Below are 53,109 nucleotides of genomic sequence, written 5' to 3'. Positions count from 1 at the left end.
TCCCGAGTCGGTGCGCCTCGTCCCACTCCTCGAAGACGCCGTGCTCGGTCATCGTCTTCATTCCGGCGAGCGCCGCTCGGAGTTTGAGTCCGACGAGCGGGACGTCGGCGACGGTGATGACGACGTCCGCCTCGACGACCGCTCCCGTCCGGAGAACGGCGTCGACGAGGTCGACGAGGGCGTCGTCGTCAGACTTCGTCGGACGCATCCGTCCCTCCGTCGAGTTCGGGCGTGAACGTGTACGGCGGCCACGGACCGGTGAACCGCACCTCGATACCGGGGTCGGCCGCGACGTCATCGAGCAGTAGTCCGACGGCCTCCCGTTCGTCGTCGGTCGCGAGGACGGCGAAGCGAGCGAGGACGTCGACGTTCTCGTCGGCATCGCCGATGTCCAACCCCGCTCTCGAACGGTCGCCGAGGTCGACGAGCTCCGTCGCCTCGCCCCCGAGACGATCGGCGAGGTCGGCCGCCTCCGCGCGGCGCTGTTCGTCGAGCAGTCGGTCGAGGCGGGTCTCGTACCGCTTAGTGAGCAGAAACCGCGTGCCCTCGTCGGCCTCGTTTCGGCGCTCGGCGAGGGCGCGGAGGTCCGCGTCGGTCGCCTCAAGCTCGTCGCGGGCGGCGTCCTCGTCCCAGACGACCTCGACGCGGTACTCCCACCGCTCGGCGAGCGCGTCGAGGTGGTCGGTCAACCGTTCGGACTCCGCGTCGAGCCACGAGCGGACCGCGTCGTCATCGCCACGGATGACGGTGTCGAACTGGAACGGCAGCGGCGTCCCGAACGCCTCGCCCGCGTCGTCGACGACGGACTGGTGGGCGAGTATCCAGCGTCGAATCCGCGTCGCGGAGTCCGAGTCGTAGAGCGAACCGCAGTCGTGGACGACGGCGGTCAGTCCCGCCTCGCGGACGAGCCGAACCGGTTCGTCGTCCAGTCCGGTCGTCGACAGCGACTCGTCGCCGTCGGGAGCGACGCAGTAGAGATATCTCCCCTCGTCGAACGCGGTCTCAGTCACGGCTCGTCTCCCCCGGCACCGCGCCGCGTCGGTCGCGGTCCAGTCGGCGAACGGCGTCCGAGACCAGCGAGTCGAGGTCGCCGCGCAGCCGATCGACGTCGTCGCCGATCTCCGCCTCCGCTTTCAGTCGCTCCAGTTCGTCCTCCATCGCCGCGAGCTGACGGCCGAGCCGCTCGATCTCCTCGTCCGTGAGCGACTCCGACTCCATCCGGCGGACGGCCTCCCGCTCGAGCGCCTCGACCAGCAGCTCGACGACGGTGACGACGAGCGCCGTCAGCCCGTTCGTCGCCTCGTCGCCGTCGATATCTATCGTCGTCATCGGTCGTCGGTACCGTCGGCCTCGGTCGTTCGCTCGGCGGGCCGTCCGTCGCCGGTCGTCCCGTCGGGATCGTCGCCGTCGCCGGTCGTTCCGTCGGGGTCATCGCCGTCGCCGGTCGTACCGTCGGGGTCACCGCCGTCGCCGGTCGTTCCTTCCTCGAGGTCGACCGTCTCGACGTCCGTCGACGCCCCTCGTTCGGGTGACGCCCCGAGTCCACGCCGCTGAGACGCCGCCTCGACGCGCTCCGTGTCCGTTCCCTCGGGGAACTCCAGTCCGTACTGGGAGGCCGTCTCGAACGAGGCGATCGCCGCTCGGAGCTCGATGCCGAGCAGTTCCGTCTCCCCGACGGAGACGGCGATATCGGCGTTGATGACGACGCCCTTGTCGAGGAGCATCTCCACGACGTCGGCGAGGTTATCCGTCTGCCGGGTCGGGGCCGTTCCGTCAGTCATCCTCGGTCCCCGTTCGCTCGCTCGCGCCTTCGAACCGCTGCCCGTAGACGCGGGGGCGATTCGGCGCGGTCGAGTAGCGCGTCTCCTCGGGCACCGTCGAGAAGCGGGTCGCGCCCCCGAGATCCGGCCGCGACGTCGCCATCGTCGAGACGGCGGTCGGGTTCCGCGAGTTCGGCCGACCGACGGGCTCGGTTCGGTCTCGGTTCGTTTCGACGACATCGCTGAGCCGCTCGCGGGCGTCGAGGATGCTCTCGCGGAACTCGGCGACCGAGTCGCTGATCGCCTTCTGGATGGCGGCCTGCTTCGACTCGTCGGTCTCCAGCAGTCCGAGTTCGGGCTTCGACGGCGCCGTCCCGTCGTCCGAGGCGTCGGCCGCGTCGGCGTCATCGCTCTCGTCGGCGCCGTCGAAGCCCGAGGCGCCGTCGAGGTGCCCGTCGTCCGTCTCGGCGTTTGCGCCCTCGGCGTCGTCGGCGAACAGGTCGGCGACGGCCGCGTCGAACTCGCGTTTGTTCCGCCAGAACTCCCGGACGTCGACCGCGCTCCAGAGGTCCGTGAGTTCGACGAGTTCGCCGAGGTTCCGGAGTTCCACGGCGTCCTCCGGGTCGCCGCCGGCGACCGCCTCGGGGACGTCCCCCGCATCGACGGCGTCGGGGAGTTCACTCACGTCGACCGCGTCGGGGAGGTCTCCGAAGTTGATCGTCTCCAACACGTCCTCGGCCTCGTCGGCGACGTCGCGGAACTCCTCGAAGATCTCTGCGGCGCGTTCGCGCTCCGCCGGGCCGTCGTCGAGACCGGCCAGTTCGCGCAGGCGGACCTCGACCTCCCGGACGAGTTCGCCCGCCTCCTCGACGGCGTCGGGCGTGTGCTCGACGGTGACGACATCGTCGATGCCGTCGCCATCGTCCGTCGTGCGGTCGCCGTCCGTCATCGTTTCACCTCGACCCTCCCCTGGAGGTTTTCGTGTGCGGCCTCGGCCACCGCCAGTCGCTCCTCCAGCTCGGCCCGTCGCTCTCGGTACTCCGCCTCGGAGCGCTCGCCGAGCTCGTGGAGCAGGCGGTTCTCCTTGAGCTCGTCGCGGATCGAATCGACGTCGTGTAGCTCCTCGATCGCCATCGAGTGAAGGGTGTTAAGCAGCGAGACGAACGGCCTGAAGAGGAGGTCGTCGACGAGAAACATCTCACTGCGCCGCCCCGACCTCGATGTCGACGAAGTTGTACGGTGCCCACGGACCGCTGTACCGGACGGTCACGCCGTCGTGATCGTCCCGAACGGCCTGGACGGTCTCCGAGAACGCCTCGCGGTTGTCGGAGGCGACGAGATACGCCCGATTCAGCGCGAGGCGGTCGCTGAAGAGGTCGTTCTCGACGTCGCGCTCGGCGGCGGCCGCGAGGCGGTCGGCGATGTTCTGCAGGGCCGCCTCCTCGACGACCTCGCCCTCGTCGACGACGACCTTGACGCCGAGCTCGACGGTCCCGTCGACGTCGAGCAACGCCTTCCGGAAGGCCCGGCGGCCGCTCCGGAGGACGTTCTTGAGCGCCCGTCCGCTCTTGAAGACCATCCCGAACCGCATCGGGACGGCGGTGCGGCCGTCGCCGAACGCCATGACTTCCCGGAGCACCTCGTCGTGCGCGCGGACGTTCTCGTCCGACCGCTCGGGGTCGAGCGTGTCGATGTCGCTGACGACGGCCGAGAGCGTCCGGTACCGGACCGTCCGAATCGGCGTCCCGCCGTCGACGCCGGTGACGTCCAGTTCGAACTCCTCGTCGTCGACGACGCCGTAGGTGTAGATGTGATTTCCGTTCATCAGAGTGCGATGTTAACACAGGCTCGCTCCCCCGAATCAATATTTATTACCTCCATTGAAACGAACGGCGGCGAGTAAGACGGGATTTATTTCGACCGAGATCGGCTAGCAGCCGCATAATAAATAACAAAGCGGGGGACCGGAGTTGCAATGCCCGCCTCAGCATCACCCGACTCATCGAGTCTCGCGGAGGTTCTCGACCGCATCCTGGATAAGGGAATCGTCATCGACGTCTGGGCGCGGATCTCGGTCGTCGGTATCGAGATCCTGACGATCGAAGCGCGCGTCGTCGCCGCGTCGATCGACACGTTCCTGACGTACGCCTCGGAGATGTCGAAGATAGAGCAGGCCACCCAGACGGGCGACTTGGACGACATCCGCGACCTCGAGATCGAAACGACCTCCGCCCGGGAACACGAGCAGGCGATGGAGAAGCGTCGAGCCGGCGTCGACGCCTCCTAGAAGTGGTGGCCGCTGAACACGTGCTCGACCGAGGGTTCCGCTCGTGACACCGGACACCGACGGGTCGGCAGACGTCGAGTCGATCGACGGGGTCGGACCGGAGACGGCCGAGAAGCTCCGGGACGAGGGAATCGAGACGGTCGCCGACCTCCACGGCGCAGAGCGGAGCGACCTGTACGACGTCGGCGGCGTCGGCGCGGCGACCGCGTCGGAACTCGTTTCGCTCGTCGGCGATGCGCCTGAAGACGAAGGGACGGTGTCCGACGAAACGAGCGGCGACGAGCCGGAGAACCGATCGCACGACGAGCCGGGGGAGACCGGCGTCGCGGACGACGAGGCGTCGCCGGAGACGGCGGGGCTCATGACGGTCCGGAACAAAGCGATCGACGTGGCCCCGGATCTCACCGGACGCGACCTCGACGGCATCATCGAGGTCACGAACAGCGGCGAGGGATGGGTCGCGGTCGTCGAGACGATCGAACGGAAGTCCGTTCCGGACACGCAAGACATCCTCGGCCGGTACGAGATCGAGTTCACCGACGACGGAACGGTCGCCGGCTACCGCCGCGTGAACCGTTACCGGCGGACGGAGTCGAACCCCGACGAGCTTTGACGACCGCCGCCTCCGGTTCGTCTTCGAGCGGTCATCGAGGCCCTCGAATCAGTGCGTTTCAGTCCCGGAAGACCGGTTCGTTCGATAGTCGAAGCGGTACCCGTCGCGTCGCCGCCCCGCGAGCCAGGTCACGGACGGGACGACGCCGAGCGCGTCGACCACCGGGAGTAATGACGCGAGCGACCGTAGGCCGACGCGAATGACGTTCGACCCAGACCGCGTCCGGACCGTGACCTTCGACTCGTACAGCACGCTCGTCGACGTGGAGGCCGCCGAGGCCGCGCTGGCCGAGCGCGTCGCCGACCCCGAGCCCGTGTCGCGGCTCTGGCGGTCTCGCTCGCTGGCGTACACGTTCGTCGCGAACGCGGTCGACGCTTACCAGCCGTTCTACGAGATGAACCGGGACGCGCTGACGTACGCCCTAGAGGCGCACGGCGTCGACCTCCCGGCCGCCGAGCGCGACGAGATCCTCGCGGTGTACCACGAGTTGGAGGTTTTCGACGACGTTCGGTCGGGGATCGAGCGCCTGCGCGACGGGGGGTACGAGCCGTACGTGCTCTCGAACGGGAACCCGGCGATGCTGGAGTCGATGGTCGAACACGCCGGGATCGAGGACCTCGTGGCGGACGCCATAAGCGCCGACGAGGTGGAGACGTTCAAGCCGGCCGCGGAGTTGTACCGCCACGGGGCCGCCCGGACCGGGACGCCGATCGACGAGATCGTCCACGTCACCGCGGGCTGGTTCGACGTGATGGGCGCCGCCAACGCGGGGATGCAGGCGGTTCGCCTCGACCGGAAGGGGACCCCTTGGGAGCCGTTCGACGGGGAGCCCGACGACACGGTCGAGTCGATCCACGAACTGGCGGACGCGCTGGGGGTCTGAGCCGCGATGTCCGACGGCCACGCGGAGGCGGGGGAACCGTTCCGTCCCCCGGTCGACGCGCTCCCGGACCTCTCCGGGAAGGTCGCCGTCGTCACGGGCGGCGGCCGCGGGATCGGGCGGGCGATCGCGCTCGGGCTGGCCGCCGCGGGAGCGACGGTCGTCCCCGCGGCGCGGACCGAGCGCGAGGTCGAGGCGGTCGCCGACGAGGCCCGCAATCTCGGCGTCGAGGCGCGCGGGATCGCGGCGGACGTGACGGACGACGCCGATGTCGACGCGCTCGTCGGGGAGACGGTCGACGCGTACGGCTCGCTGGACGTGCTCGTCAACAACGCGGGGTTCAACCCCGACGGCGCGCTCGGCGATCCCGCCGACGTCGACGCCGCCGCGGTCGACGACGTGCTCGACGTGAACCTGCGGGGCGCGTTCCGGACGCTCCGGGCGGCCGGCCCGCACCTGAGAGAGGCCGAGGGGTGCGTCGTCAACGTCGCCAGCGTCGCGGGCGAGGTCGGCCTGCCGCGGCAACACCCGTACGTCGCCTCAAAACACGGGCTCGTCGGGCTCACGAAGAGCGCGGCGATCGACTGGGCGCCGGACGTCCGGGTGAACGCGGTCGCGCCGGGCTACGTCGCGACCGACCTCACCGAGCCGCTCCGGGAGAACGAGCGGCTCCGGGACTCGATCCTCGACCGGACCCCGATGGACCGGTTCGCAGACCCGATGGAGGTCGCCGGGCCCGTCGTCTTCCTCGCCAGCGACGCGGCGAGCTTCCTCACCGGCGAGACGCTCGCCGCCGACGGCGGCTGGACCGCGCGGTGAGGGGGGTCGGTCGAACGCGGCGTCGCGTCGTCGCCGGCCGAGCGGAGTCTCACGCCGACTGCGGCCGGCCGTCGAGCGCGACGTCGAGGGGGTCTTCGATCTCGCCGACGACCGCCTCCAGCGCGTCCGTCGCCGTGACCAGTCCGAGGACGCGCCCGTCGTCGACGACGAGCGCGAGCTCCTGTTTGGCGTCCTGAAACCGGTCGACGGCGTCGCTGATGTGCACCTCGGGCCCGAGCGTCATCGGCGGGGCGGCCAGGTCTTCGAACGCGGCCGCGCCGTCGCGGAGCGCGTCGACCCGCTCGACGACGGACGGGACGTAGACGATCCCGAGGAAGTCGTCCGGGTCGGCGATGTCGTCGTCGACCAGCGGGAACCGCGTGTGCGGGCTGCCGCCGATCCAGTCGATGTTCTCCGCCGCGCTCGCCGTCGTCGAGAGGAAGACGACCTCCTCGCGGGGCGTCATGACCTTGTCGACCGTTATCTCGCCGATCGTGAGGGCGTTGAGGACTTCCTCGCGTCGCTCGACGGTGAGGTCGCTTCGGGAGAGGAGCGAGCCGAGCCGGTTGCGAAGGTCCGCTCGCGACTCGACCCGGTCGGTCTCCGTCTCGAGCCACGCCCCCGTCATCTCGACGCCGAAGCGGCGAAGCGTCCACTTGGCGACCCCGTCGCCGATGACGATGACCGGGTACAGCAGCTTCGCGAACCAGTAGAGCGGCGTCGCGCCGTACCGGGCGACGAACTTCGTGCGCTCGACGCCGAGGTAGGTGGGCGTCTGCTCGCCGTGCGTGAGGTGGAGCAGGTTGATGATGATGAAGGCGACGAGCGCGCCGGCGCCGACCGACGCGAGCGCCGTGTTCTCGAACAGCGGATCGAGGAGCTCGCGGAGCGCCGGCTCCGCGATGATCCCGACCGCGATGCTCGTCGCCGAGATCCCCACCTGACAGCTCGTGAGGTAGATCTCCAGGTCCTGCGTCATCTCCCACGCCCGCCGGAGCCCGGGCGCGTCGAACTCCGACTCCGAGAACTGGCGGACGCGGGTCAGGGCGAACTCGATCGCGACGAAGAACCCGTTCGCCAGAATGAGCAGGGCCCCGGCCGTCAGGCGGACGGCGACCTCGATGCCGTTCATACGGAAGGGTGGTCGCGTGGGGCTCAAATAGATGGCCACGATCCCCGTGCGGTCGGAGCGGAGACCCCCGCAGTGGGGATCGGTCGTCCGTCGCGTGCGACGGGGCGGAAGCGACACCCGCGGATATATCACCGGAGCGACCGATCTCCCGCTGTGAACCGCCCTCCAACGGATATCACTCGGCGACGAGCGCTGCGGGCGATCGGCGGCGTCGGCGCCGCCTCCCTCTCGGGGTGTCTCTCGCCGATCTCGCGGTCGGACCGCTGTCCGGGCTCGAACGAGGGGACCCTCGATCTGGACGACGCGACCGCGACCGGCGTCTCGAACGAGTTCAGTAGGCCGCTCGACATGCTACCGCACGCGACGCGGGTCCCCGTCGCGGACGCGCTGGAAACCGAGACCGGCGAAGCGACGGCCCGCGGGTACTACCGCCCCGACCCGCGGACGGAGTTCGTCGTCGCGGGTCCCGGACCGGACTACTACCGGCTTCGGGTGACGGAGCACGACCGGATGCAGACGACCGGGTACGAGTACGCGGTCGAAATCGACGTCGACGACTCCGCGCTCCCCGGGGGCGGGCCGGTCCGCTCGGTCGCGGAGGTGCCCGCTCACGACCGCGAGTCGCTCCGCGGCGCGATCGGGAATCCGGGACTCCTCCACGCGCCGCACTACACGTCGTTCTCGGTCGTGTTCGCGTACGAAGACGCTGACGCGCGAGACCGGTCGGCGTTCGTCCCCGAAGCGGACGCGCGCTATCTGGAGTGGGACGGGGTCCCGATTCGGGTGATCTTCGAGGAGCGGCGGCCCGTCGAGATCGCGAGCGCGACCGTCCGAACCGAACGCGTCGCGACGTCGCCGGACGAGTTCAGGGCACACGTCGGCGAGCGGCGCGGCGTCGTCCTCGACTCTCTCTCGGCCGACCAGCGAGACGTCGTGGACCGGGCCATCGACGGGACGTACGCCGAGTGCGAGCCGTACTCGGAGCCGTTCGGCGCCCTCCGAGACCGGCTCTCGACCGGCGGCGACGAGGCCGCGCCGCTGGTCCGGTACGACGGCGACTGGTACTTCTGTCACCTGTCCTGACCGCGAGTCGGGACGGCTCGGTCGAGTCGTGTGTCGCCGTCGGTCGCGGGGGTGCTCGCGACAGCGACAGCGGGCCCGGGCGGGTTCGAACCAGTGTCGCTCCCGTTCGCTCGCTACGCTCGCTCACCTCCCGCTCTCTGATTCGAACCACGCCCTCGGACAGTCATAGCGGCGCCGCTCACGTGGTGTTCGCGGCGCCGGTAGTGGGCTCGGGCGGGTTCGAACCGCCGATCTCAGCCTTGTAAAGGCCGCGTCATAACCAGCTAGACCACGAGCCCTCACGGGTTGCAACCCGTCCGGAGCGGAAAACGGTTTCTTTCTCCGACGCGACGGTCCACCGTGAACCGCCGCCTCGTCGGGGTCGCCGCCGGCCTCGCGCTGATCGTCCTCGTCGCGGTCGCCGTCGCCGCGGCGAACCCGGCCCTCCTGATCACCGGCTACGAGACGACGACCGTCGAGGCCGTCGACGGCGAGACCGGCGAGTCGCTCGCGACGGTGGAGGCCCGCGTCGCCGACGGGTTCGTGAAGCGGTACGTCGGGCTCTCCGCGACCGAGGAACTGGCAGAGGACGAGGGGATGCTGTTCGTCCACGACGACGCCGCCGAGCGCGCCTACGTGATGCGGGAGATGGCGTTCGGGCTCGACATCGTCTTCGTCGCCCCGAACGGGACGGTCACGACGATCCACGGGGCGGAGCCGGAGTCGGCGCCGCTCACGCGGTACCGCGGCACCGGTCGGTACGTCCTCGAAGTGCCGCGCGGGTGGAGCGAGCGCCACGGCGTCGAGCCGGGCGATCAGATCGTCTTCGACTGCGGATGAGGGCCGGTGCGGGAGCGGCCCGTCTGCACCGGACCCGGAGGGCGCCGCCGCCCCGCGACGAAACCGATTTCCCCCTCGCAGTCGTCGACCCGATCATGACCGGGCTCCCCGCACGGATCGCGTGGAACCTCCGCCACCGCTGGCGACGGGTGTTCGCGCTCCTCGTCGTGGGCGCCGGCGTCGCCGCCCCGTTCGTCACCGGGCTCTGGTGGAGCCTCCCGCTGGTCTGGTTCTTCGGGCTGTTCGTCGCGCTCCCCGTGCTCCACACGCTGACGCGGCCCCTCCCCGACCGAGACGGCGGCGACGAGGGCTCGGACGCCGACCCCGCTCTCGACGCCCTCCGCGAGCGCTACGCGCGCGGCGAGATCGACGAGCGGGAGTTCGAGCGGAAGCTCGACCGCCTGCTGGAGACCGAGGACGCCGAGACCGTCGACCGGGCCGGCGACGACGTCGCCGACCGGGTCCGCGAGGGAGTCCGGCGCGAGGTCGAACGGATCCGGGAGTGACCGACCGGCGTCTCCCGCGGCGGGCGCGATCGACATCGGATCGCGAGCCGGCGGCGACGCGATCGGACGCATCGATATCGACGGCCGGGCGGTCGGGACGCGGCGGCGACGACCGACGGAGACGCGCCGCCGTCGAGCGGCCGGAGGGCGAGTGATGTTCCTCGAAGCCCTCCGGTACCCGTTCGCCGATCGGGCGCGGCGGAACGGCACGGCGAAGTGCCTCGCGACGCTGCTGCTCGCCGGCGCGCTGCTCCGAACGGCGGCGGGGCTCTGGCCGGACTGGGCGCTGCTGGCCCCCCTCCTGCTCGCCGCCGGCCCGCTCGCCGCGTTTCTCGGCCTCGTCGGCGGCGTCCTCGCGGGCGAGGGGTTCCCGCGCGTCGCGTCGGCCGCCACGGCGCGGCTCGCCGGGCGCCTGTTCGGCGTCGGCGCCGTCTACCTCTCGCCCGCGGTCGTCACCGTCGTCGCCGTCAGCTACGTCGTCGCGAGGGGGACGGCCCCGGGCGCGCTGGGCGGCGTGACGCTCGCGACGCTGGCGACCGCCGCGCTGCTCGTCACGGTCGTCTGCGCGTACCTCTTCCCGTCGGCGGCCGCCGCGAGCGTGCGGGAGGGGCTCCGCGCCGGACTCCGGCGGGACGCCCTCCGCGGGACGGCCTCGAGCTCGTACTTCCTCGCGTGGGTGGGCGGGACCGTCCTCGTCGTCGTCGCGTGGACCGGGCTCGCGGCGACGGCCGCGAGAAGCGCGGCGGCGCTCCTCGCGCTCGCGTGGGGCGCCTACGCCCACGTCGCCGCCGCGGCGCTGCTCGCGGAGAGCGTCGATCGGACCCGGTACTGGTGAGCGGCGGGACGATCGAGATGCTCGAAAAGAGAGCGGCGGGCCGATCGGGATGCTCGAAAAGGGAGCGGCGGGACGAGCGTCGAGTTAGAGGTCGATCTGCTCGGCCGCGTCCGCCATCGACCGGTTGTGGAGCGCCTCGCCCGTGGCTCGGTCGAAGAGGTGGATCGCGTCCTCCGGGATCCGCGCGGTCACCGCGTCGCCCTCGCTGACGCGGTTGAACCCGTCGATCGTCGCGACGAGCGTCGCCGCGGTCTCGGGGTCCGCGTCGGGGTCGAAGTGAAGATACACCGTGTTCTCGTCGCCCATCGGCTCGACGACGTCGACCGTCGTCTCGAACTCGTGGGCGCCGCCGTCGTCGACGAGCTCCACCGCCTCGGGACGGATCCCGAGGACGAGGTCGGTCGCGGCGCCGAGGTCCGACCGGACCCCCTCGGCGATCGGGTACTCGAAGACCTCGCCGACGAGGCGGTCGCCGTCGAGCGTCACGTCGAAGAAGTTCATCGACGGCTCGCCGAGGAAGCTCGCGACGAACCGGTTAGCCGGCTCGTGGTAACACTCCAGCGGCGTCGCGATCTGCTGGAGTTCGCCGCCGTCGAGGATGGCGATCCGGTCGCCCATCGTCATCGCCTCGGTCTGGTCGTGGGTGACGTACACCGTCGTCACGCCGAGGTCGTTCTGGAGCCGCTGGAGCTCGGTGCGCATCTCCGCGCGGAGCTTCGCGTCGAGGTTGCTGAGCGGCTCGTCCATCAGGAACACCTCGGGGTCGCGGACGATGGCGCGACCGAGCGCGACGCGCTGCTGTTGACCCCCGGAGAGGTCGCTCGGCTTCCGATCGAGCAGGTCCGAGATACCGAGCATCTCGCCCGTCTCGGACACCATCCGGTTGATATCGTCGTCCGGGAGGTCCGTCGACTCTTCGAGACCGAACGACATGTTCTGTCGGACGCTCATATGCGGGTAGAGCGCGTACGACTGGAACACCATCGCGATGTCCCGGTCCTGGGATTTCACGTCGTTGACGACGCGGTCGTCGATGCTGAGCGTGCCGGACGTGATCGTCTCTAAGCCGGCGATCATCCGGAGCGTCGTGGACTTCCCGCAGCCGGACGGACCGACGACGACGAGGAACTCGCCGTCGTCGATCGACAGCGAAACATCGTCGACCGCGACGATCTCCTCGTCGCCGTCCTGGAACGTCTTCGTTATCGAGTCGAGTTCAAGCGTTGCCATATCTTTGAGTTGTGGTCGATGAGTGGTCGTGTGCGCGACGCGCCGAATCTCCCGCCGAACGGTCTCCGCCGCCGGACGGATCGGGCGTGCGGGTCACGCCGCCACCCCCTCGGCGAACTCCTCGCCGAAGAAGATGTACACCGCCAGCGTCGGCAGCGCCGCGAAGAACGCTCCGGCCATCCGGAGCGCGAAGTCCTGCCCCTCCATCGAGGTCCCGAGGCCCGCCAGGATCAGCACGACGGGCGCCGCGGGGCTCGACTCGGTGGAGACGAGCACCAGCGTGAAGAGGAGGTCGTTCCATATCTGGGTGAACTGATAGATGAGGACGACGGCGAACATCGGTCCCGAGAGCGGGAGGACGATCCGCCGGTACACCCGGCGGAGCGTCGCCCCGTCGAGGCGGGCCGACTCGATCATCTCGTCGCTCATCGTCTTGTAGTACGTCCGGAACAGGAGCGTACAGATGGGGATCCCGTAGGCGACGTGGGTGATCACCAGTTCGATGATACCGACGTAGTCGTTCGGGATGCCGAGCGCCCAGACGAACGACAGCAGATCGGTGAGCTGGGCCCACTGCGACCAGAACTGGGTCAGCGGGACCAGCACGGCCTGGTACGGGATGAAGATCCCGGCGATGATGAGCATGAGCACCACCGCCTTGTACGACTTCTTCCACGTCGGAATCGTCAGGCCGTACGCCGTGATGCTCCCGACGAACGCCGAGATCACCGTCGCGGGCACGGCGTACAGCAGGCTGTTCCCCATGCCGCGCAACAGGACGTCGATCGCCGTCCGCCACTTCTCGAACGTGAGCCCGGACGGGCCGGGCGGGGCGAACGGCGCCGTCTCGATGATCGCGGTGCCGGTCTTGAACGACGTCACCAGCCCGGATTCGATGGGGACGAGGTAAAACGCAGCCGCGAGGGCCAAAACGACGTACAGGCCGACGTCTTCGACCGTCAGCCGGTCGACCTTCCGGCGAAGTCGCGCCGTCGTCGTCGCCGTTGCGCCGCCGTCGGTCCGAGGTTCTGCGTCGCTCATAAGTTGTCCCTCCGGTACTCGTACACGAGGTAGGGGCCGATGACGCTGAGCGCCATCCCGAACAGGACGATGGCGATCGCCGACCCGTACGCCCAGTTGAGGTTCGCGTACGCCTCGCGCACCATCTTCGTCGCTAGGATGTCAGCGCCGTTCGGCGGCCGGTATCCCCCCACCAGCGAGTAGAGGAAGTCGAAGGCCTTCATCCCGAACACCATCAGCACCACGGCGGCGCTGATGGTCGCGCCCTTCAGCTGGGGAATGATCACGCGCCAGTACATCTTCAGCGTGGACGCGCCGTCGACCTTGGCCGCCTCGTAGTGCTCCGTCGGGATCGCGCGGAGGCCGGCGAGGTACACGACCATCGCGTATCCCGAGAACTGCCACATCAACGCGAAGATGACCGCGTAGAGGACGATCTCTTGGTTACCGAGCCAGCTCACCGGGCCGAGTCCGAACGTCCCGATGACGCTGTTGGCGATCCCGTTGTTGTAGTTGTAGATCCACAGCCAGAACTGGGCCGTCACCACGAACGAGAGGCTCATCGGCAGGAGGTAGATCGTCCGGAACGTGTTCTCGAACCGGATCCCCCTGTCGATCAGGATCGCCAGCACGAGGCCGACCGCGAGCGTCCCGGCGGTGAACGCGACGAGCAGGATGAGCGTGTTGATCGCGGCGTCGATGAACCCGGAGTCCGCGAGCGCCCGGGTGTACATCTCGAAGTCGAGGTTCGAGTAGTCCGGGGCGTTCGCGAAGCGCTCGTAGTCGGTCAACGAGATGAGGAGGTTCCAGATGACCGCACCGTAGACGAACAGCCCCATCAGCAGGAACGGCGGGAGCCAGAAGACGGACGACTCGATGAAGTCGCTTCCGAAGCGGCGGTCGAGCGCCGACTTAATACGGGCCACGAGGTCCCGCTCCGGTTCGGCCGCGGACCCGGCGGCGCCGTCGCTCACGACGCCGCCGTCCGCGCGGACCTCTCCGTCGTCGTCCCCCGAGGAGGGCCTGATCGTCCGGTACAATCGACGGTAAAAATCGAGCATCGCGTGGAGCTCAGTTCGACACCGCGTCCAGGAAGCCCTGCGTCGCCGCGTCGACGTTGTACGGGCCGGTGAACTCGGAGGAGATGACCTCGTTGAGCGCCGTCATCGTCTCGGAGGGGACCCCGAGCCCGTGCTGGAGGTTCGGCGGCCGGTACTCCGCGTTGGCGAAGTCCTCGGCCGTCTCCTGGAGGTACGGACCGAACTCGTCCATGCTCACGTCCGTCCGGGTCGGGATCGACCCCTTGAACTGATTGAACGCGATCTGGGCCTCCGGACTGCCGACGAACGCCTCCCAGGTCTTCGACGCCTCGGGCGTCGGGTTGTCAGCCGGGTAGAGGAACGAGTCGAAGTGGAGGGTGTACATGCCCTCGGTTCCGGGGAACGTCTTGAAGCCCCAGTCGTCTTCGTACTCGAAGTCCTCGGCGTTCCGGAACGCGCCGGCCGCCCAGTTGCCCTGGTGGATGAAGGCGGCGTTGCCGTTGATGATGTTCTGGTTCGACTGGGTCAGACCGATCGAAGACGCGTCGTCGCTGATGTAGTTCTCCAGCATCTCCGCGGTCCGCTCGAACGCCGCACGGACGGCGCTTTCGTCGCCCTCACCGCTGAGGAAGTCCATATACGGCTGGTAGCCGTTCTCGCCGAGCATCACGGCGCCCCACAGCTGCGTCGTCGTCCACGTGCCGGACATCCCGTGAGTCATCGGAATCGCGTCGGTCTCGCTGGAGACCGTCTCGAAGGCGTCGATGAGCGCCGAGGGGCTGTTGAGGGAGTCGACGTCGATCCCCGCGTCCTCGACGACGGAGACGTTGTAGAAGAGGCAGTTCAGTCGGTGGGAACCGAGCGGCACGGCGCGGTAGCTGCCGCCCTGCTTGTGGAGGTCGATCGCCTCCTCGACCATCACGTCCTCGAAGTCGTTCTCCTCCCAGACGTCGTCGACGCTGCCGAGGACGCCCTCGTAGCGGAGGAGGTTCGGGCCGGGCCAGTTGGCGAACGCCCCCGGCGGGTCGTCGCTCTGGAGCCGGTTCGCGACCACGGCGTCGAGGTTCTGATTGCCGCCGCCGCCGATGGGGTTCATCTCGAGGCCGACGTCGGAGTGGGCCTCGTTGAACGCCTCCTCGAGCGCCTCGGCCGCCGCGGCGCCGTCGCCGCCGGTCCAGCCGTGAAGCACTTCGACGGGGTCGCCGGAGCCGCCGTCGCTCCCGTCGCTTCCGTCACTGCCGTCGCTTCCGTCACTGCCGTCGCTTCCGTCGCTTCCGTCGCTCCCGTCGCTCCCGTCGCCGCCGTCGCCACCGCCGGAACAGCCGGCGATCCCCACGGTCGCGAGGGACCCGGCGCCGGCCACGTAGTGGCGACGGGTGAGTCGGTCCTCCGAACTTGCGCTGTTGTCACGTGACATGTGTCCACGGGTTCGGATGCCCCATACTTAACGATTGATGTTTATTTACTCAAAATATTATTAAAAAACGGATCGCAGACTAAACCGCCGTAAACGGGCTCTTCGTGGGAAAGAGGAAATATACGCCCGCTTCGGGACGCCGTCGACACACCATTTCTGAACGATTTGGGCGGGGGCGATCGTAACAAATTGGGGTCGATCGGGGTCCGGACGGCCGCCGAGGACGGCGCCCCCGACTCGCCGCGTCGGCGCACCGACCGACCGATTCTTGAGCGCCCGGCCCGGACCCACACGGCATGGACGGACCGCTGTGGATCGACGCGCACGCTCCCGCGCTCGACGAGATCCGCCAGGACGAGGCCCGCGAGCGGCTGGAGCGCGCGGTCGACGAGCCGATGAACCTCGTCGTGCAGGGACCGCCGGGGGTCGGGAAGACGGCGGCGACGCGCGCGCTGACCCGCGCCGCCCACGAGAACCCCGAGAGTGACCTGATCGAAATCAACGTCGCCGACTTCTTCGGCCGGACGAAAAAGGAGATCCGGACCGACCCGCGCTTCGAGGGGTTCCTGCAGGGGCGGAGCCGGATGGCGAAACGCGACATGATCAACCGCGTGCTGAAGGAGTCGGCGTCGTACGCCCCGATGTCGGGCGAGTACAAGACGGTCCTGCTCGACAACGCCGAGTCGATCCGCGAGGACTTCCAGCAGGCCCTCCGGCGCGTGATGGAGAAGCACCACCGGACCACGCAGTTCGTGATCGCCACCCGCCAGCCGTCGAAGCTCATCGCGCCGATCCGGTCGCGCTGCTTCCCGGTGCGGGTGCGCGCGCCGACCACCGACGAGACGATCGACGTCCTCGAGACGATCTGCGAGCGCGAGGGCGTCGACTACGACGGCGACGGGCTGGAGTTCGTCGCCAGCGCGGCCGGCGGCGACCTCCGCGAGGCGGTCCTCTCTGCGCAGGCGACCGCGGTCGAGGGCGGCGAGATCACGATGTCGACCGCCTACGAGACGCTCGGCGAGGTGGGCGACGACGACGCGATCCGCGAGGTGCTCGCCGACGCCCGCGCCGGCGACCTGAAGGACGCGCGGTCCGCCCTCGACGACCTCCTCGACGAGGGCGGGTACGACGGCGAGGAGCTCCTCCGGGAGGTCCTGCGGGTCGCCCGCGCCGGCTCCGAGTACGGCGGCGACGACCTCGCGCGGCTCCACGTGCTCGCCGGCGAGGCCGACCTCGACCTCACCGGCGGCCTCGACGACCGGATCCACCTCACGCACCTGCTCGGGGCGTGGGCGGCCGGCCGAACGGAGCTCCGACCCGACCTCCGCGACCCGGTGGAGGCCTGACGATGGCCCGGAACCCGCCCCTCGCGCGCGTCCTCCCGTTCCACGTCGTCGACGAGGCGTGGCGGCTCGCGCTCGTCCCCGCCCTCGTCGGGGCCGCGACGCTCCCTCTCCTCCCCCCGGTCGGCGCGGCCCTCGTCGCGCTCGCGCTCGGGATCCTCTGGTTCCACCGCGACCCCGACCGGGAGCCGCCGGAAGCCGACGGGACCGTCGTCGCGCCCGCCGACGGGACCGTCTCGGTCGTTCGCGAGGAGGGGAACCGGCTGCGGGTCGGCGTGTTCATGAACGTCACCGACGTCCACGTGAACCGCGCGCCGATCGCCGGCGAGGTCCGCGAGGTGCGACACCGCCCCGGCGCGAACCGCCCCGCGTTCAGCAAGGAGTCCGACCGCAACGAGCAGGTCGCGATCGACTTCGGCGAGTACGAGCTGCTCGTCATCGCCGGCTGGTTCGCCCGCCGGATCCACCCCGCCGTAGAGCCCGGCGACGCCGTCGACCGCGGCGAGCGCGTCGGCCACGTCTCGTTCGGCTCGCGCGCCGACGTGATCCTCCCCGCCGACGTGGACGAGGACGACCTGCTCGCGCGCGAGGGCGACACCGTCCGCGCGGGCGAGACGATCGTCGCCGAGCGGGAGTAGGATCGCCGAGCGGGAGTGAGCGACCCCCTCGCACGGCGGTCGCCTACAGGACGAACGGCCCCTGCTGGCGGATCGGCTCGCCGTGCGGCCGCCCCGCGACGGCGACGAGCCGGAGGTCGCCGTCGGCCGCGACCGCGAACTCGCCGCCCCCGCGGGTCGCGAAGACGTCGCCCTCGCCGAACGCGTCGCCCTCGACGGACCCGCTCCCCGCGACCCCGTAGAGGAAGCCGGTCCACCCGTCCGGCACCGCCCACGTCCACTCGTCGTCGACGCGGACGTCGAGGTACTCCGTCGGGGTGTGGAGGTCGATCGGCGACCCCTCGCCGACGACGGTCGTGACGGTCGCGCCGTCGGTTTCTCGGGTGGGGAGCGCCGCCGCGCTCGCGTCGACGTAGTCGGGGTCGACATCCTTCTCGTCCCGCGGGAGGTTCACCCACAGCTGGAGCCCGTTGCAGGCCTCGCCGTCGGCGGGGAACTCCGAGTGACGGATGCCGCCCCCGGCCGTGATCCGCATCGCCTCGTCCTCGCGGGCGGTGTGTTCGACGCCGAGCGAGTCCGCGTGCTCCATGCCGCCCTCGATCATGTACGAGACGATCTCGAACCCCTTGTGCGGATGCATCGGGAACCCCGTGTCCGGCTCGATGTGGAACCGCTCGAACAGCACGAACGGGTCGAGGTTCGCCGGGTGACTCTCGGTCGGGAACGCGCGGTTCGAGTTCACGCCCGTCCCGTGGCGAACCGGCTCGCCCGGGACGACTCCGCCGCCGTCGCCCGCCGTTTCGTCGGTGACCATACGTGACCCACCGGTTCGGCACGCATAACGGTCTCGTCGGCGGTGGCCGAGACGGTGCGGAGCGACGGGCGGCGGGCCCGCGGGCATAGCGTTTTGTGTGCCCCCTGCGACACGGATCGTGCATGCCCGAAGAGACGATCCACGAGTCGAAGGGGTCGCGGAGTCGACAGGCCCTGGCCACGTACTTCCGGCGCATCGCGAAGGCGCTCGGTCGCGGCGAGCCGCTCCCGGTCGACGACGCCGGGACGGTGACGGTCGACCCCGCCGCCGAGTCCGAGGTCGAGGTCGAGCTCGAACGCGAGGACGGCACCGTCCACTTCGAGGTGGAGGTCGAGTTCGACGAGGCGGAGGGCGCGGTCGACGTCGACGCCGCCGCGAGCAAGGCGGCCTTCGAGCTGTACGCCGACAGCGCCGATCAGTGGCGCTGGCGCCTCGTCCACGACAACGGGAACATCATCGCCGACGGCGGCGAGGGGTACGCGGACAAGCGCGACGCGAGGTCGGGGATCGAGAGCGTCCAGCGGAACGCGCCGGGCGCGCACGTGATCGACGAGAGCCGCGACGAGGAGCCGCCCGAGGATGGCGGGAGCGACGCCGTCTTCGAGCTGTTCAGGGACAAGGCCGACGAGTACCGCTGGCGGCTCCGCCACGACAACGGCAACGTCATCGCCGACGGCGGACAGGGGTACGCCTCGAAGCAGAAGGCGAAACAGGGGCTCAACAGCGTGAAGTCGAACGCACCGGGGGCGCTCGTCGAAGAGCTCGACGGCGACGAGCCGGCCGAGGACGACGAGGAGTGAGGCGGTCATGGTCCCCGACGATTCCTCTACCGACGACGCGGGAGTAGAGCCCTCCACCGACGACACGAGAGCAGAGCCGACCACCGGTGATGCCGGAGCGGCCCCCACTGCCAGCGACGCGCAGAGCCGAGACGCCTCGGACCGCCGCGTCGCCGGCGATCGATACGACCCGGACGACGACTCGGGCGGGTACCTCTCGCCCGGGGACGACGCGCCCGCGGATCTGGGCGATATCCTCCTCTACGGTCTGCTGGGCGGGATCGCCGGGTCGGTGCTGTCGTTCGTCCCCTTCGCGACCGTCCTCGGCGGCGCGCTCGCGGGCTACCTCTGCGGCGGCACGTCGGCCGACGCGCTCAAGACGGGCGCGGTCGCCGGCGCGGTCATGACGCTCCCGTTCGTCGCGGTGGTCGCCTTCCTCCTCTTCTTGTTCGGGTTCGCCGGAGCGCCGGCGGAGTTCGGCGTCTTCGCGCTCCTCGTTGTCGGGGTCGGCGCCGCCTATACCCTCGGCTCGGGCGTGGTCGGCGGCTACCTCGGCCACTACCTCCGCGGAGAGCTGTAGCGCGACCGCGGACCGCACCGCTTATTCGACGCCCGTCGCTACCTCGGGTCGGACATGGACGCGCTCGACGCCAAGTACCCGTTCTTCGCGGCCGCCCGCGAGGCCGTCGCCGACGCCGCGGTGTCGCTGCCGGAACTCGTCGCGGCCGACGCGCCCGCCGTCGAGCGCGGGCGCGAGCGCGTCGAGCGCGCCCTGATGGACGGGACGGTCGAGTCCGAGAGCGGCGGGTTCCCCGGGGAGTCCGCCTACGACGTGCAGGCGGAGCTGCTCTCGTACCCCGTCGCGCGGATCCTCGTCTCGCTTCTGGACTCGGAGCCCGCCATCGAGAAGTACGCCGCCGCGGAGGCCGCGACCGCGGTCGACCGGATCCGCGGGGACCTCGCGACCGACGACGAGCTTCGGTCGGTGTCGACGCCGACCGTCGCCCTCGGCGACGTGCTCGCCGAGTTCGAGCTCGCGGACGCGGTGCGTCCGGAGGCGCCGCGATCGGCCTCGGGCGCCGGCGTCGGCGCCCCCGACCGCGACCCCGCCAACTACTGGATCGACGTCGGCCCGTACCTCCGGCTCACGTCGCCGTCGTGGGGCGAGTCGTGGCGGCTGGTCAACCGCGCGCTCGCCGACGGCGCGGTACGCGTCTCCCGCGGGGAGCTGCTGGACGCGCTGGAGGCCGCGGTCGAGGAGCGGGTGCGCGAGGGGCTCCCGTTCGAGCTGGCGGCCGGCGAGGGGATCGCCGCGGAGTTAGAGGAGGGCGTCGCCGACCTCAAGCGCCTGCTCTCCGAGCGGAGCTACACGGGGCCGGTCGACGTCGTCGCCCCCGAGCTGTTCCCGCCGTGCATGACGAACCTGATCGAGAAGGCCGAGCGCGACGCGGACCTCTCGCCGCCGGAGTCGTTCGCGCTGATGGCGTTCCTCGTCGGGATCGGGATGACCCCGGACGAGGTGGTGACGTTCTGCGCCGACACGAGCCTCGACGCCGAGGGGATCCGCTACCAGACGGAGTATTTAAAAGACGACCGCGGCACGCAGTACCCGCCGCCCACCTGCGAGACGCTGGCGAACTACGGGATCTGCCACAACGAGGAGGACCACATGCAGGTGGCCGCCGACCCCCTCGCGTACTACGAGAAGCGGGTCGCGGCCGCCGACGAGATCACCGACTGGCGAGAGCGCGAGGCCGGGAACGGGGAGAACGAGAGCGGAGAGGCGGAAGCGGACGAGGCCACGGATGGCAGAGAATCCACGAACGCCGGAGAAACCACGGACGCCGGCGGAACGAAGTAACCGCGCCGCCGGCCTACGCCTCGTCGCTCGCGCGGATGAGGTACGCGCCGACGAGCGCCATCAACAGGACGAACCCGGCCAGCAGTCCGACGAGCGCGAGCGCGCCGGACGCCGGCAGTCCGGCCGACCCGCCGAAGGTGACCCCGATCCCGACCAGCCCGACGATGAAAACGGCGGCCGCCGCCAGAGAGACCGTGATCTGCCGACGAAGCTCCGCGTCGATTTCCATGCCCGCGAGTTTCCGTCGCCGCTAAAAAAGGACTTCGATGAGGGCGGCCGGGGTCCGACGGCTCCGGCGACCGTGTCCGGAATATCTGACGCTCGACCCCCTTCAGCGGCGAATTTAACCGTTTACGGGGCCTATTTTCACGGGAAGCGAGGGTCCCCCTCGCGGTCACCCATGACGCACCCCCGAGACCCGCCCGCGTCGACGGTCCCCGAACCGGACGCCGCCCGAGCCGCGCCGCCGGCGGAGCGAACGCCGGATCGACGCGACTCGGCCGCGGTCGACGACGAGACCGACCGCTCGCCGGGCGCCGACGCCGACGCCGACGACCGGTCGGCGCGCGCCGCCGCGGAGGAGATGACGGTGCGGCCCCTCCGCGACCGGCGGTACGTCGTCGAGACCGACGGCGGCACCTACGTCGTCGCGCTCGACGCCGGCACCTGCACCTGTCCCGACCACGCGATCCGCGGCTCGCGGTGTAAACACCTCCGGCGGGTCGCCATGGAGGTGACCGCGGGGTCGGTCCCCGCCCCGGACGAGCGCGTGGGAGCCTGCGCCGTCTGCGGGGCGGAGACGTTCGTCCCGCTCGACGACCCGGGATCGCACCTCTGTTCGCGCCACGCGTTCGATCCGGGTGACGCCGTCCGCGACCGCGAGAGCGGCGAGCGCCTCGTCGTCGTCGCGGTCACGACCGAGCGGGCCGACGCCTACCGGACGGAGGAGGACCGGACGGTCGACGAGTACGCCACGAACGCCGCGTACGGCGCGCACGAACCCGTCGTCGAGGCCGTGTACGTCGACGCGGTCCGGCCGGGGCGCGGCCTGTCGGACTGCGAGCGGTACGCCTTCCCCGCCTCGCGGCTCACCCAGCGAGGTGGCTGATGTCGCGCCGCAGCGTGTACCCCTGCGGAACGCCGACGGCGCCGAGGCAGTCCGCGCACAGCGTCCGCTCGTAGTCGCGGTTCGTCTCCTTCTCGAGCAGCGAGGCGTCTCCGATGGGAAGCACCGACTCGCAACGGTCGCACTCGACCTTGTCGCCGTCGACGATCTTCATTGGACGGCCGTGACTTCCGGCGATCGATATAAAAAGGCGCGCCCGACGTTATCACTCCGGATAGCGGCGTCGGCATAAAATGGGTGCGGTCGACGCGACGGTCGGTCGCGGTGCGTCCGAGGTTAGCCGAAGAGTTCGCCGAGGCCCTCGCCGCCGTCCTCGTCGTCGTCTTCCTCTTCCTCGTCCGCGGCTTCCTCTGCCTCGTCGGCCTCGTCGGCCTCGTCGTCGGCCTCGTCGGCCTCCGCGGCGTCCGCGGAGCCGCCAGCGGCGGCGCCGGCGGCGGGCGCCGCGGCGGCCGTCTCGATGGCGTCTTCGATGTCGACGTCCTCCAGCGCGGCGACGAGCGCCTTGACGCGGGATTCCTCGACGTCGACGCCGGCGGCGTCCAGCACGCCGGTGATGTTCTCCTCGTTGATCTCTTCGCCAGTCTCGTTCAGGATGAGCGCAGCGTAAACGTATTCCATTGGTGTATCCTCGTAGTGTTAGCCGAACATCGCGCCGAGACCGTCGCCGCCGTCGTCGCCGTCGTCCTCGTCGGCGTCGTCGGCGGCGTCGTCGGTCGTCTCAGCGTCGTCCGTGTCGTCGTCTTCCTCCGCCTGTTCCTCCTCGTCGGCGTCGTCCGTCTCCGGAGCCGGGGCCGCCTCGACCCCCTGCAGCTCCTCGGGGAGCGCCTCCTCGTCGTCGATCTGGGCCGCGAGCGCACGCAGCTGGGCGTCGGCCTTCCCGATGAGGTCGGGCACGACGTCCGGGCTCTCGATCTCCGCGTACAGGCCGACGGACTTCGCCTCGCCGGACGCCTTCGCGAGAAGGCTGCCGACCGTGGCGGCCGTCGGGTACTCGGCGTTGATCGAGAGGTTGCGCGCGGCGGCGGCGGCGGACCGGATGTCCGCCGCGTACTCGTCGACGTCGATCGCGAGCTCGTCCGGCTCGAACAGGACGCCCTCGGAGTAGACGCCCTTGAGGTCGAGCCCGACTTCCTTCGGCTCGATGCCGAGTTCGACCAGGACGTTCGCGAGGTCCTCGTCGACGACCTCGCCCTCCTCGAGGACCGTGGAGTCCTCGGTGACCATGATCGAGCCGTCCTGGATGCGCGCGGCCGCGCCGATCGTCTGGAGCTCGCCGACGAACGGTCCCGGGTCGACGCCGGTGTCACCCTCGGGGATGAGGATGTCGTTGGGGGCGACCTCGCCCGCGTTGATGGGGGCGGGGGTCTTCGAGGCTTCCAGCTGTTTGTAGAGGCCGAACGGGTTGTCGTTCGTGCCGATGAGCGCGACCTGACCCGAGACGTACTGGGTCAGCTCCTCGACGCCGTCGTCGACCTCTTCGAGGGCGCGGACGGTGAGGGTGTTCCGGCTCACGCGGAGATCGGCCGAGCCGTGCAGCTCGCGGCGCATGGCCTGGAGCTGTCGGCTCGGGATGCCGCCGACGCCGACGACCCCGACGGAGTTGAACGAGTCGATGAACTCGACGAGCTCGTCGACCTCGTCCTGCTTCCACTGCGGGATCGTCTCGGTCTTGCGGACCGAGCTCATACGGGCACCTCCCTAGCGGGACCCATCGTGGTCTTCACGTAGATCCCGTCGATGTTGAGCGGCCCCTTCTCGAGGTCCGCTTCGAGTCGCCGGATGATGACGTCGATGTTGTCCGAGATCGCGTCGGGGCCCATATCCTCCGCGCCGACGCGGGTGTGGAACGTGCGCCGGTCGCGGGACCGGAGCTGCACGGTGTTCTTCATCCGGTTGACGGTCTCGACGACGTCGTCGTCCGGCTGTAGTGGGGTAGGCATCTTCCCGCGCGGACCGAGGACGGTACCGAGGTACCGACCGATGTCCTGCATCAGGTTGGCCTCCGCGACGAAGAAATCGGTTTCGCCGGCCAGGTCCTTTGCGCGGTCGTCGTCGTCTCCGAGATCCTCGAGGTCGTCGCTGTCAAGCACTTCATCAGCGACTTCCTGAGCGCGGACGGCGGTTTCGCCCTCCGCGAAGACGACGATCTGTGTCTCCTGCCCCGTTCCAGCCGGCAGCACGACGGACTCGTCGATGCGGTTCGACGGATCGTTGAGGTCGAGGTCTCGCAGGTTGATCGCGATGTCCACTGTCTCGCGGAAGTTCCGCTCGGGCGCATCGTCGAGTGCGAGAGTTACGGCCTCTTGTATTGTGTCTGCCATTTTCACCTCCGTAGTACGCAGGTCGCTCCTACGGGTCAGTGAAACAGGCGAAGCCTGTCTCACCGGAGAGTGGTCCATCCGAGGTTTAAAAGCGTCGAACCGCCCGTGCCCGTGCGAACCGGCGACAGGGCTCGTGCGGGCGGTCGAGGCCGGACGGGCGACGTCCGCACCGGGAGAGAGGCGATCGCCGCCGAAGCGAGGTGGCCGCCGCGGCGGCGGACGCGGAACCCGACGCGGTCTCCGGATTCGACGCGCGTCGAACTCCGAAACGTCGGATAGGGGAACCCTTTTGACGCCGCTGGTCGACCCACGAGGTAATGACTCAGGGTGGTCCGGCGTGACGATGGACGACCGCATCGAGGACCTCCGCGAGCGCCGCGAACGGGCGGCGCTGGGGGGCGGCGAGGACCGGATCGAGTCCCAACACGAGAAGGGGAAGATGACCGCGCGCGAGCGCGTCGACTACTTCCTCGACGACGGGACGTTCCACGAGTTCGATCGGTTCCGCACCCACCGGACCCACAAGTTCGGGATGGAGGAACAGCAGATCCCGGGCGACGGCGTCGTCACCGGATACGGCGAAGTGAACGGGCGGAAGACGTTCGTCTTCGCCCACGACTTCACCGTCTTCGGCGGGTCGCTCGGCGAGGTGTTCGCCGAGAAGGTGTGCAAGGTGATGGACAAGGCGATGGACGTGGGGGCGCCCGTCGTCGGGCTCAACGACTCCGCGGGCGCCCGGATCCAGGAGGGGGTCGCCTCGCTCGGCGGCTTCGCGGAGATCTTCCGGCGCAACACGGAGGCGTCCGGCGTGATCCCACAGATCTCGGCGATCATGGGGCCGTGCGCCGGCGGCGCGGTGTACTCGCCCGCAATCACGGACTTCACGTTCATGGTGAAGGACACCTCGCACATGTTCATCACCGGCCCGGACGTCATCGAGACGGTGACGGGCGAGGAGGTGAGCTTCGAGGAGCTCGGCGGCGCCGTCACCCACACGTCGACCTCGGGCGTGGCCCACTTCGCCGAGGAGAGCGAGGAGGACGCCTTGGACGACATCGCGCGGCTGCTCTCGTACCTCCCCGCCAACAACGTCGAGGACCCGCCCCGCGTCGAGCCGTGGGACGACCCCGAGCGCGCCGACGAGGAGCTGGCCGAGATCGTTCCGAACGCCCCCCGGAAGCCGTACGACATGAAGGAGGTGATCGGCAGCGTCGTCGACGAGGGCTCCTTCTTCGAGGTGCAGGAGAACTTCGCGAAGAACGTCGTCGTCGGCTTCGCGCGGCTGGACGGCCACTCGATCGGGATCGTCGCCAACAACCCCCGGGTGAACGCCGGCACCCTCGACATCGAGTCGAGCCAGAAGGGGGCGCGCTTCGTCCGCTTCTGCGACGCGTTCAATATCCCCATCCTCACCTTCGAGGACGTGCCCGGCTTCATGCCCGGTACCGACCAGGAGCACAACGGGATCATCCGCCACGGCGCGAAGCTGCTGTACGCCTTCTCCGAGGCGACGGTCCCCCTCCTCACCGTGATCACCCGGAAGGCGTACGGCGGCGCCTACTGCGTGATGTCGTCGAAGCACATCGGCGGCGACGTCAACTACGCGTGGCCCACGGCCGAGATCGCGGTGATGGGGCCGAAGGGCGCCGTCAACGTCCTCTACCGCGAGGAGCTGGCGGCGGCCGACGACCCCGACGCGCGAAGGCAGGAGCTCATCGACGAGTACCGCGAGGAGTTCGCGAACCCGTACAGCGCCGCCGACCGCGGCTTCGTCGACGACGTCATCGAGCCCGCTGAGACGCGAGCGCGCCTGATCGACGACCTCCAGATGCTGAAGGGGAAGCGCTCGGACCGGCCCGAGAAGAAACACGGCAACATCCCGATCTGATGGCGACCGACTCGCCCGACCCGTCCGACCCGGACGCCGCCTCGACCGACCCGGACGCCGCCTCGACCGACGCGGAAAGCGGACCGAACGGCCCAGCGGTCGCCGCCGTCCTCGACGGGCTGACCGTCCCCGACGACGCCGACGACGCGGAGGCCGCCGCCATCGCCGCCGCGGTCGCGGCGCATCTCCGCGACGGGGAGTTGGCCGCGGCGGCGGCCGCGACCGACGAGGAGACCGGGTGGGAGGGGAAGCGGTGGGCGTTCGCCGACCGGGTCGACCGCCTCACCGGCCGGTCGGTCCGCGTGCCGACGGAGGCGCCGACCGACCCGTGGACGGCGGCCGGCCGCGCCGACCGCTTCTGACGGGGACGCCCCGTCCGCCGAACCCGGCGTATCGAGGCGGCGCCGCGGCTGTCCGGGTTTCGAACGGCTACCCCGGACGCGAGAGCGCCCGAGCGCGTGCATTCCCCGGCGAGACGCCCGCCGAGCGCCTTGCCACGCCAACCCTTCTCAGGGAGCGTTAGAAGATACGTTGGATAACATATATATCTGTGGTCACGCCTCGGGCGGCTCCTCGGCGCCCTCCTCCGCGGCGGTCCCCGCGGGCGATCCGCCGAGGACCCGGTTGAGAACGATCGGAACGACGCCGGCGAGGAGGACGAGGATCCCGATTCGGACGAGTATCGAGGCGTCCGTCAGGAGCGTCGCGGCGAGGTACGCGCCCGCCGCGACCAGCGTCGACGGCAAGACGTAGGGGTTTCCGGGCGAGAGCATGTCGGGATATGGAAGCGGGCAGCCCTTAACCGTCTCGGGGGAAGCCGCGGCGCGCGCCGACAGAGTACGACGATCGTCGTCACCGACCGTCGTCGCGGACCGATAGAATGAGGTGGGTTATCGTGGAATGACGGTGTAAGAATGTTCGATAAGGTTCTCGTCGCGAACCGCGGAGAGATCGCGGTTCGGGTGATGCGCGCCTGTGCCGAGCTGGACGTCGACACCGTCGCCGTGTACAGCGACGCCGACAAGCACGGCGGCCACGTCCGGTACGCGGACGAGGCGTACAACGTCGGCCCGGCCCGCGCCGCCGACTCGTACCTCGACGGCGAGGCGGTCGTCGAGGCCGCGCGCGCGGCCGACGCCGACGCGATCCACCCGGGCTACGGCTTCCTCGCCGAGAACGCGGACTTCGCGGCCCGCGTCGAGGACGCCGACGGGATCACCTGGGTCGGACCCGCCAGCGACGCGATGGAGCGGCTCGGCGAGAAGACCCACGCGCGCCGCGTGATGGACGACGCGGACGTCCCCATCGTCCCGGGGACGACGGAGCCCGTCACCGAGGTCGAGGCGGTCACCGAGTTCGGCGACGAGCACGGCTATCCCGTCGCGATCAAAGCCGAGGGGGGCGGCGGCGGCCGCGGGATGAAGGTCGTCGAGAGCGCCGAGGAAGCCGAGGAGGCCCTCGCGTCGGCCAAGCGCGAGGGGGAGGCGTACTTCTCGAACGACTCCGTCTACCTCGAGCGCTACCTCGAGAACCCCCGCCACGTCGAGGTGCAGATCGTCGCGGACGCGGGCGACGGGGACGTCCCCGCCGACGAGTCGGACGTCGTCCACCTCGGCGAGCGCGACTGCTCGCTCCAGCGCCGCCACCAGAAGGTGATCGAGGAGGGCCCCTCCCCCGCGCTCTCCGACGAGCTCCGCGATCGGATCGGCGAGGCCGCCCGCCGCGGGGTCGCCGCGGCCGACTACACGAACGCCGGCACCGTCGAGTTCCTCGTCGAGGAGGACCTCGACCGCGACCCGTCGGAGCCGCTCGGCCCGGACACGCCGTTCTACTTCCTCGAAGTCAACACGCGCATCCAGGTCGAACACACCGTTACCGAGGAGCTGACGGGGATCGACATCGTGAAAGAGCAGCTCCGGGTCGCCAGCGGCGAGGGGCTCTCCGTCTCGCAGGGCGACGTCGAGCTGGAGGGCCACGCGATCGAGTTCCGGATCAACGCCGAGAACGCCGCGGAGGAGTTCCAGCCCGCTAACGAGGGCCGGCTCGACACGTACGACCCGCCGGGCGGGATCGGCGTCCGCGTCGACGACGCGCTCCGGCAGGGCGACGAGCTGGTCACCGACTACGACTCGATGATCGCGAAGCTGATCGTGTGGGGCGCCGACCGCGAGGAGTGTCTCGCCCGGTCGAAGCGCGCGCTCGCGGAGTACGACCTGGAGGGCGTCGTCACCGTCGTCCCGTTCCACCGCCTCATGCTCGACGACGAGCGGTTCGTCGCTGGCACCCACACCACGAAGTACCTCGACGAGGAGCTCGACCGGGAGCTGGTCACCGAGGCGCAGGAGAAGTGGGGGACCGAGTCGGCGTCGAGCGACGACGACGACGAGGTGACCGAACGCGAGTTCACCGTCGAAGTGAACGGGAAGCGCTTCGACGTGGAACTCGAGGAGCGCGGCGCGCCCGCGGTCCCGACGCCCGCGAGCGGCGGGAGCGGCGCGGGCGGCCGCAAGCAGCGACCGCCGCAGGCGACGTCCGACGACGGGGGCGACGACGGCGTCGACGTCGCCGAGGGCGGCGAGGCGATCGAGGCGGAGATGCAGGGCACGATCCTCTCGGTCGACGTCGACGAGGGCGACGAGGTGGCCGCGGGCGACGTGGTCTGCGTCCTCGAGGCGATGAAGATGGAGAACGACGTGGTCGCCGAGCGCGGCGGCGCCGTCGCGAGCGTCCACGTCGGCGAGGGCGACAGCGTCGACATGGGCGACGTGCTGGTCGTCCTCGAATAGATCGGCGACCACGACGAAACGGCGAAACGGCGTTTTAATTATGATGCGGTGGCGCGCGCCTCAGAGCGGCCGCCATCGGCGGCCGCGAGGAGCGCGTGCGAGGGACGCCGCGAGCGCTGATAAGCGCGAGCGGCGAGGCTGGGGAGGTGTGAGGCTGCGGTGCTGTGCGGGGTGGGATTCAAAGGGGCAGCCAGCGAAGCGGGCGGAGGCGACGCAAGGACCACAGGGAGCGAGCGAAGCGAGCGACTGAGGACCGCAGCGAGCGTGCGTCCGCTTCGCTGGCTGGGGCTTTGGACGTGGGCACCGCATCGTCGACCGCACATAAACAGCCGGCAGCAACACCTCGCCTTTGATTATAACTATCCGACCAGCCGGACTCGAAAAGGGCCCCGTTACCGACCGCGCAGTCCCAACAGCTCTCGCGTCTCCGCGGGCGTCGCAACCGGCCGACCCAGTTCCGCGGAGATCCGCGCCGCCCGCGCCACCAACTGCTCGTTCGTCGCCAGCTCCCCGCGCTCGTAGTACCGGTTGTCCTCCAGCCCGACCCTGACGTGCCCCCCGAGCAGCAGCGACTGCGTCGTCATGGGGAGCTGGTGCGGCCCGAACCCGATCACGTTGAACTCGACGCCCTCCGGCAGGGCCTCGACCCGGTTCACCAGGTTCCGGGGGTGCGGCGGCGACGTGGTCCCGCCGCCGAACAGGAAGTTGAGGTACGGCGGGTCCTCCAGCTCCTCTAAGATCGACAGCGACTCGTTCAAATGTCCGTCGTTGAACACCTCCAGTTCGGGCTTGATTCCCCGCCCGTTCATCTCCGCGTGCAGCGATGCGACCAGTTCGCGGGTGTTCTCCGAGGTGAGCCGCTCGTAGCGGTTGAGCGGCCCCATGTCGAGCGACGCCATCTCCGGCGCGGGGTCGGTCCGGAGCGGTTCGTGCCGGAGGGCGTCAGGCGCGGCGGTCCCGCCGGTCGAGTGCTGGAGGACGGCGTCGTCGGTGGCCTCGCGGACGGCGTCGGCGACCGCCTGAAACCGCTCGGCCGAGAAGGCGCGCTCCCCGTTGTCGCGGCGCGCGTGCAGGTGGAGCACGCTGGCGCCCGCGGCCTCGCAGGCCGCCGCGGCCGACGCGATCTCCCCGGGGGTCTCCGGGTGGTCCGGGTGGGCCTCCTTCCCGTGGACGCCGCCGGTGAGCGCCGCGGTGATGATCGCGGGTTTCCCGTCGAGGTAGTCGTCGTAGGTCATCTGTCGGCGTCGGCGGTTTCGCCCTCGTCGTCCGCCGGTTCCGGCTCGACGTAGAACTCGCAGTCCGCCGCGGGGTCGAGCCCGTACCGGGCGTTACAGACGTCGGCGCGCATCGGCTGGACGAACGACTCCGTCGCGGTGCAGAACGCCCGGGCGGTCTCGAACGACTTCCCGTCGCCCTCCTCGCGATACGCCAAGTGCGGACACGTCTCGGCCATGCGAGACGGAGGCGGGGGAGCGGCTTGAAACCACACGTCGGAGGGGGCGGAGCCGCTCTCCCGCGCCGCCCGCACCGCCCGCGACGGCCACCCCGCCCGCGCCGCCCGCGTAGACCCCTCGACGGGGCCCCCGTCTGACCGACGCTGTTTAACCGAACGCCCGAGAACGGGAGGTCATGGAGCCGGTCGACGACTGGCGGGCGGCGATCGCGGAGGCCGGCGAGCTCACCGGCCCGATCGCCGCCGGGATCGTCGGCGAGCACGGCGACCGCGGGCAGCGGGCGATCGAGGCGGTCGGCGAGGGGCGCGTGAAGCGCTACCGCGATTTCACCGTCGTCGTCGGCCACGACGACGAGTACGTCGTCGAGGACGGGGAGTGCACCTGCGCGGACGCGACGTACAACCTCGACGCCGAGGACCCGAGCGAGCGCTGCTGGCACGCGATCGCGGTCGATGTCGCCGACGCGGTCGGCGCGGTCGACCACCACGACATGTGGTACTCGGAGGTCCGCGAGTTCCTGTGAGCGGGGCTCGGCCGCGAGGGGAGGCGCCGTACGGATCGGCCGCCGTTCACCCGGGTGAGCCGCCGAGAGTCCGGATTTTCGCCCAGCCAGTCGAAAACGTTTACAACGGCGGCCGGTCTCTCCTACGGTATGGCGGACTGTCCACTCGCCGACGATTGCCCCAGTTTCGACGAGCGAATCGAGGGGATGGGGTGTCAACACTACGGCAACAAGGGCGGCGCGGAGTGGTGTAACCACTACGACATGCCCATCTACGAGCTGAAACAGCAGCCGGTCCAGCCCGGCGAACAGGTGATAGTCGAGGTCGACGACATCCACGAGAGCGGCGCGGGCGTGGGGCGCACCGACGACGGCTTCATCATCCTCGTCGACGGGCTCCTCCCGCCGGCGCGCGCGGAGGTGCGGATCCACCGCGTGAAGTCGAGCCACGCGACCGCGCAGGAGGTCGTCGAACGCCTCCCGGAGGATCCCGAAGAGGAGGAGGACGACGACGACGGCGACGGCGATACCGAGGCCGAGGGCGACGACGAGGAAGACGAGGGCGACCGCCGCCGCGACCGGCCGAAGCGCGAACGGCTCGGCAGCCGCGAGAACTTCTGGGGCAAGTGAGCGCGTCCCGGGGTGGCCCCACCCCACGGACAGTCCGGACGCCGCCGATCGGCCCCCTCCGGCCGAACCCCTCGACGCGAGGGGTGAAACCACCGTTTTTTGAGCGAGCGTCCCCTCGCGACGTGTATGGTCGCAGACGACGGTCCGGCCGACGCCGCTGACGCGGCCGACGACGTCGAGGACGTCGACGCCGCCGAGCTGCTGGAACGGGCCGGGTTCGACGCCGACGAGAGCGTCCTCACCGACCGACAGGCGGAGGTGCTCGCCCTCCGCGAGCGGGGGCTCCGCCAGTCCGACATCGCCGACCGGCTCGGCACGTCGCGCGCGAACGTCTCTAGCGTCGAGGCCAGCGCCCGCGACAACGTCGAGCGGGCCCGCGAGACGGTCGCGTTCGCGGAGGCGCTCGCCGCGCCGGTCCGCGTGGAGATCGACGCCGGCACGGACCTGTACGACGCCCCGAAGCGCGTGTACGACGCCTGCGACGAGGCGGGCGTGAAGGTGAACCAGACCGCGCCGGACCTGATGAAGACGATCGGCGACCGCGCCGGCGACGCGGTCCACGGCCGCGAGGTGCGCAGTCGCCTGTTCGTCACCGTCGACGCGAACGGACAGATCCGCGTGCGACAGCCGTGAGCGCCGGCGGGCGCCCCGGCCTCCGATCCCCGGCGGTCACTCCTCCAGCCGCTCCGCGACGCCGACGAGCGTCGCGCCCGCGGTGACCGTCGACTCGCGGGCGATCGAGTAGACGATCCCGTCGCGGTCGGCCGTCGCGGTCTGCAGCGGCTCGAACGTCGTCGGGTCGTGGACGGCGCCGAGCCGCTCTCCGTCGACCACTTCGTCGCCGACGGCGAGGTCACGCTCCGGGGTGAACAGCCCCGACTCGGCGGCGTTCACGCGTCCGAGGTGGTTCCGCGCGACGGTGCCGTCCCACGGCTCGGGGTCGCCCGGGAGCAGCCCCTCCCGCCGGAGGACGCCGAGCGTCCCCTTCAACCCGGCGTCGACGGCCTCGGGGACGACCTCGCGGCTGTGCGCGAGCTCCGGCGTGATCGTGGGGATCCCCTCTCGGGTGGCGGCGACGCGGAGCTTGCCGGCGAAGCCGCGCTCGCTCCACTCCGCGTCCGCCTCGTCGCCCGCCGCCTCCGCGAGCAGGAGGTCGGTCCCGAACGCCTCCGCGAGCGACCGGCAGTCCTCGTCGCCGCGCATGTAGACGGTGTGCGTGAGCATCGCCGGCGACCCGGTGTGGAGGTCCACGATCGCGTCCGCCGCGCTCGCGAACGACCAGAGCCGGGCCGCCATGCGCTCGTGGAGCGTCCCCTCGTCGTCGCCGGGCCAACAGCGATTCATGTTCGAGTGGGTCGAGTCGAGCGGTTCCGGCGTGGTGTACGAGACGCGGTCGAAGGTGAGCGGGTCGGCGACGGGGACCGTCACGAGGGTGCCGTCGAGGGCGGCCGCGTCCGGAGCCCCGCCGGACCCGCCGGTCAGTCGCTCGTGGAGCCGCCGGAGGACCGCGGTGCCGTTCACCTCGCGGCCGTGCTGTGCGGCCTGCGCGTAGATCACGGGGCCGCCGTCGGCCGGGAGGTCGAGTTCGGGGCCGTCCGGGCCGTCGACGAGGCGGCCCTCGCCGTACGCGTGGACGGTCGTCCGGATCGGGACGCCCGAGGGGAGCCGCGCGAGGACGAGTTCGCTGGCGTCGTGCATATCGGGAGGTCGGGCCTGACGCGTTTATAAATCGGGGGCCGACGTTCCGGCGCGACCGACCACGGACGCTAAGTCGATGGGTCGCCGAGACGGAGCCGAGATGCGGGTCACGCTCCTCGGCACCGGCGACACGACCGGGACGCCGACCGTCGGCTGCGACTGCGACACCTGCGCCGCGGCGCGCGAGCGGGGGGTGTCGCGCTCGCGGTTCTCGGTCCACGTCGCAAACGAGCGCACCGGCGAGTCGCTGCTCGTCGACTTCAGTCCGGACTTCCGGAGCCAGTTCCTCGCTCACGACGTCAAATTGCCCGACGCCGGCATCGTGACGCACATCCACTTCGACCACCTCGACGGCCTCGGCAACGTCTACCGACTGGTCGACGGACTGCCGGTGCACGCGCCGAACGAGACCGACCCCGCCACCGACCGGAGCGTCGCCGAGACGATCCGCGAGAAGTACGACTACCTGGAAGACCGGATCGGCGTCCACGCCCGCGATCCGTTCGAGCCCTTCGAGACCTGCGGGTTCGAGGTCCGCTTCGTCCCGGTCGACCACCCGCCGCTGCTGTGTTACGGCGTCGTCATCGAGGACCCGGAGACGGGCGCGAAACTCTCGTTGACGGGCGACACGAGCTACGACGTGCCCGAGCGCTCCCGCGAGGCGCTCGCCGGCGCCGACCTCCTGCTGGCCGACGCCATCGTCCCCGCCTCGCTCTGCGAGTACCACCCGATCGGTGGGCGACACGAGGGGCCCGACGGCGTCCCGCGCACCTTCGGCACGAAGCACATGACCCGAGAGGGTGCGCTCGCGCTCGCCGAGGAGTTGGACGCCGACCGGACTCGGCTCGTCCACGTCGCGCACTACTACCCGCCCGACGAGGCGTTCGCGGAGCCGCTCGCGGTCGACGGCGAGACGTACGACCTCTGACGGGGCGCGTGCGGCGGCCGGGGCGCGGGGGCGACGCGACCGCACCGTTTTGTCTCGCTAGCACGTACCACGGCCGAGATGGGAGCGAGATCCCGACTCCGCGGCGCCCTCGACCGGCTGGAGCCGCCGCCGCGCGCGGTCGACTGGTCGCTGTTCGCGTTCGTGGCCGCGGAGGTCCTCACCGGGCTCGTCTCGTTCACCGTCGGCGTCCCCGATGGGTGGCCGCTGTTCTGGCTCCACCGCGCGCTCGGGGTCGGCATCGTCGCGCTGCTCGCGTGGAAGCTCGCGCGCGTCCGCCGCCGGCTCACGGACCCGAGCCTGTGGCAGCGGTCGACGGCGCTGTCGGTCCTGACGCTCGTCGCCGCGCTCGGCGCGCTCGCGACCGGCGTCGTCTGGGTGTTCGGAGTCGACGTGCGGCTCTCCTACTGGACGCTCCTCTCCGTCCACGTCGGCTTCGGGCTGGCCCTCCTCCCGCTCGTGGCCGCGCACGCCGCGACCCGGTTCCGGCTCCCGCGGCGGGTCGACTTCGAGCGCCGCCGGACCGCGGTTCGGTACACCGTCCTGCTGGCCGCCGGCGCCGCGACCTACCGGCTCCAGCAGGGCGTCAACGACCTGCTCGACACGGCCGGCGCGGACCGGCGGTTCACCGGGTCACAGCCCCGCGAGGGCGACGGGAACGGCGCGTTCCCGGTCACCTCGTGGGTCGCCGACGACCCCGATCCGATCGACCGGGACGGGTACCGACTGCGGGTCGAGGGACTCGTGAGCGACCCCGTCGACCTGACCGCGGCGGACCTCGCCGCCGACCACGACCGGGAGGCGCTGCTCGACTGCACCAGCGGCTGGTACACGGTGCAGGAGTGGGGCGGGATCCGCGTCGGCGACCTGCTCGACGCGGCCGGAGAACTCGACGGCGACGCGGCCTACGTCCGGTTCACGTCCGTCACGGGGTATCGCTGGAGCCTCCCGATAGAAGAGGCCGAAGACGCACTCCTCGCGACGCACGTCGGCGGCGAGCGACTGAGCCACGGCCACGGCGCGCCGGCCCGGCTCGTCGCTCCCGACCGGCGGGGGTTCCAGTGGGTGAAATGGGTGACGCGCATGGAGGTCAGGTCCGAGTACGACCTCGGTCAGTGGGTGGTGACGCTGGTGAGCGGGTTCGACTGAACGGCTCGCGCGGTCCGGGGGAAGCGCTACTCGTACTCGCTGCCGACGACCTCGCGGATTCGCTCCGCGGTCACCGGACCGACGCCGTCGACCTCCAAGAGGTCGTCCTCGGGCGCGGTCATCACGGCCTCGACGGTGCCGAAGTGTTCGAGGAGGGTCCGGGCCGTGACCGGACCGATGTCGGCGATGGAGGAGACGACGTACTCCTGCTGTTCCGCGCGGGTCTTCGTCGTCTTCTCGCCGTGGACGCTCACCTCGCGGTCGCGCGTCTCCTGCTCGCGCTTCGCGATCGTCGCGAGCAGCTCCGTGGTGTCGCCCTCGCCTTCGGTCCGGAGAACGCTCACGTCGAAGTCCACCGCGAGCGACGCGAGCGCGCCGCGGATCGCGTTGGGGTCGATGTCGCGCTGACCGTAGAGGTTCGTCCCCTCGACGACCATCACCGGTCGGGCGTACGCCCGCGATAGCTCGCCGACCTGCTCGAACATCGAGCGGTCGGCGTCGAGCATCGAGTCGACGAAGTCGGCCGCCGACTTCCGCTCGACGGCGACGCGGTCGGAGAGCACGTAGTCGCCGACCGCGAGCGTCTCCAGCCGGGTGACGAGCCCGTCGCGCGTCGAGAGGTCCTTGGCGATGGAGGAGTCGAGCTCGCGCTGGTCGACGACGACCTCGACGCCCTCGTCGACGCCGGCGGTGGCGACGACGCCGTCGTCGGCGCTGCCGTCATCGGTGCTGTCGTCATCGGCGCCCGACTCCTCGGCGTCGCCCGCCTCGTCTCCGCCCGCCCGGGCCTCCGCGGCGAAGTCGGTGAGGCCGGCGTCGCCGGTGTCGCCGTCGGCCGCGTCACCCTCGGTCGCGTCGCCGTCGGCCGTGTCACCCTCGGTCGCGTCGCCGTCGGCCGTGTCACCCTCGGTCGCGGTGCCTTCGTCACCCGCGACGCCCGCGTCGGCACCGGCGTCATCGTCGCCGTCGGACCCCCCGGCGAACGCGTCGAGGCCCGCTTGTCCGTCGTCGCCGACGGTCTCCTCGATGTCGTCGGTGGCCTCCTTCAGCTCGGCGAGCTGGCTGGCCATCTTCTTCTCGCGGCGCCGCGAGATCCAGAAGAACGCCTCGTCGCGGGTGTCCTCGGCCATCAGGACGACCACCTTCCCCTCGGCCTGTCTCCCCGTCCGCCCCTTGCGCTGGATCGAGCGGATCGCGGTCGGGACGGGCTCGTAGAAGCAGACCAGGTCGACCTCGGGGACGTCCAGCCCCTCCTCGGCGACCGACGTGGAGACGAGCACCTCGAACGCGCCGGCCTTGAACTCGTCGAGGGTCTCCTGCTGCTGTTTCTGCGTCATCCCGTCGGAGCCCTCCTTGTCGCCCTGGCCGACGAACTTCCGCACGTCGAAGCTCGCGGAGAGGAACTCCACGAGCGCCTCCGCGGTGTCGCGGGACTCCGTGAACAGGATCGCGCGCTCGCCCTCGTTGATGCCGAGCGTCTCCGCGAGCAGGATCCGCGCCTTCGAGAACTTCGGGTGGAGCCCGTCGAACGACTCCGTCTTCCGCATCGCCTCCCGCACCTTGGGGTCCGCGACCATCCGCTGGCTCGCCTTCGAGGCGCCCGACGAGCGGGCGGCCTCGCGCTGGCGCTCGAAGTAGCGTCGGACGGACTCGACCGACTGCGTCTCGACCAGCTCGGTCGCGCGCCGGAGCTTCATCACCTCGGCGTGGGTACTCATCCCCTTGTACCCGTCCGACTGGTCGTTGTCCATCATCTTCTTCAGCTTCCCGCGCATCGCGTTGAGGTCCTTCTGCGAGAGGTCGGGGTTCGTCGTGTTCGTCACCCCGAGCGACTTCAGCTTCTCCAGCCGGTCGGTGATCACCTCGTTGAGGGCGTCCCGGATCTCGAGGACCTCGTCCGGGAGCGTCACCTGCTCCCACTGGACGTCGGTGTCGTGGGTGTACTCGTCGACGTCGGCGTCGTCCTCGGTCATCACCTCCACGTTCGAGAGCCCGAGGTTCTCGCAGACCGTCTCGATCTCCTCGGTGTCGCCGCCGGGCGAGGCCGACATCCCGGTGACCAGCGGGTCGGCCGCGTCGGCGTGGTACCGCTCCGCGATGTAGACGTACGCGTAGTCTCCGGTCGCGCGGTGGCACTCGTCGAAGGTCAGATGGGTCACGTCGCGCAGCGAGATCCGGTTGCCGACGAGGTCGTTCTCGACGACCTGCGGGGTCGCGATCACGATTCGGGCGTCCGCCCAGAGCGCGGCGCGGTCGTCCGGCTTCACGTCCCCGGTGAAGACGACGATCTCGTCGTCCGGGATCGAGAGCGCCTCGCGGTAGAAGTCGGCGTGCTGCTGGACGAGGGGTTTGGTGGGGGCTAAGAAGAGGGCCTTCCCGCCGGCCTCGTGGAGCCGCTCGGCGGTGACGAGCAGGCTGACCGTGGTCTTGCCGAGGCCGGTCGGGAGGCAGACGAGGGTGTGTTCGTCGGCCGCGGACGCCGCCAGCTGGAGCTGGTAGCGGCGCTCTTGAAGGAAGTCGTCGACGAGCAGGGGTCTGTCGATGCCGGCGGCCTCGGTCGCCATCGGCGACGCTTCGCCGCCGTCGGCCTAAAGCCTTCGCGAAGCGGGGTGAAAGTTATCGCTCGACGGAGCGCTCCTCTCGGTGCTCCTCGGGTACGTCTTCGTCGACCAGCTCGGCCCACTCGGCGAGCCGGTCTCCTGATGGTGTTTGCGCGCTCATCAGAAGACGGATCTCAGTGGGGCGTCTTAACAGTTACCCCGATTCCACACGATCTGTCATCGGTCCGTTCGGTCGCGACTCGCACTCCTTTTACCGTTCACGCGCGTCCGGCCGGCATGAGCAAACTCGACGAGTTCCTCGCCGGCGAGCGGCTCGACGACGTCGTCTTCTACCTCAGCGACGCGTACCTCGACGACGACTCCCGGCTCCGGAACGTCGGCACCGAGACGGACGGCGGCGTGCGGCTGATCCTCGACGGCGAGACCGGCCGGTCGGCGTTCGAGGCCGGCACTGGGATGGGCGCGATGGAGTTCGCGAAGACGGCGATGGGCGCGGAGGGGACGATCGGTCGGTCGCTCGACGGCGGGGAGTGTCCCGTCGCCGAGGAGACTCCCGACGACGACCACGACGTGCGGTTCGTCTTCGCGTTCGCGGAGGCGCAGAACGAGGAGGTCGGCGGCCTCTACGCCGATGGCGACGTGGTCCACGCGTACGCCCACTGCACCTGCGGCGAGAGCTACTCGCACAAGTGGATCGTCGGCGACCGCGGCGAGTAACAGTCGAGAACGGCACCGCGTCCGCGGCTACTCCTGCTCCGGCGCGTCCTCTTCCGGCACCGACCCCTCGACGAGCGACTGGTCGGCGTACCGCTCGCGCAGGTCCTTCTTGGAGAACTTCCCGGTGGCGGTCTTCGGGACCTCGTCGATGAACTCCACCGCGTCCGGGACCCACCACTTCGGGTACTCCTCGCGGAGCCCGGACTCGATCTCGTCGACTAGGGCCCCGCGGTCGACGTCGTCGACCGGGACGACGAACGCGACCGGGCGCTCCTGCCAGCGCTCGTGCGGGACGCCGATCACGGTCGCCTCGCTCACGCCGTCGTACGCCATGATCGCGTTCTCCAGCTCGACGCTGGAGATCCACTCGCCGCCCGACTTGATCACGTCCTTCGTGCGGTCGACGAGCTTGAGGTAGCCGTCCTCGTCGACGGTGACCACGTCGCCGGTCTTCAGCCAGCCGTCGACGAACTCCTCCTCGCTGGCCTCGGGCCGGGCGAAGTACTCCTTGGTGACCCACGGCCCGCGGATCCGGAGCTCGCCGAACGCCTCGCCGTCCCACGGGATCTCCTCGCCGTCCTCGTCGATCACCTCGAACTCCAGCCCGGGGACGACGAGCCCCTGCTTCGACCGCTTGTCGACCTGCGTCTCGTAGTCGGCGTCGCGCAGGTCGTCCGTGAGGTGAGAGACGGTACCGATCGGGGACATCTCGGTCATCCCCCACGCGTGGAGCACCTCGACGCCCCGGTCGTCGTACCACTCGATCAGCGCCCGGGGGGCGGCCGCGCCGCCGACGATCACGGTGTCGAGCGTCGAGAGGTCGACGTCGTTGCCCTCGGCGATGTACTCCCGGAGGCCGAGCCAGACGGTCGGGACCCCCGCGGATATCGTCACGCCCTCCTCCTCGATCAGCGCCGCGAGGTCGGCCGGCGACGGCGACGGGCCGGGGTAGACGTGCTTCGCGCCCGCCGCGGTCGCGGTGAACGGCATCCCCCACGCGTTGACGTGGAACATGGGGACGACCGGCATCACGACGTCGGAGTCCTCCATCGGGATCCCCTGCGGCGTCTGCGAGGCCATCGTGTGGCTCCACAGCATCGACTGGGTGTACTCGACGCCCTTCGGCTTCCCCGTCGTCCCCGAGGTGTAACAGAGGCCGGCGGGCTGGTCGCCGTCGAGGTCGGGCCAGTCGTACTCCGTCGACCGGTCCGCGATGAACTCCTCGTAGGCGGGCGCGTCGAGCGCGTCGATCCCCTCCGACCCCATCGCGACGAAGTCGACGTCGGCGAACTCCGCGGCGTCCTCGGCCGCGCCGGCGAGCTTCTCGGCGAGCGACGGGTCGACGAAGACGATCTCGTCGTCGGCGTCGTCGACGATGTACCGGATGTGTTCGTCGGGGAGCAGGGGGTTGATCGTGTGGAGCTGCGCGCCGGTGTTCGGGACGCCGAAGTACGTCTCGAAGTGGCGCGTGTGGTTCCAGCAGAACGTCGCGACCCTGTCGCCGCGCTCGATCCCGTGCTCGTCGAGCGCGTTCGCGAGCCGTGCGGTTCGGTCGGCGTACTCCGCGTACGTGTGCCGCGTCCGCCCCTCGTGCGTCCGAGAGACGATCTCGGTGTCTGGGTACAGTCGTTCGGCGCGCCACAGGAACGGTCGGAGCGTCTGCGCGTGTCCACCGGGCATACCTTACACACCATGGCGTCGAGAACTATGAACATTACCATGATTGATGGTGAGGGATTGGCGGCGTGAGAGGCCCGCGCCGGGGCTCGGCCGCTCGGCTATAAATAGCCGATCGCGGATCAGCGGTGAACGCCACCAGAGATCGGGCCGCTCGCTCACAAGCAGTCGCTGATGGAACGACGGTGAACACCGCCAAAGCCCCAGCCGGCGGCGGAGCCGCCGGCGACTGTCCCTTCGAGTCCCGCCCTGCCCCGCTGCGCACGGCACCTCGCACCTCCCCAGCCTTGCCGCGGCCGCCGGCGGCGGCCGCGGACTCCCTCGCACGCGCTCCTCGTGGCCTGCCGGCCACTCGGAGGCGCGCGCCGACCGCACGATAGTACTTAAAAAAAAAGTCCGCTACCCCTGAAACAGGCTGGCGTGCACCGGCGCGTGGTCGGACTCGGGGCGCGCGGACCCCTCGTCTTCGCCGCCGTCGTCGGAGACGGCTCGGCCCTCGACCCCCTCCGCGAGGAAGTCGCTGAGCGGCGGGCCGACGTGCTCGGGCTCGACGAGGAACGCGTCGTGGCCGTGGTCGGAGTCGATCACGTGGTGGGCGACGGGGACGTCGCGGTCGCGGAAGGCGGTCGCGAGCGACGCGGACTGCTCGACGGTGAAGTGCCAGTCGGCGGTGAAGCTCATCAGCAGCGCCTCGCCCTCGAACGCCGCGAGCGCGTCGGCGTCGGTCCCGTGGCCGGCGGCGAGGTCGTACTCGTCCATGGCGCGCGTGAGGTAGAGGTAGCTGTTGGCGTCGAAGCGGTCGCTGAACCCCTCGGCCTGGTAGTCGAGGTACGACTCCACCTCCCGGTAGGGGAAGAAGGCCGCCGTCGGCTCCGGCGGCAGCCCGAGGTCGCCCTCCTCGCGGGTCAGCGAGTCGCGGCCCGCGGAGCGGCGACCGAACTTCCGCTCCATCGAGGACTTCGAGAGGTACATGATGTGGCCGATCTGGCGGGCCAGCGCGAGCCCCTCGTCGGGCGAGCCGCGGCCCTCGCCGTAGTAGTCGCCGCCGTTCCAGTCGGAGTCCGCGCGGATCGCGCGCCGAGCGACCGCGTCGAGCGCGAGGCACTGGGCGTCGAGCCGCCCGGCGGTCGCGATGGGGACGATCCGGTCGACGTCGTCCGGGTAGCGCTTGGCCCACTCCAAGACGTTCATCCCGCCGACGCTGCCGCCGACGACGGCGCGCAGCCGCCCCACCCCGAGCTGGTCGAGCAGGCGGCGCTGGGCGCGCGCCCAGTCCTCGACCTGCACCGGCGGGAACGCGGTCCCCCACCGGTCGTGGTCGGGCTCGTCGGGGAGATCGAGGTCGGCGGGGCGCGCGCTCGCCGGGCCGGTCGTGCCGTAACAGGAGCCGGGGACGTTCGCGCAGACGACGAAGTACTCCGTCGTGTCGATCGCCTTCCCGGGCCCGACGATGTCGTCCCACCACGCGCGGGCCTGTCCCGCCTGACCGGCGTCCCGCTCGGGGGACGGGGAGCGCGCGACGTTCTGACTGCCGGTGAGCGCGTGACAGACCAACACGACGTTGTCGCCGTCGAACTCCCCGTGCGTCTCGTAGGCGACCTCCAGGTCGGGGACCGACTGACCGCACTCGAAGACGAACTCGCCGAGCGAGACGGTCCCGTCCTCCGATGGCGTCGCGCTCATCTCACTGCCCCCCGGTCGCTCGCTCGCCCGCCGCCAGCCCGCGGTCGAGGTCGGCGGTCACGTCGTCGGGGTCCTCGATCCCGACGGAGAGGCGGAGCATGTCGGGGAAGACGCCGGCGAGCCGCTGTTGAGTCTCGTCCATCTGCGCGTGCGTGGTGGAGGCGGGGTGGATGACGAGCGTCTTCGCGTCGCCGACGTTCGCGAGGAAGCTCGTCAGCTCGACCGACTCGCACAGCGCCTTCGCGGCCTCGAAGCCGCCGTCGACGCCGAAAGTGACCATCCCGCCGAAGCCGTCGAGGTACTCGGCGGCGTTGTCGTGGCTCGGGTGATCCTCGAAGCCGGGGTACGTCACCCAGTCGACCCGGTCGTCGTCGCGGAGGAACTCGGCGACGGTCCGGGCGTTCTCGCAGTGGCGCTCCATCCGGAGCGGGAGCGTGTTGAGCCCCTGGATCGTCTGCCACGCGTCGAACGGGGACTGCTGGCCGCCGGTCGGGCGCACCCCGCGCTGGCGGGCGACGTTGCCGAAGGCGGCGTCGCCGAACTGCTCGACGAAGTCGACCGGGTAGGCCGGCGACTGCCCGTCCAGTTCGTCGTAGTCGGCGTCGGGGTGGTCCCACGGGAAGGAGCCGCCGTCGACGAGGACACCGCCGACGGTGGTGCCGTTACCGGTGATCCACTTCGTCGTCGACTCCCAGGTGATGTCGGCGCCGTGTTCGAACGGCCGACAGCAGTACGGCGTCGCGAACGTGTTGTCGACGACGAGCGGGACCGCGTTGTCGTGGGCGATCTCGGCGAGCCGCTCGAAGTCGGGGGTGACGAGCGAGGGGTTCGCGAGCGTCTCCACGTGGACGAACGCGGTGTCCTCGTCGATCACGGCCTCGTACGCCTCGTAGTCGAGCGTGTCGACGAGCCGGGCCTCGACCCCGCGGCGGTCCGCGATGCTGGTGAGGTACGCGGCCGTGCCGCCGTACATCTCGGAGCTGGCGACGACGTTGTCGCCCGCGCTCGCGAGCACGGTCGTTATCGCGTCGAAGGCGGCCATTCCCGAGGCGGTCGCGACCGCGTCCGTTCCGCCGGAGAGGTCGGCGATCCGGTCCTCGAGGACGCTCACGGTCGGGTTGGAGAGCCGGGAGTAGATGTGGCCCTCCGCCCGGAGCGCGTACAGCTCCGCCGCCGTGTCCGCGTCGTCGAAGACGAACGAGGTCGTCTGGTGTATCGGGGTCGCTCGCGACCCGGTCGCCGGGTCGGCCGCGGCGCCGGCGTGGAGACTCCGGGTGTTGAACCCACGTGTCATGTGTGTAGTGCATATATCTACAGAGGTCTATAACCGTCAGTTACGGCAAGTGATGCCTCGGTCTCCGCCGCCGCCGGAGTTCGGGGCGTCGCGCGGTTCGACCGCGCTCCGCACCGAAGCGTGAGTTTATCCCCGATCGCGAGCCAACGAGGGGTAATGGCAGTCGCCGACTCACCCGTGCCGGACCTCGCCCAGCGCGCGAGCGCCTGCGCCGACCGCCTCCGCGCCGCCGACCGGGTGCTGCTCGCGTCGCACATCGACGCCGACGGGCTGACGAGCGCCGGGGTCACCTCGTCGGCGCTCGCGCGCGCCGGGATCGACCACGAGGTCGTCTTCGAGAAGCAGCTGGACGCCGAGTCCATCGCCGGGATCGCCGCCCGCGAGTTCGACGTGGTGCTGTTCACCGACTTCGGCTCCGGGCAGCTCGACGCGATCGCCGACCACGAGGCCCGCGGCGACTTCGTCCCCGTGATCGCCGACCACCACCAGCCGGCCGACCGCGACACGGAGTTCCACCTCAACCCCCTCTTAGAGGGGATCGACGGCGCGAGCGAGCTGTCGGGCGCGGGCGCCAGCTACGTGCTCGCGCGAGCGCTGGAAGGTCCCGACGGCGACAACCGCGACCTCGCCGCGCTCGCGGTCGTCGGCGCGGTCGGGGACATGCAGGACTCCGACGGCGGGCTCGCCGGCGCCAACGAGGCGATCGTCGCCGACGGCGTCGACGCCGGCGTCATCGAGACGCGCACCGACCTGGACCTGTACGGGAGACAGACCCGACCGCTGCCGAAGCTGCTGGAGTACGCCTCGGACGTGAAGATCCCGGGCGTCTCGAACGACGAGGCGGGGGCGATCTCCTTCCTGACCGACCTCGACGTCGACGTGAGACGCGACGGCGAGTGGCGCCGCTGGGTCGACCTCGACGGCGAGGAGCGGCGGACCCTCGCCTCGGCGCTGATGCGCCGCGCCGTCGCCTCCGGCGTCCCCGCCGACCGGATCGAGGCGCTCGTCGGCACCTCCTACACGCTCGTCGACGAGGAGCCCGGCACGGAGCTGCGGGACGTCAGCGAGTTCTCGACACTGCTCAACGCGACCGCCCGGTACGAGCGCGCCGACGTCGGTCTCGCGGTGTGTCTCGGCGACCGCGGCGACGCCCTCGCCGAGGCCCGGCGGCTCCTCCGGACCCACCGCCGGAACCTCTCCGAGGGGCTCCAGTGGGTGAAGACGGAGGGCGTCACCGAGGCGGAGCACCTCCAGTGGTTCGACGCCGGCTCGCGGATCCGCGAGACGATCGTCGGGATCGTCGCCGGGATGGCGATCGGCTCGCCGGCGGTCGACCGCTCGAAGCCCGTGATCGCGTTCGCGGAGGAGAGCGCCGAGGAGCTGAAGGTGTCCTCGCGTGGCTCCCACGACCTCGTGCGGCGGGGGCTCGACCTCTCTGCGGTGATGCGGGAGGCGAGTCGGGCCGTCGGCGGCGATGGCGGGGGTCACGACGTCGCCGCGGGCGCGACGATCCCGATCGGCGAGCGCGACGCGTTCCTCGCAGAGGCGGACCGGCTGGTCGGCGACCAGCTCTCGTGAGGGGGTCGCGGCTCGCGGCCCGACCGCGACGGAGCCCGGTCACTTCAGCGTCACGTACGTCAGCAGCGACACCGCGAGCAGTTCGAGCACGCTCATCGCGAGCACGACTCGCCCCACGAGCGGGTCCATCGCGTACAGCGTCCGCATGCTGCTGAAAAAGAAGGCGACGGAGACCAGGTTCTCGACCAGCAGAACGGCGCTGAACCCGAGCAACCCCAGGAGTAGCGTGGAGCCGAACTCCCGGTAGTTGCGGAGCCAGACCGCGGCCAGCACCGCCAGCAGCGCGCTGTTGACGCCCGCGAGTAGGACGGCGATCCCGGTCGGCGTCGCGGGATTCATTCGGCGTCCACCTCAGACGTGATCTCCTCGAACGCGTCCGTGTGACGCTCGAAGCGGTCGGTCAGGAAGTAGAGCTTCCCGTAGTCGTGGTCGCTCGGCTCGACGACGTCGTGGTCTTCTAACATCTCTAGGTGGTGGGTGATCGTGTTGTAGTCGACGTCCAGTTCCTCCGCGAGTTCGTTCGCGTTCCGGGGGCGGGCGCGGAGTTCCCGGACGATCCGGACCCTGTTGGCGCCACCGCGGCTCGCGACGAACAGGTACCACAGGGCCTTCTCCATTTGGCGTACTGTTGTGTCGGGTGGGGTGTGAAAGTCGTTGCGACGCGGGCGGGTGCCCGGCGAGGCGATCGACGGACTGCGGCGGGCGGTCACCCGACCGTCCGGCGGACCCAGCCCGAGGCGCCGGTCGGCGACGGGTCCGACGGCTCTCGGATCTGGCGGTTCCCCTCACCGTCGACCGCGCGGACGACGACCTCGCTCGTCCCGTCGGGGTCGAAGACGTGGCGCCACTGCCGCCAGACGTCGGCGTCGGGGAGAGGGTCGGAGAGGGCGGCGTCGGTCCACGAGTCGCCCCCGTCGGTCGAGACCTCGACGCGCTCGATCCCGCGGGTCCCGGCGTAGGCGTGGCCGGCCAGCTCGATCCGGCCGTCGTCGAGCTCCGTGATCCCCTCGTCCCAGAGCTTGGCGACCGTCTTCACCTCGCCGGTCCCCTCCCAGCCGCGTTCCTCCCAGTAGCCGTCCTCCTCCACGTTCAACAGCTCGATCTCCGAGAGCCACTTCACGTTCGTCTCCCCCCAGTGGCCCGGGATCAGCACCCGGACCGGGTGGCCGTGGCCGGGCGGGAGCTCCTTCCCGTTCATCCCCCACGCGAGGAAGCCGTCGGCGAGCACGTCGACCGGGAACTGGACGTAGTAGCCGTCCTCGCCGCGCAGCATCGCGCAGTTGCAGTCGCCCTGCGGGTCGACGGACTCGAGCAGGGGACGGATCGGGGTCCCCGTCCAGACGGCGTTGTCCAGTTTGCGGCCGTTCAGGTCCTCGCCGACGCACCGGAGCGTCACCGCGCGGTGCTCGACGGGTCGGTCGGTCAGCTCGTCGAAGGCGACCGTCCGCTCGCCGCCGGTCTCGCCGGTGAACGTCAGCGACCACTCCGCCGCGGTGACCTCCGGGTCGAACTCCGCGATGTCGACGTTGTAGAACTCGCCGATGGGACTCACCATGCCGAGGAGACCGTCGCTCTCGACCGCCAGCGAGGCCGCGCCGACCTCGCGAAGCCGCTCGGTCGCGCCCTCCGACCGCGGGGCGTCGGCGAGCGTGTCGTCACCGTCCGCGTCCGGCAACCGCCGACCGATGACGGCCGTGACGACGAACCCGAACGTCGCCGCCACGACGCCGAGCGTCCGGCGACGCACCGCGTCGACGGCTTTCGTCGAGTCGACCGCGACCGAGGACCCGTCGCCGGAGGCCGGGTCGGGAGACGACGGTTCGGACGCGTCGGGCGGGAGACCGCCGATCGCGACGGCGACCGCCGCGGGGAGCGCAACGCCCAGCGCCTGGGTCGGACCGCCGGTCAGACCGGCGGCGAGCAGCCACGACGCCAGACCGGTCGCCGCGGCGCCGACCGGCGAACTCTCTGTGCGCGCCGAGAGTTGCAGGCCGGCGAACGCGACCGCGGCGAACAGCCCGATCACGGCGGCGAACGCCATGGCGATGTGGACCAGGTGGCCCGCGTCGCCGACGTTCTCGATCATGAAGGTCACGATCGGCCCGGGCGTCAGGTTGACGATGGCCTGATCGACGGGGCGGACGACGAACGCGGGCGACCAGCCCGTGACGAGGTACGAACCGGCGACCCCGGCGGTCCCCGCCGCCGTCGCGAGCAACGCGTCTCGCCGTTCGGTAACGTCGATCATAGTTTACGTCGGGGTTACAGTCACTTGAACCACGTCCTCGGCGGCCGGGTACTCGTGGCCGTCGTCGACGTCGCTCAGCCGCCGCACAGTCCCGCCCTCGTCGTCGCCCTGATCGGGCGCGTCCTGCGCGGGCGCTTGGTCGGGACCGGTGCCGGGTGGCTCCGCGTTCGGCTCCGTCCCAGCGTCGAACAGGGACACGGCGTCGGTGACGTCGCCGTCGACCGGGTCGCCCTCCTCGGGCCAGAGCGCGGCGCCGTCCTCGCCCGTCGAGACGAAGACGTCGTTCGACGGGACGAACATCGAGGCGAAGGAGAGCCGCTGGCCGGGCGCGACCGTCGCCTCGAACTCGAAGGCGCCGCCGGGCGCGATCGGCGGGGCCCCCGGGACCTTCCCCGTCGGATCGTTCGGGTCCGCGACCGTGTCCGCGGGGGTGTACGGCCCCGAGTCGTGGACGTCCGTCGACGCGCCGAGCTCGTCGACGAGCCCGTCTTCTCCCTCGAACCCCGTCGGCGGCCCGGCCTCGGCCAGCGCTTCGAGTCCGACGGACGCCGGCTCGCCGAGCTCGTATATCGGATTCTCGCCCTCGTGGACGGCGTACGCCCCCGGCGTGACCCAGACGGCGCCGTCGGTCGACGTGTCCGCGGGATAGAACTCCGCGGACGCGACGTTCTCGATCCGGACGCGGACCGTGGCGGATTCCGTCATCTCGTCGTCGCCGTCCATCTCATCGCCATCGTCCATTCCGTCGCCACCGTCCATCTCGTCGCCCTCGTTCATGCCGTCGTCCGTTTCGTTCCCGTCCATCCCGTCGTCGCCGTCCGCGTCGGCGCCGTCGCTTCCGCCGTCGCCGAGGCAACCGGCGAGCCCCAGCGTTACCAGTCCACCGCTCGTCGTCAGGAACCGTCGCCGCGTGTCTCGGTCCGTCATGTTCCGGACGAGGGCGATGACGGGGATATAGATTTTTCAACTACCGGACAACTTTGGTGCAGAGTCGGTCCGGGATCCGTTCAAACTTCGGTCGGGATCCGGACGCCGTCATCGATATCCGGTCGGGGTCCGAACGCCACGGCCGGAACTCGCGATGGGAGGGGTATCGTCGGAAGCGCGGAAGCGAGCGGGCAGAGAGAACAGCGGGGGCGCGAGCGACGTCGGGTCAGGCCTCGCCGAGGTCTCGGAACATCGCGCGGTAGTCGTCGGAGGAGAGCGTCTCGCCGAGGTCGTCGATGTCGGTGTCGAGGTTCTCCAGCCGATCGACGAGATCGGCGTACGCCTCGTTGCCCTCGCGCTGGGCGGCGGGCTTCTGCGAGCTGAGGACCGCGCGCTTGCTCGCCAGCGCCGCCGCCTCCTGAACGAGGTCGTCGTACTCGCTGCGGGTGAGAAGGGTCTCGATCGCCGTCAACAGCTTCGAGCGGCTGACGGGCTTGGTGAGGTACAGATCGAACCCCATGTCGATGATGTCGAAGTCGGGCTCGACCGCGGTGACCATCGCGACTCGGCAGTCGTGGCCGGCCTCGCGGATGTGTTCGAGCACGTCGTCGCCGCTGCCGTCGGGGAGTCGACGGTCGAGGAGCACCACGTCGACGCTCGCGTCGACCCGGTCGATCGCCTCCGCGGCGGTCTCGGCGAGGTCGACGTCGTACTCCGCCTCGAGGAAGCCGGCGTACAGCGCGGCGATGTCGGGTTCGTCCTCGACGACGAGGACCGAAGGGTCGCTCACCGCCGATCACCGCCGGGGTCGACGGGAGACGCTTCACCGGGCATATACAAACGGGCGGCGTGTCGAGAAATAAAGCTGTCGGCGTCGGTTCGACCGATCGGCCGCGTCGGATCGTCTTTTATATACTCCCGTCGCCAATGGTGGGACGAATGTCAGAACTCGTCTCCACCGGGGTCGAGGGGCTCGACTCGATCCTCACCGGCGGCATCACGAAGCGGTCGACGGTGCTCGTCTCCGGGAACCCCGGGACCGGCAAGAGCATTTTCGGAATCCAGTACCTCTACCACGGCGTCACGGAACACGACGAGCGCGGCGTGTACGTCTCGTTCGAGGAGGACGAAGCGGACATCCGCGGCGCCGCGGAGTCGATCGGTCTCGACGGGTTCGGCGACGCCGTCGACGACGGCGATATCGTGATCTTAGACAAGCGGGAGATGCTGCGCGAGACCGACTTCTCGACGGCGGTCGACCGACTCCTCGACACGATCGAGGACGCCGACTTCGACCGGCTCGTGCTCGACTCGCTGTCGATGTTCCAGCTCTTCTTCGACGCCGAACAGGAGAAGCGGACGTATCTGTTGAAGTTCTCCGACATCCTCAAGGCGAACGGGCTGACCTCGCTGCTCATCAACGAGCAGGGCGCCGTGTTCCCGGACACGGAGGTCGGGCTGGAGAACTTCCTCACGGACGGGAACATCTACTTCATCCAGACGCCGACGGACTCGGGCGTCAACCGGTACGTCTGGGTGGCGAAGATGCGGAAGCAGGACATCGACACCGACATCTTCCCGATGGAGATCGGCGACGGCGGGATCACCGTCCACGAGCGGGCCGGCGGGTTCTCGATGATGGGGCGGTCCGACGAGCCGTCGTTCTGACGCGGACCGAGAGGGGAGACCGCGCGTCTCGGCGGCGCGGAAGGGGGAGGCGGTGCGGGAGGTCTCGGGACGCTACTGACTCGACGAGAGGTCGCGCCACACGTCGTCCAGCCGGTTTTTCACCGCGGACCGATCTTCGACCTCGACAGTGAGCCCGTCCGTGAAGTCGACCTCGACGCCGTCGACTTTCCGGCGGTACACCTTCACGCGCCGGTGCTCGTCCGAGAGCGGTCGGTCGTGGAGCTCGAGGAGGTCGGCCTCCTCGAGCTCGTTGATCCGGCGGTAACACGTCGCGATCGGGACGTCGAGCTCGTCGCTCAGGTCCTGCGCGGACATCGCGTCTCCGGTCGCGGTCAGGATGTCCGTGTTGTACTTGTTACCGAGCACTGTGATCAGGTCGTCCCCCACCATTCACGTTATCGCTGTTGATTTTTACAACGTAAAAGGATACCGGTGAGTGCAGGGATCGTCGAATCCGGGGACAGGCGGGCGACAGACGCCGTATCCGCGTTCTTCGGACCCGCATTAGCGGAACGCCGTGTTATCGCCGGTGATAGCCGCCACCGTGGGTTTATGTATCGACTCCGAGGAGGCCGGATATGGAGCTCATCGAGGGATTGTATCTCGTGACGACCACCGTGTTGGCGGGCGCGGGCGCGACGCTGGCGGCGTTCGCGGTGGCCGCCTATCGATCGTCGGGACGCACCGCGATGGCGTACCTGGCCGTCGGCTTCGGACTGGTCGTCGTCGCGGCCGTCGCGACGCCCGTCGCCGGCTTCCGGACGTCGTTCGCGAACGCGGAGGCGCTGCTGTTGATCAACACCGGACTGCTGGCGGCGTCGATGGCGCTCGTCGCCGGGAGCCTCGCCGTCTACGAGCCCGGCACGCGGGAGCTCGTGATCCCCGAGTCGGAGCTCACGCGGATTCAGGACCGATAGCGACCGACGCGGCGCGGCGGAACGCTCCTTCTCGGTTCACCGGTTCAGCTCTTCGCGGTTCACCGGTTCGGTTTCGACAAGGACCGCTGGAGACCGATCTCACCGTCCCGCCGAGTCGTTCGACCTCGTCGACGGATCGGTCAATATCCGCGCGCACACCCACTGATGTTCGAGTATCGGATGCGATAACTAAACGCCGACATCGTTAATGATCACAGAAACTATTTTGCTGTAATTTATCAAATAATCGCATGACAGCAGCGTTTTATCAGCTTGGATAATCGGTACGGAGTCTTTAATAGGGAAATCCCGCTCCTTTCGATAACGCCCGCCGGGCAGGCCGGGGGCCAACGCAACACACAATGTTCGAAACCATACTGGACGAGGAAGAGCGCGGGCAAGTGGGGATCGGGACCCTCATCGTGTTCATCGCGATGGTGCTGGTGGCGGCGATCGCCGCCGGCGTCCTGATCAACACGGCCGGCTTCCTCCAGACACAGGCGGAGGCGACGGGCGAGGAGAGTACGAGTCAAGTGAGCGACCGGCTGCAGGTGGTGAGCCAGTCCGGTACGTTCGACAGTTCGGAGGGTAATGGGCAGATTGTCGAGTTGGACTTCGTGCTCGCCCAGTCACCGGGAGCATCCAACATCGATCTGAGTGAAACCTCGGTTGAACTCATCGGAGAAGATGGACAGGAGACGTTCACCCTCAGTACTGCCGCTGACGGGACTGACATTGATATTTTCAAAGGTGAGAATAATGTCGTCTTCACCGATAGCAGTGACCGCGCGCAGGTGACGGTCGGACTCGACGCAGACAGTTCTCTCGTCGATAACAACGCCGGCGAGAACCCCTACGTTCTCGAAGAAGGCGACTCGATGACGGTGACGTTCACCACGGCGAGCGGCGCGACGACGACAAGTGAAATCCGCGTCCCGAGTACCGTTGTCAGCGACTCAGTGAGGCTGTAATAATGTTCGAATTCATCACTAACCACGAGGAGCGCGGTCAGGTGGGGATCGGGACCCTCATCGTGTTCATCGCGATGGTGCTGGTGGCGGCGATCGCCGCTGGCGTCCTGATCAACACGGCTGGGTTCCTCCAGACGCAGGCCGAAGCGACTGGTGAAGAGAGTACTGACCTCGTCTCTGAGCGGATTGACGTGACGAGCGAGGTCGGTATCGTTGGTAGTGAGGCAAACGGCGAACTGAGCGAGATTCGTCTGAGTGTCTCGGGCGCACCCGGTGCCGATCAGATCGACTTGAGCGAAACGACGATCCAGGCGGTCGGTCCGGGTGGTCAACAGAATCTTGTGTTTGTTTCTAGCACTGGAACTGGGAACACACAATTGAGTACTACTGAATCTATTGAGGATGGTACTGGTCCTACTCTGACTGTTGACACGGTCGACGAAACTGAAATTGATGGCATCAGTAGCGGCGAAGTGGCAGTCCTTCGGGTTGAGTCCGAAGGCGAGTCTGGAGAAGTCACCGGTACTAACGTAGAAAATCTTGGTGGCTCAACATTCTCGCTTGACGGTGGCACAACTGTTGGCGATTCTGACTCCCCCCTCGCGCTTAGCAACGATCAACTGACCCAAGGCGAGGAGGTCACTATCACTCTCGAGGATAACAGTGGTAACGTCCTCATCCAAAAGACTGAGACCGTTGCGGCTTCTGGTAGTGGATCGAGTTTTGAGATAGTTAACAAGGTAGCCAGTATTGACGGACTCGGTGCCAACGAGTTCGCCGTTGGCTCCGATGGCAATTTCGAGTCGACGCCGGTGCTTGACGAAGAGAATGACTACACGATCCTGATCAACCCCGACGCCGGGGCGTTCGCAGATGGGGCCCCCTTCGGGGAGGGACAGAGTGCTACGCTCGACATCGTTTCGCCCGCCGGCGCGACGACAAGTGTCGAACTGCGCGCACCCGACCTGTTCAATAAGGACGGCGAAGCGGTCAGACTCTAACGAGCCCCGAACCGCTCGCTAACCACTTTCGGCGGAACCGATCCGCCCAGAACACCTATTTTCTCGCGCGTTCACAGCGTTACCATGAGCGACCGCGACTCACCGGCGGCCGACCCGGACGCCCCGCCGGCCGACCCCGAGGAGCTCGACTTCACCGACGACGAGAACGTCGTCGAGATCGAGGAGGGGCGGTACGTCGTCGGGACGAACGGCCGCCCTAACGTCGGACGATCGCGGGAGCGGCAGCGGGAGCAGCGGGCGAACGAGGGATCCGGATTTACCGCCGCGGAGCCCGCGAGCCCGGACGACCGCCGGCCCGCCGGCGACGACCCGCGCGCGAACGCGGCCGGGCCCGGCGTCGAGGACCGCGATCGGCGACAGGCCGGCGGAGAGGGTCACGCAGCCGGACAGGGACGCGGCGGCGGAGGCGGACGGAACGACCGCCGGGAAAGCGCCGGTGCGGGCTCAGGCGGACAGCGGTCCTCGACCGG

At 69.8% G+C, this 53,109-nt stretch carries 59 protein-coding genes, 1 tRNA gene and 2 pseudogenes (1 of these 62 only partly in view); 29 read left to right on the top strand and 33 right to left on the bottom strand.

What is annotated here, in order from left to right:
* The 7 genes in view from gvpM to DJ81_RS16105 are tightly spaced (at most 1 nt apart) and all read right to left on the bottom strand, a layout consistent with a single transcriptional unit that may run on beyond the window.
* Positions 1-208: the 5' portion of a gas vesicle protein GvpM gene (gvpM, locus tag DJ81_RS16135; protein ID WP_094590558.1), read on the bottom strand. Its footprint begins 32 nt before the window's first position; the window shows 208 of its 240 coding nt (coding positions 1-208); its start codon is at positions 206-208; its stop codon lies beyond the left edge, outside the window.
* Positions 189-1,010, bottom strand: a complete 822-nt coding sequence (gene gvpL / locus DJ81_RS16130) for a gas vesicle protein GvpL (RefSeq protein ID WP_094526891.1) — start codon at positions 1,008-1,010, stop codon at positions 189-191. Before gvpL ends, gvpM begins: the two co-directional genes overlap by 20 nt.
* The gene (gene gvpK / locus DJ81_RS16125; protein ID WP_094525169.1) at positions 1,003-1,329 is read right to left on the bottom strand and encodes a gas vesicle protein GvpK; all 327 of its coding nucleotides are present in this window, start codon (positions 1,327-1,329) and stop codon (positions 1,003-1,005) included. Before gvpK ends, gvpL begins: the two co-directional genes overlap by 8 nt.
* Positions 1,326-1,781: a gas vesicle protein gene (gene gvpJ / locus DJ81_RS20020; protein WP_394338295.1), complete on the bottom strand. Its 456-nt coding sequence runs from the start codon at positions 1,779-1,781 to the stop codon at positions 1,326-1,328. Before gvpJ ends, gvpK begins: the two co-directional genes overlap by 4 nt.
* The gene (locus DJ81_RS19380) at positions 1,774-2,709 is read right to left on the bottom strand and encodes a hypothetical protein (protein ID WP_170938349.1); all 936 of its coding nucleotides are present in this window, start codon (positions 2,707-2,709) and stop codon (positions 1,774-1,776) included. The genes gvpJ and DJ81_RS19380 overlap by 8 nt, the downstream gene beginning before the upstream one ends.
* Positions 2,706-2,957, bottom strand: a complete 252-nt coding sequence (gene gvpG / locus DJ81_RS16110; protein ID WP_094525168.1) for a gas vesicle protein GvpG — start codon at positions 2,955-2,957, stop codon at positions 2,706-2,708. The genes DJ81_RS19380 and gvpG overlap by 4 nt, the downstream gene beginning before the upstream one ends.
* Before the next feature lies 1 nt (position 2,958).
* Positions 2,959-3,585, bottom strand: coding sequence for a GvpL/GvpF family gas vesicle protein (locus tag DJ81_RS16105; protein ID WP_094525167.1), 627 nt, complete (start codon positions 3,583-3,585; stop codon positions 2,959-2,961).
* Positions 3,586-3,735: 150 nt separating this feature from the next.
* On the opposite strand from DJ81_RS16105, the gene gvpA reads away from it, so the two are divergent.
* From gvpA to DJ81_RS16085, 4 genes are all read left to right on the top strand, one after another.
* On the top strand, positions 3,736-4,047 hold the full coding sequence (gvpA, locus tag DJ81_RS20015; RefSeq protein ID WP_094525166.1) for a gas vesicle protein GvpA: 312 nt from the start codon (positions 3,736-3,738) through the stop codon (positions 4,045-4,047).
* Positions 4,048-4,090: 43 nt separating this feature from the next.
* Positions 4,091-4,660 carry a gas vesicle protein GvpO gene (gene gvpO, locus DJ81_RS16095; RefSeq protein ID WP_094526890.1) on the top strand — a complete coding sequence of 190 codons (570 nt, stop codon included), beginning with the start codon at positions 4,091-4,093 and terminating at the stop codon, positions 4,658-4,660.
* Positions 4,661-4,859: 199 nt separating this feature from the next.
* Positions 4,860-5,543: a haloacid dehalogenase type II gene (locus tag DJ81_RS16090; protein ID WP_094590556.1), complete on the top strand. Its 684-nt coding sequence runs from the start codon at positions 4,860-4,862 to the stop codon at positions 5,541-5,543.
* Between the two features lie 6 nt (positions 5,544-5,549).
* Positions 5,550-6,359, top strand: a complete 810-nt coding sequence (locus tag DJ81_RS16085) for an SDR family NAD(P)-dependent oxidoreductase (protein WP_094590554.1) — start codon at positions 5,550-5,552, stop codon at positions 6,357-6,359.
* 49 nt (positions 6,360-6,408) lie between these two features.
* On the opposite strand, the gene DJ81_RS16080 is transcribed toward DJ81_RS16085, so the two are convergent.
* On the bottom strand, positions 6,409-7,491 hold the full coding sequence (locus DJ81_RS16080) for a CNNM domain-containing protein (RefSeq protein WP_094590552.1): 1,083 nt from the start codon (positions 7,489-7,491) through the stop codon (positions 6,409-6,411).
* Positions 7,492-7,644: 153 nt separating this feature from the next.
* On the opposite strand from DJ81_RS16080, the gene DJ81_RS16075 reads away from it, so the two are divergent.
* Complete coding sequence (locus DJ81_RS16075; RefSeq protein ID WP_094525161.1) at positions 7,645-8,574, top strand: hypothetical protein; 930 nt, start codon at positions 7,645-7,647, stop codon at positions 8,572-8,574.
* A gap of 204 nt (positions 8,575-8,778) precedes the next feature.
* Here the strand turns inward: DJ81_RS16075 and DJ81_RS16070 are convergent.
* A tRNA-Val gene (locus DJ81_RS16070) sits at positions 8,779-8,852 on the bottom strand.
* A gap of 61 nt (positions 8,853-8,913) precedes the next feature.
* Here DJ81_RS16070 and DJ81_RS16065 point away from each other — a divergent pair.
* The 3 genes from DJ81_RS16065 (at position 8,914) to DJ81_RS16055 (ending at position 10,734) form a co-directional block, all read left to right on the top strand.
* A complete protein-coding gene (locus tag DJ81_RS16065) occupies positions 8,914-9,393 on the top strand; it encodes a DUF192 domain-containing protein (protein ID WP_094525160.1) in 480 nt (159 codons plus the stop codon).
* Between the two features lie 95 nt (positions 9,394-9,488).
* Positions 9,489-9,899 carry an SHOCT domain-containing protein gene (locus tag DJ81_RS16060; protein ID WP_094525159.1) on the top strand — a complete coding sequence of 137 codons (411 nt, stop codon included), beginning with the start codon at positions 9,489-9,491 and terminating at the stop codon, positions 9,897-9,899.
* A 154-nt stretch (positions 9,900-10,053) separates the two neighbouring features.
* Positions 10,054-10,734 carry a DUF4013 domain-containing protein gene (locus DJ81_RS16055; protein WP_094590550.1) on the top strand — a complete coding sequence of 227 codons (681 nt, stop codon included), beginning with the start codon at positions 10,054-10,056 and terminating at the stop codon, positions 10,732-10,734.
* Positions 10,735-10,818: 84 nt separating this feature from the next.
* Here the strand turns inward: DJ81_RS16055 and DJ81_RS16050 are convergent, their stop codons facing one another.
* From DJ81_RS16050 to DJ81_RS16035, 4 genes are all read right to left on the bottom strand, one after another.
* Complete coding sequence (locus DJ81_RS16050; RefSeq protein WP_094525157.1) at positions 10,819-11,964, bottom strand: ABC transporter ATP-binding protein; 1,146 nt, start codon at positions 11,962-11,964, stop codon at positions 10,819-10,821.
* A gap of 93 nt (positions 11,965-12,057) precedes the next feature.
* A complete protein-coding gene (locus DJ81_RS16045) occupies positions 12,058-13,005 on the bottom strand; it encodes a carbohydrate ABC transporter permease (protein ID WP_094526884.1) in 948 nt (315 codons plus the stop codon).
* Complete coding sequence (locus DJ81_RS16040; RefSeq protein WP_094526883.1) at positions 13,002-14,045, bottom strand: carbohydrate ABC transporter permease; 1,044 nt, start codon at positions 14,043-14,045, stop codon at positions 13,002-13,004. The genes DJ81_RS16045 and DJ81_RS16040 overlap by 4 nt, the downstream gene beginning before the upstream one ends.
* Before the next feature lie 10 nt (positions 14,046-14,055).
* A complete protein-coding gene (locus DJ81_RS16035) occupies positions 14,056-15,213 on the bottom strand; it encodes an ABC transporter substrate-binding protein (protein WP_094526920.1) in 1,158 nt (385 codons plus the stop codon).
* A 524-nt stretch (positions 15,214-15,737) separates the two neighbouring features.
* Between DJ81_RS16035 and DJ81_RS16025 the strand changes: the two genes are divergently transcribed.
* Together DJ81_RS16025 and DJ81_RS16020 are read left to right on the top strand one after the other, a co-directional pair.
* Positions 15,738-16,787, top strand: coding sequence for an AAA family ATPase (locus tag DJ81_RS16025; protein WP_094590546.1), 1,050 nt, complete (start codon positions 15,738-15,740; stop codon positions 16,785-16,787).
* 2 nt (positions 16,788-16,789) lie between these two features.
* On the top strand, positions 16,790-17,422 hold the full coding sequence (locus DJ81_RS16020) for a protein sorting system archaetidylserine decarboxylase (protein WP_094525153.1): 633 nt from the start codon (positions 16,790-16,792) through the stop codon (positions 17,420-17,422).
* Positions 17,423-17,465: 43 nt separating this feature from the next.
* Here the strand turns inward: DJ81_RS16020 and DJ81_RS16015 are convergent, their stop codons facing one another.
* Positions 17,466-18,215, bottom strand: a complete 750-nt coding sequence (locus DJ81_RS16015) for a pirin family protein (RefSeq protein ID WP_094590544.1) — start codon at positions 18,213-18,215, stop codon at positions 17,466-17,468.
* A 122-nt stretch (positions 18,216-18,337) separates the two neighbouring features.
* Between DJ81_RS16015 and DJ81_RS16010 the strand changes: the two genes are divergently transcribed.
* From DJ81_RS16010 to DJ81_RS16000, 3 genes are read left to right on the top strand one after another with little or no spacing between them, the layout of a single operon-like run.
* Positions 18,338-19,015, top strand: coding sequence for an HVO_2922 family protein (locus DJ81_RS16010; RefSeq protein WP_094526879.1), 678 nt, complete (start codon positions 18,338-18,340; stop codon positions 19,013-19,015).
* Between the two features lie 7 nt (positions 19,016-19,022).
* Entirely contained in the window at positions 19,023-19,574 is a 552-nt protein-coding gene (locus DJ81_RS19710; RefSeq protein ID WP_249269145.1) for a DUF5518 domain-containing protein, read from the top strand.
* A 54-nt stretch (positions 19,575-19,628) separates the two neighbouring features.
* Positions 19,629-20,855, top strand: coding sequence for a DNA primase (locus DJ81_RS16000; RefSeq protein ID WP_094590542.1), 1,227 nt, complete (start codon positions 19,629-19,631; stop codon positions 20,853-20,855).
* 13 nt (positions 20,856-20,868) lie between these two features.
* On the opposite strand, the gene DJ81_RS15995 is transcribed toward DJ81_RS16000, so the two are convergent.
* On the bottom strand, positions 20,869-21,084 hold the full coding sequence (locus tag DJ81_RS15995) for a hypothetical protein (protein WP_094525149.1): 216 nt from the start codon (positions 21,082-21,084) through the stop codon (positions 20,869-20,871).
* 171 nt (positions 21,085-21,255) lie between these two features.
* On the opposite strand from DJ81_RS15995, the gene DJ81_RS15990 reads away from it, so the two are divergent.
* Entirely contained in the window at positions 21,256-21,963 is a 708-nt protein-coding gene (locus DJ81_RS15990; protein WP_249269144.1) for an SWIM zinc finger family protein, read from the top strand.
* Here the strand turns inward: DJ81_RS15990 and DJ81_RS15985 are convergent.
* The 4 genes from DJ81_RS15985 to DJ81_RS15970 form a co-directional block, all read right to left on the bottom strand.
* Positions 21,944-22,135, bottom strand: a complete 192-nt coding sequence (locus tag DJ81_RS15985; RefSeq protein WP_094525148.1) for a hypothetical protein — start codon at positions 22,133-22,135, stop codon at positions 21,944-21,946. The genes DJ81_RS15990 and DJ81_RS15985 overlap by 20 nt on opposite strands.
* Positions 22,136-22,257: 122 nt before the next feature.
* Positions 22,258-22,599, bottom strand: a complete 342-nt coding sequence (rpl12p, locus tag DJ81_RS15980; RefSeq protein WP_094525147.1) for a 50S ribosomal protein P1 — start codon at positions 22,597-22,599, stop codon at positions 22,258-22,260.
* Between the two features lie 18 nt (positions 22,600-22,617).
* On the bottom strand, positions 22,618-23,667 hold the full coding sequence (locus tag DJ81_RS15975; protein WP_094526406.1) for a 50S ribosomal protein L10: 1,050 nt from the start codon (positions 23,665-23,667) through the stop codon (positions 22,618-22,620).
* Positions 23,664-24,302, bottom strand: a complete 639-nt coding sequence (locus tag DJ81_RS15970; RefSeq protein WP_094526405.1) for a 50S ribosomal protein L1 — start codon at positions 24,300-24,302, stop codon at positions 23,664-23,666. Before DJ81_RS15970 ends, DJ81_RS15975 begins: the two co-directional genes overlap by 4 nt.
* A 343-nt stretch (positions 24,303-24,645) precedes the next feature.
* Between DJ81_RS15970 and DJ81_RS15965 the strand changes: the two genes are divergently transcribed.
* The gene (locus DJ81_RS15965) at positions 24,646-26,190 is read left to right on the top strand and encodes an acyl-CoA carboxylase subunit beta (RefSeq protein WP_094525144.1); all 1,545 of its coding nucleotides are present in this window, start codon (positions 24,646-24,648) and stop codon (positions 26,188-26,190) included.
* Positions 26,190-26,552, top strand: coding sequence for a hypothetical protein (locus DJ81_RS15960; RefSeq protein WP_094526404.1), 363 nt, complete (start codon positions 26,190-26,192; stop codon positions 26,550-26,552). The genes DJ81_RS15965 and DJ81_RS15960 overlap by 1 nt, the downstream gene beginning before the upstream one ends.
* Before the next feature lie 192 nt (positions 26,553-26,744).
* Here the strand turns inward: DJ81_RS15960 and DJ81_RS15955 are convergent, their stop codons facing one another.
* The gene (locus DJ81_RS15955) at positions 26,745-26,963 is read right to left on the bottom strand and encodes a hypothetical protein (RefSeq protein ID WP_094525142.1); all 219 of its coding nucleotides are present in this window, start codon (positions 26,961-26,963) and stop codon (positions 26,745-26,747) included.
* 141 nt (positions 26,964-27,104) lie between these two features.
* Between DJ81_RS15955 and DJ81_RS15950 the strand changes: the two genes are divergently transcribed.
* Entirely contained in the window at positions 27,105-28,976 is a 1,872-nt protein-coding gene (locus DJ81_RS15950; RefSeq protein WP_094526403.1) for a biotin carboxylase N-terminal domain-containing protein, read from the top strand.
* A 392-nt stretch (positions 28,977-29,368) separates the two neighbouring features.
* On the opposite strand, the gene DJ81_RS15945 is transcribed toward DJ81_RS15950, so the two are convergent.
* Together DJ81_RS15945 and DJ81_RS15940 are read right to left on the bottom strand one after the other, a co-directional pair.
* Entirely contained in the window at positions 29,369-30,211 is an 843-nt protein-coding gene (locus DJ81_RS15945) for a 3-keto-5-aminohexanoate cleavage protein (protein WP_094526402.1), read from the bottom strand.
* Positions 30,208-30,429 carry a hypothetical protein gene (locus tag DJ81_RS15940; protein ID WP_094590540.1) on the bottom strand — a complete coding sequence of 74 codons (222 nt, stop codon included), beginning with the start codon at positions 30,427-30,429 and terminating at the stop codon, positions 30,208-30,210. The genes DJ81_RS15945 and DJ81_RS15940 overlap by 4 nt, the downstream gene beginning before the upstream one ends.
* A 176-nt stretch (positions 30,430-30,605) precedes the next feature.
* On the opposite strand from DJ81_RS15940, the gene DJ81_RS15935 reads away from it, so the two are divergent.
* The 3 genes from DJ81_RS15935 (at position 30,606) to DJ81_RS15925 (ending at position 32,195) form a co-directional block, all read left to right on the top strand.
* Positions 30,606-30,953, top strand: a complete 348-nt coding sequence (locus DJ81_RS15935; RefSeq protein ID WP_094528034.1) for a hypothetical protein — start codon at positions 30,606-30,608, stop codon at positions 30,951-30,953.
* A gap of 129 nt (positions 30,954-31,082) precedes the next feature.
* Positions 31,083-31,562 (top strand): TRAM domain-containing protein, encoded by a 480-nt coding sequence (locus DJ81_RS15930; RefSeq protein ID WP_094523322.1) that lies wholly within the window; start codon positions 31,083-31,085, stop codon positions 31,560-31,562.
* Positions 31,563-31,688: 126 nt separating this feature from the next.
* The gene (locus DJ81_RS15925; RefSeq protein WP_094557008.1) at positions 31,689-32,195 is read left to right on the top strand and encodes a Tfx family DNA-binding protein; all 507 of its coding nucleotides are present in this window, start codon (positions 31,689-31,691) and stop codon (positions 32,193-32,195) included.
* A 36-nt stretch (positions 32,196-32,231) separates the two neighbouring features.
* Here the strand turns inward: DJ81_RS15925 and DJ81_RS15920 are convergent, their stop codons facing one another.
* On the bottom strand, positions 32,232-33,260 hold the full coding sequence (locus tag DJ81_RS15920; protein WP_094528036.1) for a succinylglutamate desuccinylase/aspartoacylase family protein: 1,029 nt from the start codon (positions 33,258-33,260) through the stop codon (positions 32,232-32,234).
* Between the two features lie 100 nt (positions 33,261-33,360).
* On the opposite strand from DJ81_RS15920, the gene DJ81_RS15915 reads away from it, so the two are divergent.
* The gene (locus tag DJ81_RS15915) at positions 33,361-34,188 is read left to right on the top strand and encodes an MBL fold metallo-hydrolase (RefSeq protein ID WP_094523316.1); all 828 of its coding nucleotides are present in this window, start codon (positions 33,361-33,363) and stop codon (positions 34,186-34,188) included.
* Between the two features lie 78 nt (positions 34,189-34,266).
* Positions 34,267-35,355: a molybdopterin-dependent oxidoreductase gene (locus DJ81_RS15910; protein WP_094590538.1), complete on the top strand. Its 1,089-nt coding sequence runs from the start codon at positions 34,267-34,269 to the stop codon at positions 35,353-35,355.
* Between the two features lie 26 nt (positions 35,356-35,381).
* Here the strand turns inward: DJ81_RS15910 and DJ81_RS15905 are convergent, their stop codons facing one another.
* On the bottom strand, positions 35,382-37,919 hold the full coding sequence (locus DJ81_RS15905) for a DEAD/DEAH box helicase (RefSeq protein WP_094590536.1): 2,538 nt from the start codon (positions 37,917-37,919) through the stop codon (positions 35,382-35,384).
* Positions 37,920-38,192: 273 nt separating this feature from the next.
* Here DJ81_RS15905 and DJ81_RS15900 point away from each other — a divergent pair, with 273 nt between their 5' ends.
* On the top strand, positions 38,193-38,633 hold the full coding sequence (locus DJ81_RS15900; protein ID WP_094527338.1) for a DUF5807 family protein: 441 nt from the start codon (positions 38,193-38,195) through the stop codon (positions 38,631-38,633).
* A gap of 27 nt (positions 38,634-38,660) precedes the next feature.
* On the opposite strand, the gene DJ81_RS15895 is transcribed toward DJ81_RS15900, so the two are convergent.
* The 3 genes from DJ81_RS15895 to DJ81_RS15885 all read right to left on the bottom strand — a co-directional run bounded on the left by DJ81_RS15895 (position 38,661) and on the right by DJ81_RS15885 (position 43,287).
* On the bottom strand, positions 38,661-40,313 hold the full coding sequence (locus DJ81_RS15895; protein ID WP_094590534.1) for a long-chain fatty acid--CoA ligase: 1,653 nt from the start codon (positions 40,311-40,313) through the stop codon (positions 38,661-38,663).
* A gap of 396 nt (positions 40,314-40,709) precedes the next feature.
* Positions 40,710-41,993, bottom strand: a complete 1,284-nt coding sequence (metX, locus tag DJ81_RS15890; protein ID WP_094590532.1) for a homoserine O-acetyltransferase — start codon at positions 41,991-41,993, stop codon at positions 40,710-40,712.
* A gap of 1 nt (position 41,994) precedes the next feature.
* Positions 41,995-43,287 (bottom strand): O-acetylhomoserine aminocarboxypropyltransferase/cysteine synthase family protein, encoded by a 1,293-nt coding sequence (locus DJ81_RS15885; protein WP_094524755.1) that lies wholly within the window; start codon positions 43,285-43,287, stop codon positions 41,995-41,997.
* A gap of 156 nt (positions 43,288-43,443) precedes the next feature.
* Between DJ81_RS15885 and DJ81_RS15880 the strand changes: the two genes are divergently transcribed.
* Positions 43,444-44,865 carry a DHH family phosphoesterase gene (locus tag DJ81_RS15880; RefSeq protein WP_094590530.1) on the top strand — a complete coding sequence of 474 codons (1,422 nt, stop codon included), beginning with the start codon at positions 43,444-43,446 and terminating at the stop codon, positions 44,863-44,865.
* Between the two features lie 39 nt (positions 44,866-44,904).
* On the opposite strand, the gene DJ81_RS15875 is transcribed toward DJ81_RS15880, so the two are convergent.
* The 5 genes from DJ81_RS15875 to DJ81_RS15855 all read right to left on the bottom strand — a co-directional run bounded on the left by DJ81_RS15875 (position 44,905) and on the right by DJ81_RS15855 (position 48,830).
* On the bottom strand, positions 44,905-45,204 hold the full coding sequence (locus tag DJ81_RS15875) for a hypothetical protein (protein ID WP_094524753.1): 300 nt from the start codon (positions 45,202-45,204) through the stop codon (positions 44,905-44,907).
* A complete protein-coding gene (locus DJ81_RS15870) occupies positions 45,201-45,482 on the bottom strand; it encodes a winged helix-turn-helix domain-containing protein (RefSeq protein ID WP_094524752.1) in 282 nt (93 codons plus the stop codon). The genes DJ81_RS15875 and DJ81_RS15870 overlap by 4 nt, the downstream gene beginning before the upstream one ends.
* An 89-nt stretch (positions 45,483-45,571) precedes the next feature.
* On the bottom strand, positions 45,572-47,113 hold the full coding sequence (locus DJ81_RS15865; protein WP_094524751.1) for a molybdopterin-dependent oxidoreductase: 1,542 nt from the start codon (positions 47,111-47,113) through the stop codon (positions 45,572-45,574).
* A gap of 3 nt (positions 47,114-47,116) precedes the next feature.
* Positions 47,117-48,040, bottom strand: a complete 924-nt coding sequence (locus DJ81_RS15860; protein WP_094590528.1) for a spondin domain-containing protein — start codon at positions 48,038-48,040, stop codon at positions 47,117-47,119.
* Between the two features lie 226 nt (positions 48,041-48,266).
* Positions 48,267-48,830: a HalX domain-containing protein gene (locus DJ81_RS15855; protein WP_094524749.1), complete on the bottom strand. Its 564-nt coding sequence runs from the start codon at positions 48,828-48,830 to the stop codon at positions 48,267-48,269.
* Between the two features lie 149 nt (positions 48,831-48,979).
* On the opposite strand from DJ81_RS15855, the gene DJ81_RS15850 reads away from it, so the two are divergent.
* Positions 48,980-49,708: an ATPase domain-containing protein gene (locus DJ81_RS15850; RefSeq protein WP_094524748.1), complete on the top strand. Its 729-nt coding sequence runs from the start codon at positions 48,980-48,982 to the stop codon at positions 49,706-49,708.
* A 72-nt stretch (positions 49,709-49,780) separates the two neighbouring features.
* Here DJ81_RS15850 and DJ81_RS15845 read toward each other — a convergent pair whose 3' ends face one another.
* Positions 49,781-50,119 carry a helix-turn-helix domain-containing protein gene (locus tag DJ81_RS15845; RefSeq protein ID WP_094524747.1) on the bottom strand — a complete coding sequence of 113 codons (339 nt, stop codon included), beginning with the start codon at positions 50,117-50,119 and terminating at the stop codon, positions 49,781-49,783.
* A gap of 188 nt (positions 50,120-50,307) precedes the next feature.
* On the opposite strand from DJ81_RS15845, the gene DJ81_RS15840 reads away from it, so the two are divergent.
* The 4 genes and pseudogenes from DJ81_RS15840 to DJ81_RS15825 form a co-directional block, all read left to right on the top strand.
* Positions 50,308-50,646 (top strand): hypothetical protein, encoded by a 339-nt coding sequence (locus tag DJ81_RS15840; RefSeq protein WP_094590526.1) that lies wholly within the window; start codon positions 50,308-50,310, stop codon positions 50,644-50,646.
* A gap of 362 nt (positions 50,647-51,008) precedes the next feature.
* On the top strand, positions 51,009-51,617 hold the full coding sequence (locus DJ81_RS15835; protein ID WP_094590524.1) for an archaellin/type IV pilin N-terminal domain-containing protein: 609 nt from the start codon (positions 51,009-51,011) through the stop codon (positions 51,615-51,617).
* A gap of 2 nt (positions 51,618-51,619) precedes the next feature.
* Positions 51,620-52,087 (top strand): annotated as a pseudogene (locus DJ81_RS15830) (archaellin/type IV pilin N-terminal domain-containing protein); the annotation flags it as partial.
* Positions 52,088-52,702: 615 nt separating this feature from the next.
* Positions 52,703-53,109 (top strand): annotated as a pseudogene (locus DJ81_RS15825) (hypothetical protein); the annotation flags it as partial.

The sequence above is a fragment of the Halorubrum sp. Hd13 genome, from assembly GCF_002252755.1.
In the GTDB taxonomy this organism is placed as follows: domain Archaea; phylum Halobacteriota; class Halobacteria; order Halobacteriales; family Haloferacaceae; genus Halorubrum.
The sequence above is the reverse complement of the archived record's forward strand: the minus strand, read 5'-3'. Positions and strand labels throughout refer to the sequence as shown.

Coding starts and splice junctions, on each gene's coding strand:
- gvpK (WP_094525169.1), bottom strand. CDS start 1,329: ATGACGACGATAGATATCGACGGCGACGAGGCGACGAACGGGCTGACG.
- gvpJ (WP_394338295.1), bottom strand. CDS start 1,781: ATGACTGACGGAACGGCCCCGACCCGGCAGACGGATAACCTCGCCGAC.
- DJ81_RS19380 (WP_170938349.1), bottom strand. CDS start 2,709: ATGACGGACGGCGACCGCACGACGGACGATGGCGACGGCATCGACGAT.
- gvpG (WP_094525168.1), bottom strand. CDS start 2,957: ATGTTTCTCGTCGACGACCTCCTCTTCAGGCCGTTCGTCTCGCTGCTT.
- DJ81_RS16105 (WP_094525167.1), bottom strand. CDS start 3,585: ATGAACGGAAATCACATCTACACCTACGGCGTCGTCGACGACGAGGAG.
- gvpA (WP_094525166.1), top strand. CDS start 3,736: ATGCCCGCCTCAGCATCACCCGACTCATCGAGTCTCGCGGAGGTTCTC.
- DJ81_RS16090 (WP_094590556.1), top strand. CDS start 4,860: ATGACGTTCGACCCAGACCGCGTCCGGACCGTGACCTTCGACTCGTAC.
- DJ81_RS16085 (WP_094590554.1), top strand. CDS start 5,550: ATGTCCGACGGCCACGCGGAGGCGGGGGAACCGTTCCGTCCCCCGGTC.
- DJ81_RS16080 (WP_094590552.1), bottom strand. CDS start 7,491: ATGAACGGCATCGAGGTCGCCGTCCGCCTGACGGCCGGGGCCCTGCTC.
- DJ81_RS16060 (WP_094525159.1), top strand. CDS start 9,489: ATGACCGGGCTCCCCGCACGGATCGCGTGGAACCTCCGCCACCGCTGG.
- DJ81_RS16055 (WP_094590550.1), top strand. CDS start 10,054: ATGTTCCTCGAAGCCCTCCGGTACCCGTTCGCCGATCGGGCGCGGCGG.
- DJ81_RS16050 (WP_094525157.1), bottom strand. CDS start 11,964: ATGGCAACGCTTGAACTCGACTCGATAACGAAGACGTTCCAGGACGGC.
- DJ81_RS16045 (WP_094526884.1), bottom strand. CDS start 13,005: ATGAGCGACGCAGAACCTCGGACCGACGGCGGCGCAACGGCGACGACG.
- DJ81_RS16040 (WP_094526883.1), bottom strand. CDS start 14,045: ATGCTCGATTTTTACCGTCGATTGTACCGGACGATCAGGCCCTCCTCG.
- DJ81_RS16025 (WP_094590546.1), top strand. CDS start 15,738: ATGGACGGACCGCTGTGGATCGACGCGCACGCTCCCGCGCTCGACGAG.
- DJ81_RS16020 (WP_094525153.1), top strand. CDS start 16,790: ATGGCCCGGAACCCGCCCCTCGCGCGCGTCCTCCCGTTCCACGTCGTC.
- DJ81_RS16015 (WP_094590544.1), bottom strand. CDS start 18,215: ATGGTCACCGACGAAACGGCGGGCGACGGCGGCGGAGTCGTCCCGGGC.
- DJ81_RS16010 (WP_094526879.1), top strand. CDS start 18,338: ATGCCCGAAGAGACGATCCACGAGTCGAAGGGGTCGCGGAGTCGACAG.
- DJ81_RS19710 (WP_249269145.1), top strand. CDS start 19,023: ATGGTCCCCGACGATTCCTCTACCGACGACGCGGGAGTAGAGCCCTCC.
- DJ81_RS16000 (WP_094590542.1), top strand. CDS start 19,629: ATGGACGCGCTCGACGCCAAGTACCCGTTCTTCGCGGCCGCCCGCGAG.
- DJ81_RS15995 (WP_094525149.1), bottom strand. CDS start 21,084: ATGGAAATCGACGCGGAGCTTCGTCGGCAGATCACGGTCTCTCTGGCG.
- DJ81_RS15990 (WP_249269144.1), top strand. CDS start 21,256: ATGACGCACCCCCGAGACCCGCCCGCGTCGACGGTCCCCGAACCGGAC.
- DJ81_RS15985 (WP_094525148.1), bottom strand. CDS start 22,135: ATGAAGATCGTCGACGGCGACAAGGTCGAGTGCGACCGTTGCGAGTCG.
- rpl12p (WP_094525147.1), bottom strand. CDS start 22,599: ATGGAATACGTTTACGCTGCGCTCATCCTGAACGAGACTGGCGAAGAG.
- DJ81_RS15975 (WP_094526406.1), bottom strand. CDS start 23,667: ATGAGCTCGGTCCGCAAGACCGAGACGATCCCGCAGTGGAAGCAGGAC.
- DJ81_RS15970 (WP_094526405.1), bottom strand. CDS start 24,302: ATGGCAGACACAATACAAGAGGCCGTAACTCTCGCACTCGACGATGCG.
- DJ81_RS15965 (WP_094525144.1), top strand. CDS start 24,646: ATGGACGACCGCATCGAGGACCTCCGCGAGCGCCGCGAACGGGCGGCG.
- DJ81_RS15960 (WP_094526404.1), top strand. CDS start 26,190: ATGGCGACCGACTCGCCCGACCCGTCCGACCCGGACGCCGCCTCGACC.
- DJ81_RS15955 (WP_094525142.1), bottom strand. CDS start 26,963: ATGCTCTCGCCCGGAAACCCCTACGTCTTGCCGTCGACGCTGGTCGCG.
- DJ81_RS15950 (WP_094526403.1), top strand. CDS start 27,105: ATGTTCGATAAGGTTCTCGTCGCGAACCGCGGAGAGATCGCGGTTCGG.
- DJ81_RS15945 (WP_094526402.1), bottom strand. CDS start 30,211: ATGACCTACGACGACTACCTCGACGGGAAACCCGCGATCATCACCGCG.
- DJ81_RS15940 (WP_094590540.1), bottom strand. CDS start 30,429: ATGGCCGAGACGTGTCCGCACTTGGCGTATCGCGAGGAGGGCGACGGG.
- DJ81_RS15935 (WP_094528034.1), top strand. CDS start 30,606: ATGGAGCCGGTCGACGACTGGCGGGCGGCGATCGCGGAGGCCGGCGAG.
- DJ81_RS15930 (WP_094523322.1), top strand. CDS start 31,083: ATGGCGGACTGTCCACTCGCCGACGATTGCCCCAGTTTCGACGAGCGA.
- DJ81_RS15925 (WP_094557008.1), top strand. CDS start 31,689: ATGGTCGCAGACGACGGTCCGGCCGACGCCGCTGACGCGGCCGACGAC.
- DJ81_RS15920 (WP_094528036.1), bottom strand. CDS start 33,260: ATGCACGACGCCAGCGAACTCGTCCTCGCGCGGCTCCCCTCGGGCGTC.
- DJ81_RS15915 (WP_094523316.1), top strand. CDS start 33,361: ATGCGGGTCACGCTCCTCGGCACCGGCGACACGACCGGGACGCCGACC.
- DJ81_RS15910 (WP_094590538.1), top strand. CDS start 34,267: ATGGGAGCGAGATCCCGACTCCGCGGCGCCCTCGACCGGCTGGAGCCG.
- DJ81_RS15905 (WP_094590536.1), bottom strand. CDS start 37,919: ATGGCGACCGAGGCCGCCGGCATCGACAGACCCCTGCTCGTCGACGAC.
- DJ81_RS15900 (WP_094527338.1), top strand. CDS start 38,193: ATGAGCAAACTCGACGAGTTCCTCGCCGGCGAGCGGCTCGACGACGTC.
- DJ81_RS15895 (WP_094590534.1), bottom strand. CDS start 40,313: ATGCCCGGTGGACACGCGCAGACGCTCCGACCGTTCCTGTGGCGCGCC.
- metX (WP_094590532.1), bottom strand. CDS start 41,993: ATGAGCGCGACGCCATCGGAGGACGGGACCGTCTCGCTCGGCGAGTTC.
- DJ81_RS15885 (WP_094524755.1), bottom strand. CDS start 43,287: ATGACACGTGGGTTCAACACCCGGAGTCTCCACGCCGGCGCCGCGGCC.
- DJ81_RS15880 (WP_094590530.1), top strand. CDS start 43,444: ATGGCAGTCGCCGACTCACCCGTGCCGGACCTCGCCCAGCGCGCGAGC.
- DJ81_RS15875 (WP_094524753.1), bottom strand. CDS start 45,204: ATGAATCCCGCGACGCCGACCGGGATCGCCGTCCTACTCGCGGGCGTC.
- DJ81_RS15870 (WP_094524752.1), bottom strand. CDS start 45,482: ATGGAGAAGGCCCTGTGGTACCTGTTCGTCGCGAGCCGCGGTGGCGCC.
- DJ81_RS15865 (WP_094524751.1), bottom strand. CDS start 47,113: ATGATCGACGTTACCGAACGGCGAGACGCGTTGCTCGCGACGGCGGCG.
- DJ81_RS15860 (WP_094590528.1), bottom strand. CDS start 48,040: ATGACGGACCGAGACACGCGGCGACGGTTCCTGACGACGAGCGGTGGA.
- DJ81_RS15850 (WP_094524748.1), top strand. CDS start 48,980: ATGTCAGAACTCGTCTCCACCGGGGTCGAGGGGCTCGACTCGATCCTC.
- DJ81_RS15845 (WP_094524747.1), bottom strand. CDS start 50,119: ATGGTGGGGGACGACCTGATCACAGTGCTCGGTAACAAGTACAACACG.
- DJ81_RS15840 (WP_094590526.1), top strand. CDS start 50,308: ATGGAGCTCATCGAGGGATTGTATCTCGTGACGACCACCGTGTTGGCG.
- DJ81_RS15835 (WP_094590524.1), top strand. CDS start 51,009: ATGTTCGAAACCATACTGGACGAGGAAGAGCGCGGGCAAGTGGGGATC.